General features: G+C 64.5%; 55 protein-coding genes (2 of these 55 running past the window's edge). 35 read left to right on the forward strand and 20 right to left on the reverse strand.

Going from position 1 to position 55,997, the window contains the following annotated elements; all coding sequences use genetic code 11:
- Positions 1-349 carry the final stretch of a pyridoxal phosphate-dependent aminotransferase gene (locus tag HV766_RS17680; RefSeq protein ID WP_119449767.1) on the forward strand. Its footprint begins 818 nt before the window's first position, so 349 of the gene's 1,167 nt are visible here — the last part of the coding sequence; its start codon lies beyond the left edge, outside the window; its stop codon occupies positions 347-349.
- 225 nt (positions 350-574) lie between these two features.
- Here the strand turns inward: HV766_RS17680 and HV766_RS17685 are convergent, their stop codons facing one another.
- The 5 genes from HV766_RS17685 to HV766_RS17705 all read right to left on the reverse strand — a co-directional run bounded on the left by HV766_RS17685 (position 575) and on the right by HV766_RS17705 (position 5,915).
- Positions 575-2,101, reverse strand: a complete 1,527-nt coding sequence (locus HV766_RS17685; RefSeq protein ID WP_175181603.1) for a tripartite tricarboxylate transporter permease — start codon at positions 2,099-2,101, stop codon at positions 575-577.
- Entirely contained in the window at positions 2,098-2,535 is a 438-nt protein-coding gene (locus HV766_RS17690; protein WP_119449769.1) for a tripartite tricarboxylate transporter TctB family protein, read from the reverse strand. The genes HV766_RS17685 and HV766_RS17690 overlap by 4 nt, the downstream gene beginning before the upstream one ends.
- A 109-nt stretch (positions 2,536-2,644) precedes the next feature.
- Positions 2,645-3,643, reverse strand: a complete 999-nt coding sequence (locus HV766_RS17695) for a Bug family tripartite tricarboxylate transporter substrate binding protein (protein ID WP_054455831.1) — start codon at positions 3,641-3,643, stop codon at positions 2,645-2,647.
- Between the two features lie 120 nt (positions 3,644-3,763).
- On the reverse strand, positions 3,764-5,248 hold the full coding sequence (locus tag HV766_RS17700) for a sensor histidine kinase (protein WP_119449770.1): 1,485 nt from the start codon (positions 5,246-5,248) through the stop codon (positions 3,764-3,766).
- Positions 5,238-5,915, reverse strand: a complete 678-nt coding sequence (locus tag HV766_RS17705; protein ID WP_054455828.1) for a response regulator — start codon at positions 5,913-5,915, stop codon at positions 5,238-5,240. Before HV766_RS17705 ends, HV766_RS17700 begins: the two co-directional genes overlap by 11 nt.
- A 489-nt stretch (positions 5,916-6,404) precedes the next feature.
- Here HV766_RS17705 and HV766_RS17710 point away from each other — a divergent pair, with 489 nt between their 5' ends.
- Complete coding sequence (locus HV766_RS17710; RefSeq protein WP_175160093.1) at positions 6,405-7,772, forward strand: ClcB-like voltage-gated chloride channel protein; 1,368 nt, start codon at positions 6,405-6,407, stop codon at positions 7,770-7,772.
- A 56-nt stretch (positions 7,773-7,828) separates the two neighbouring features.
- Here the strand turns inward: HV766_RS17710 and HV766_RS17715 are convergent, their stop codons facing one another.
- Positions 7,829-8,281, reverse strand: a complete 453-nt coding sequence (locus tag HV766_RS17715) for a GNAT family N-acetyltransferase (protein WP_054455825.1) — start codon at positions 8,279-8,281, stop codon at positions 7,829-7,831.
- Positions 8,282-8,500: 219 nt separating this feature from the next.
- Between HV766_RS17715 and HV766_RS17720 the strand changes: the two genes are divergently transcribed.
- Complete coding sequence (locus HV766_RS17720; protein ID WP_175181605.1) at positions 8,501-8,806, forward strand: hypothetical protein; 306 nt, start codon at positions 8,501-8,503, stop codon at positions 8,804-8,806.
- Positions 8,807-8,831: 25 nt separating this feature from the next.
- Here the strand turns inward: HV766_RS17720 and HV766_RS17725 are convergent, their stop codons facing one another.
- Positions 8,832-9,389 (reverse strand): hypothetical protein, encoded by a 558-nt coding sequence (locus tag HV766_RS17725; protein WP_125470747.1) that lies wholly within the window; start codon positions 9,387-9,389, stop codon positions 8,832-8,834.
- A gap of 42 nt (positions 9,390-9,431) precedes the next feature.
- Between HV766_RS17725 and HV766_RS17730 the strand changes: the two genes are divergently transcribed.
- Positions 9,432-9,788 carry a transcriptional regulator gene (locus HV766_RS17730; RefSeq protein ID WP_054455821.1) on the forward strand — a complete coding sequence of 119 codons (357 nt, stop codon included), beginning with the start codon at positions 9,432-9,434 and terminating at the stop codon, positions 9,786-9,788.
- Positions 9,789-9,820: 32 nt separating this feature from the next.
- On the opposite strand, the gene mnmE is transcribed toward HV766_RS17730, so the two are convergent.
- Positions 9,821-11,173, reverse strand: coding sequence for a tRNA uridine-5-carboxymethylaminomethyl(34) synthesis GTPase MnmE (mnmE, locus tag HV766_RS17735; RefSeq protein ID WP_175181606.1), 1,353 nt, complete (start codon positions 11,171-11,173; stop codon positions 9,821-9,823).
- Positions 11,174-11,288: 115 nt separating this feature from the next.
- On the opposite strand from mnmE, the gene HV766_RS17740 reads away from it, so the two are divergent.
- From HV766_RS17740 to HV766_RS17785, 10 genes are all read left to right on the forward strand, one after another.
- Positions 11,289-12,875 (forward strand): ABC transporter substrate-binding protein, encoded by a 1,587-nt coding sequence (locus HV766_RS17740; protein WP_175160097.1) that lies wholly within the window; start codon positions 11,289-11,291, stop codon positions 12,873-12,875.
- Positions 12,876-12,882: 7 nt separating this feature from the next.
- A complete protein-coding gene (locus tag HV766_RS17745) occupies positions 12,883-13,857 on the forward strand; it encodes an ABC transporter permease (RefSeq protein WP_088143535.1) in 975 nt (324 codons plus the stop codon).
- Positions 13,854-14,774, forward strand: coding sequence for an ABC transporter permease (locus HV766_RS17750; protein WP_054455815.1), 921 nt, complete (start codon positions 13,854-13,856; stop codon positions 14,772-14,774). The genes HV766_RS17745 and HV766_RS17750 overlap by 4 nt, the downstream gene beginning before the upstream one ends.
- 11 nt (positions 14,775-14,785) lie before the next feature.
- Positions 14,786-15,787, forward strand: coding sequence for an ABC transporter ATP-binding protein (locus tag HV766_RS17755; protein ID WP_119449775.1), 1,002 nt, complete (start codon positions 14,786-14,788; stop codon positions 15,785-15,787).
- Positions 15,784-16,800, forward strand: a complete 1,017-nt coding sequence (locus HV766_RS17760) for an ABC transporter ATP-binding protein (protein WP_175181607.1) — start codon at positions 15,784-15,786, stop codon at positions 16,798-16,800. The genes HV766_RS17755 and HV766_RS17760 overlap by 4 nt, the downstream gene beginning before the upstream one ends.
- Positions 16,801-16,828: 28 nt before the next feature.
- A complete protein-coding gene (locus HV766_RS17765) occupies positions 16,829-18,028 on the forward strand; it encodes a M20 aminoacylase family protein (protein WP_175181608.1) in 1,200 nt (399 codons plus the stop codon).
- Between the two features lie 325 nt (positions 18,029-18,353).
- The gene (locus HV766_RS17770; protein WP_175181609.1) at positions 18,354-19,259 is read left to right on the forward strand and encodes a TauD/TfdA dioxygenase family protein; all 906 of its coding nucleotides are present in this window, start codon (positions 18,354-18,356) and stop codon (positions 19,257-19,259) included.
- A 51-nt stretch (positions 19,260-19,310) separates the two neighbouring features.
- Entirely contained in the window at positions 19,311-20,354 is a 1,044-nt protein-coding gene (locus tag HV766_RS17775) for an ABC transporter substrate-binding protein (protein WP_054455796.1), read from the forward strand.
- A gap of 1 nt (position 20,355) precedes the next feature.
- Entirely contained in the window at positions 20,356-21,201 is an 846-nt protein-coding gene (locus tag HV766_RS17780) for an ABC transporter ATP-binding protein (RefSeq protein ID WP_054455795.1), read from the forward strand.
- A gap of 11 nt (positions 21,202-21,212) precedes the next feature.
- The gene (locus HV766_RS17785) at positions 21,213-22,091 is read left to right on the forward strand and encodes an ABC transporter permease (RefSeq protein WP_119449779.1); all 879 of its coding nucleotides are present in this window, start codon (positions 21,213-21,215) and stop codon (positions 22,089-22,091) included.
- A 78-nt stretch (positions 22,092-22,169) separates the two neighbouring features.
- Here the strand turns inward: HV766_RS17785 and HV766_RS17790 are convergent, their stop codons facing one another.
- The 5 genes from HV766_RS17790 to rpmH all read right to left on the reverse strand — a co-directional run bounded on the left by HV766_RS17790 (position 22,170) and on the right by rpmH (position 26,427).
- Positions 22,170-23,618 carry a catalase gene (locus tag HV766_RS17790; protein WP_054455792.1) on the reverse strand — a complete coding sequence of 483 codons (1,449 nt, stop codon included), beginning with the start codon at positions 23,616-23,618 and terminating at the stop codon, positions 22,170-22,172.
- 256 nt (positions 23,619-23,874) lie between these two features.
- On the reverse strand, positions 23,875-25,551 hold the full coding sequence (gene yidC, locus HV766_RS17795) for a membrane protein insertase YidC (RefSeq protein ID WP_175181610.1): 1,677 nt from the start codon (positions 25,549-25,551) through the stop codon (positions 23,875-23,877).
- 48 nt (positions 25,552-25,599) lie between these two features.
- Positions 25,600-25,872, reverse strand: a complete 273-nt coding sequence (gene yidD / locus HV766_RS17800) for a membrane protein insertion efficiency factor YidD (protein WP_059376344.1) — start codon at positions 25,870-25,872, stop codon at positions 25,600-25,602.
- The gene (locus HV766_RS17805; RefSeq protein WP_013397083.1) at positions 25,869-26,240 is read right to left on the reverse strand and encodes a ribonuclease P protein component; all 372 of its coding nucleotides are present in this window, start codon (positions 26,238-26,240) and stop codon (positions 25,869-25,871) included. The genes yidD and HV766_RS17805 overlap by 4 nt, the downstream gene beginning before the upstream one ends.
- Before the next feature lie 52 nt (positions 26,241-26,292).
- Entirely contained in the window at positions 26,293-26,427 is a 135-nt protein-coding gene (gene rpmH / locus HV766_RS17810) for a 50S ribosomal protein L34 (RefSeq protein WP_003816025.1), read from the reverse strand.
- A gap of 396 nt (positions 26,428-26,823) precedes the next feature.
- On the opposite strand from rpmH, the gene dnaA reads away from it, so the two are divergent.
- The 3 genes from dnaA (at position 26,824) to gyrB (ending at position 31,945) form a co-directional block, all read left to right on the forward strand.
- Positions 26,824-28,290, forward strand: a complete 1,467-nt coding sequence (dnaA, locus tag HV766_RS17815) for a chromosomal replication initiator protein DnaA (protein ID WP_054455790.1) — start codon at positions 26,824-26,826, stop codon at positions 28,288-28,290.
- A 2-nt stretch (positions 28,291-28,292) separates the two neighbouring features.
- Positions 28,293-29,402 carry a DNA polymerase III subunit beta gene (dnaN, locus tag HV766_RS17820; RefSeq protein ID WP_054455945.1) on the forward strand — a complete coding sequence of 370 codons (1,110 nt, stop codon included), beginning with the start codon at positions 28,293-28,295 and terminating at the stop codon, positions 29,400-29,402.
- Positions 29,403-29,497: 95 nt separating this feature from the next.
- Entirely contained in the window at positions 29,498-31,945 is a 2,448-nt protein-coding gene (gyrB, locus tag HV766_RS17825) for a DNA topoisomerase (ATP-hydrolyzing) subunit B (protein ID WP_054455788.1), read from the forward strand.
- Positions 31,946-32,051: 106 nt separating this feature from the next.
- Here the strand turns inward: gyrB and HV766_RS17830 are convergent, their stop codons facing one another.
- The gene (locus tag HV766_RS17830) at positions 32,052-32,975 is read right to left on the reverse strand and encodes a LysR family transcriptional regulator (RefSeq protein ID WP_119449782.1); all 924 of its coding nucleotides are present in this window, start codon (positions 32,973-32,975) and stop codon (positions 32,052-32,054) included.
- A 316-nt stretch (positions 32,976-33,291) separates the two neighbouring features.
- Between HV766_RS17830 and HV766_RS17835 the strand changes: the two genes are divergently transcribed.
- The 6 genes from HV766_RS17835 (at position 33,292) to HV766_RS17860 (ending at position 39,283) form a co-directional block, all read left to right on the forward strand.
- Positions 33,292-33,978: a hydrolase gene (locus HV766_RS17835; protein ID WP_054455784.1), complete on the forward strand. Its 687-nt coding sequence runs from the start codon at positions 33,292-33,294 to the stop codon at positions 33,976-33,978.
- 130 nt (positions 33,979-34,108) lie between these two features.
- Positions 34,109-35,701, forward strand: coding sequence for an MFS transporter (locus tag HV766_RS17840; RefSeq protein ID WP_054455782.1), 1,593 nt, complete (start codon positions 34,109-34,111; stop codon positions 35,699-35,701).
- A gap of 81 nt (positions 35,702-35,782) precedes the next feature.
- Positions 35,783-36,487, forward strand: a complete 705-nt coding sequence (locus tag HV766_RS17845; RefSeq protein WP_054455780.1) for a pirin family protein — start codon at positions 35,783-35,785, stop codon at positions 36,485-36,487.
- Between the two features lie 39 nt (positions 36,488-36,526).
- Entirely contained in the window at positions 36,527-36,790 is a 264-nt protein-coding gene (locus HV766_RS17850; RefSeq protein WP_054455778.1) for a XapX domain-containing protein, read from the forward strand.
- Positions 36,791-36,917: 127 nt separating this feature from the next.
- Positions 36,918-38,804 (forward strand): amidohydrolase, encoded by a 1,887-nt coding sequence (locus HV766_RS17855; RefSeq protein ID WP_054455776.1) that lies wholly within the window; start codon positions 36,918-36,920, stop codon positions 38,802-38,804.
- A gap of 11 nt (positions 38,805-38,815) precedes the next feature.
- Positions 38,816-39,283 carry a DoxX family protein gene (locus tag HV766_RS17860; RefSeq protein WP_054455774.1) on the forward strand — a complete coding sequence of 156 codons (468 nt, stop codon included), beginning with the start codon at positions 38,816-38,818 and terminating at the stop codon, positions 39,281-39,283.
- Here HV766_RS17860 and HV766_RS17865 read toward each other — a convergent pair.
- Positions 39,280-40,203, reverse strand: coding sequence for a LysR family transcriptional regulator (locus HV766_RS17865; protein ID WP_175181611.1), 924 nt, complete (start codon positions 40,201-40,203; stop codon positions 39,280-39,282). The two genes, HV766_RS17860 and HV766_RS17865, sit on opposite strands and share 4 nt — an antisense overlap.
- A 165-nt stretch (positions 40,204-40,368) precedes the next feature.
- Here HV766_RS17865 and HV766_RS17870 point away from each other — a divergent pair, with 165 nt between their 5' ends.
- Positions 40,369-40,851 carry a VOC family protein gene (locus tag HV766_RS17870; RefSeq protein WP_054455770.1) on the forward strand — a complete coding sequence of 161 codons (483 nt, stop codon included), beginning with the start codon at positions 40,369-40,371 and terminating at the stop codon, positions 40,849-40,851.
- Positions 40,852-40,868: 17 nt separating this feature from the next.
- Positions 40,869-41,543 (forward strand): flavin reductase family protein, encoded by a 675-nt coding sequence (locus HV766_RS17875; protein ID WP_054455767.1) that lies wholly within the window; start codon positions 40,869-40,871, stop codon positions 41,541-41,543.
- An 18-nt stretch (positions 41,544-41,561) separates the two neighbouring features.
- Here the strand turns inward: HV766_RS17875 and HV766_RS17880 are convergent, their stop codons facing one another.
- Positions 41,562-42,494 carry a LysR substrate-binding domain-containing protein gene (locus tag HV766_RS17880; RefSeq protein WP_175181612.1) on the reverse strand — a complete coding sequence of 311 codons (933 nt, stop codon included), beginning with the start codon at positions 42,492-42,494 and terminating at the stop codon, positions 41,562-41,564.
- A gap of 171 nt (positions 42,495-42,665) precedes the next feature.
- On the opposite strand from HV766_RS17880, the gene HV766_RS17885 reads away from it, so the two are divergent.
- The 6 genes from HV766_RS17885 to HV766_RS17910 all read left to right on the forward strand — a co-directional run bounded on the left by HV766_RS17885 (position 42,666) and on the right by HV766_RS17910 (position 47,917).
- Positions 42,666-43,577 carry an amino acid ABC transporter substrate-binding protein gene (locus HV766_RS17885; protein ID WP_054455764.1) on the forward strand — a complete coding sequence of 304 codons (912 nt, stop codon included), beginning with the start codon at positions 42,666-42,668 and terminating at the stop codon, positions 43,575-43,577.
- 93 nt (positions 43,578-43,670) lie between these two features.
- The gene (locus HV766_RS17890) at positions 43,671-44,417 is read left to right on the forward strand and encodes an amino acid ABC transporter permease (protein WP_054455762.1); all 747 of its coding nucleotides are present in this window, start codon (positions 43,671-43,673) and stop codon (positions 44,415-44,417) included.
- A 9-nt stretch (positions 44,418-44,426) separates the two neighbouring features.
- The gene (locus HV766_RS17895) at positions 44,427-45,116 is read left to right on the forward strand and encodes an amino acid ABC transporter permease (protein ID WP_054455759.1); all 690 of its coding nucleotides are present in this window, start codon (positions 44,427-44,429) and stop codon (positions 45,114-45,116) included.
- Positions 45,117-45,173: 57 nt separating this feature from the next.
- Entirely contained in the window at positions 45,174-45,908 is a 735-nt protein-coding gene (locus HV766_RS17900; protein WP_041652034.1) for an amino acid ABC transporter ATP-binding protein, read from the forward strand.
- Positions 45,909-45,913: 5 nt separating this feature from the next.
- A complete protein-coding gene (locus HV766_RS17905) occupies positions 45,914-46,969 on the forward strand; it encodes a threonine aldolase family protein (protein ID WP_175181613.1) in 1,056 nt (351 codons plus the stop codon).
- A gap of 42 nt (positions 46,970-47,011) precedes the next feature.
- Entirely contained in the window at positions 47,012-47,917 is a 906-nt protein-coding gene (locus HV766_RS17910; RefSeq protein ID WP_054455755.1) for an EamA family transporter, read from the forward strand.
- An 83-nt stretch (positions 47,918-48,000) separates the two neighbouring features.
- On the opposite strand, the gene HV766_RS17915 is transcribed toward HV766_RS17910, so the two are convergent.
- Positions 48,001-48,297: an acylphosphatase gene (locus HV766_RS17915; RefSeq protein ID WP_054455753.1), complete on the reverse strand. Its 297-nt coding sequence runs from the start codon at positions 48,295-48,297 to the stop codon at positions 48,001-48,003.
- A gap of 160 nt (positions 48,298-48,457) precedes the next feature.
- On the opposite strand from HV766_RS17915, the gene HV766_RS17920 reads away from it, so the two are divergent.
- The 4 genes from HV766_RS17920 (at position 48,458) to HV766_RS17935 (ending at position 52,816) form a co-directional block, all read left to right on the forward strand.
- Positions 48,458-49,354, forward strand: coding sequence for a phytanoyl-CoA dioxygenase family protein (locus HV766_RS17920; RefSeq protein WP_054455751.1), 897 nt, complete (start codon positions 48,458-48,460; stop codon positions 49,352-49,354).
- A gap of 205 nt (positions 49,355-49,559) precedes the next feature.
- On the forward strand, positions 49,560-50,723 hold the full coding sequence (locus HV766_RS17925) for an alpha-hydroxy acid oxidase (RefSeq protein ID WP_054455749.1): 1,164 nt from the start codon (positions 49,560-49,562) through the stop codon (positions 50,721-50,723).
- 105 nt (positions 50,724-50,828) lie between these two features.
- Entirely contained in the window at positions 50,829-51,902 is a 1,074-nt protein-coding gene (locus HV766_RS17930) for an extracellular solute-binding protein (RefSeq protein WP_175181614.1), read from the forward strand.
- Between the two features lie 80 nt (positions 51,903-51,982).
- Positions 51,983-52,816 (forward strand): AraC family transcriptional regulator, encoded by an 834-nt coding sequence (locus HV766_RS17935; RefSeq protein ID WP_119449788.1) that lies wholly within the window; start codon positions 51,983-51,985, stop codon positions 52,814-52,816.
- A gap of 33 nt (positions 52,817-52,849) precedes the next feature.
- Here the strand turns inward: HV766_RS17935 and HV766_RS17940 are convergent, their stop codons facing one another.
- The 3 genes from HV766_RS17940 to HV766_RS17950 all read right to left on the reverse strand — a co-directional run.
- A complete protein-coding gene (locus HV766_RS17940) occupies positions 52,850-54,130 on the reverse strand; it encodes an amidohydrolase family protein (protein WP_054455742.1) in 1,281 nt (426 codons plus the stop codon).
- Positions 54,131-54,279: 149 nt separating this feature from the next.
- Positions 54,280-55,230 (reverse strand): ABC transporter permease, encoded by a 951-nt coding sequence (locus HV766_RS17945; RefSeq protein WP_175181615.1) that lies wholly within the window; start codon positions 55,228-55,230, stop codon positions 54,280-54,282.
- 10 nt (positions 55,231-55,240) lie between these two features.
- A protein-coding gene (locus HV766_RS17950) for an ABC transporter permease (RefSeq protein ID WP_054455738.1) crosses the window boundary here: on the reverse strand, positions 55,241-55,997 show its 3' portion. It continues 317 nt past the right edge of the window; 757 of the gene's 1,074 nt are visible here — the last part of the coding sequence; its start codon lies off the right edge, out of view; the stop codon is at positions 55,241-55,243.

Here is a 55,997-nt window from a genome sequence, read left to right on the forward strand (position 1 = left end):
GTTCGCGTTGGCCGAATTCATGCGCGATCCCAAGCCTTACCTCGATCTGCCGGCGTTCTATCAGGCCAAGCGCGACCGCCTCGCGCAGGGGCTGGCCAAGACCCGCTTCCGCCCCCTGCCCAGCCCGGGCACATTTTTCCTGCTGGCGGACTACAGCCAGATTTCCAAGCAGAACGAGGCCGACTTCGCACGTGACCTGACGGTGAATCATGGCGTCACGGTGATACCGGTATCGGCGTTCTATCGCCAGCCCGACGCGGCGGAATCCAACCATCGCATCGTGCGCTTCTGCTTCGCAAAAAAAGACGCGACACTCGATGCGGCCTTGGAGCGCCTGGCGCAGGTCTGACGCCCTCTACTGATTGCCGCATAGTGACTTCACTTTTCCTTTGTCTCCCTATACAAGCGCTTTTATTGAAAAACATGAATAAAAGCTCGCAATAAAAATAGAGACCATCCAAAGCGAATTCACAAACAAAAAAAGGGCGCCCATAAAAAAGGCGCCCTTTGCAATTCCCGGCCCTGAGTCTGCAGCGGGGCTGCTGCCCTTTACAACAGCCGCGCTGCCGAGGAATCAGACCGGACCAGCGGCAAGCTTTTTCGCTTTGCGCATGCGGCGCATGATCTGCGGCACGATTACGACCGCAGCCGCCCCCACCCACATCGAGATCGACACCGGGCTGGCGAACAGCACGCCGACGTCACCATCAGTGATCGACAACGCGCGGCGCAGGTTCTGCTCCATCATGTTGCCCAACACCACGCCCAGCACCAGCGGCGCCATCGGCACGCCGAACTTGCGCAGGAAGTAGCCCAGCGCGCCTATGCCCGCCACCAGCAGCAGATCGAAAGTGCCCGCGTTGATGGCGTAGACGCCGATGTAGCTGATGCACAGGATGCCCGGCACCATCAGCCATCCCGGCACCGACAGCACCTTGGCGAAGAAGCGCACCAGCGGCACGTTCATGACGAACAGCAGCACGTTGGCCACGAACAGTGAGGCGATCAAGCCCCACACCAGTTCGGGCTTGGAGTCGAATAGCACCGGACCCGGTGTGATGTTGTAGAGCGTCAGCGCGCCCATCATCACGGCAGTGGTACCCGAACCGGGCACGCCCAGCGTCAGCATGGGCACGAACGAGCCGATGGCCGACGCCGTGGCGGCGGCTTCCGGCGCGACCAGGCCGCGCATGTCGCCCTTGCCAAACTTTGCGTCCGGATCCTTGGCTTCGATGATGCGCTTTTCCTGCGAGTACGCCACGGCCGCGGCCACGCTGGCGCCGGCGCCAGGCAACACGCCCACGCCAAATCCCACCAGCGAGCTGCGCACCACGCTCCACCAGGTAAGCGCCATTTCCTTCAAGTTGAAAAGTTTGCGGCCGCTGGGCTTGACCTCGACGCTATGCCCTGCCACCACTTTCTCCAGCATCTCCAGCATCTCGCTGACCGCGAACAGCGCAATCACCACCACCACGAATTCGATGCCGTCGGCCAGATGCACCGACTCGAAGGTGTAGCGATACACGCCGGAATTCGCGTCCACGCCCACCACCGAAATCGACAGGCCGATCATCGCTGCCAGCACGCCTTTGACGGGCTGCTTGCCCAGCAAGCTGGTCAGGCAGCAGAACGCGAAAATCATCAGCACGAAATACTCGGCGGGACCGAAGGCCAACGCCCACTTCGCCAGCAACGGCGCGAGCAGGATGATGCCCACCACCGACACGATGGCGCCGAAGAACGCGGACCAGGCGGAGAGCGACAGCGCCACGCTGGCCATGCCCTGCCGCGCCAGCGGATAACCGTCCAGCGTCGTCATGATGGCGCTGGCCTCGCCCGGCACGTTCAGCAGAATGGCGGTAATGCGGCCGCCGTATTCGGCGCCCACGTACACGGCAGCCAGCAGGATCAGCGCGGTCTCGGGCGGCAGGTTCATCGCGAACGCGATCGGAATCAGCATCGCCACGCCGTTGACCGGTCCCAGGCCCGGCAACACGCCCACCATGGTCCCGATGAACGAACCGATCATGGCCACCAGCAGGTTGGTCAGCGAAAAGGCGACGCCAAAGCCTATCGCCAAGTGATCAAGAATGCCGCTCATATCAGGGTCTCCAACAAACCGGTGGGCAGGACCACGTCCAGCACCTTGTCGAACAGCAAGAAAAACAGAATGCTCATGATGGCGCCGCCGATGGCGCACTTGACCCAACCGCCCCCGAACAGGCGGCCGACGAATATCGTCATCAGGGTTGTCGCAATCACGAAACCCAGCCACTGGAACAGGAAGGCATAGGCCACCACAAACGCCATCATCAGCGCGATGCGCGCATTGGCGCCGGGCGGATTGGCCTCGACCTGATGACCGCCCTTGTAGACCAGCCACAGGCCGCACAGGCCAATGATCAAGGCCAGCAGCAAGGGAAAGGCGCGCGGGCCCACAGGCTCATAGGCGAACGGGGCTTCGATTCCCCAACCCGCCGCGGTCATGAAGGCGGCCAGCGCTAGCGCCGCCACGCCCAATATTCGATCGTTCATGATCACTTTTCCGTTGTAGTCGCATCGCGCGGCGCAGCGCTCCCCTGCCGCCGCGGCAATGCCGGCGGCGGGGAATCCTGAAAAACGCGATAAGGGGGAGCCTTGCGGCTTACTTCTTGACCAGGCCGAACGAATCGGCCAGTTCGCCGTAGACCTTGACCTGGTTCTTCACGTAGGCGTCCAGCTCGGGACCCGTCTTGTTGAAGGGGAACAGGCCCTGCTGCTGGCGCAACTTGTCGAACTCGGGCGAGGCCGCGGTCTTGTTGAAGGCGTCGACCCAAAACTGGTAGTCGCTGTCCGACACCTTCGGGCCGACATAGAAGCCGCGGATGATCGGCCAGACGATGTCATAGCCCTGCTCCTTGGCGGTAGGCACGGTGCCCAGCTTGCCCGGCAGGCGCTGATCGTTGAATACGGCCAGCACACGGATGGGTGCGCCGCCTTCGAGCATGGTGAAGGCTTCTGCCGCATCGCCCATGTAGGCCTGGATGTGGCCGCCGCGCAGGGCCGTGACGGCTTCGCCCCCACCTTCAAATGCCACGAAACGCATCTTCTTGAAATCCACGCCAGCCGCCTTGGCGGTCAGCGCGGCCTTCATCCAGTCCTGGCTACCCACGGTGCCGCCGGCGCCCAGCACGATCTTGGTCGGATCCTGCTTGAAGGCGTCCATCAGGCTCTTCAGGTCGGTGTACGGGGAATCGTTGCGAACCACGGCCACGCCGTAGTCGGTGCCGATGGCAGCCAGCCAGCGCACGTCGTTGACGTTGTACTTGCCGAACTTGCCCTGGGCCAGGTTCAAGAGCGAACCGCCCGAGAACGCCACGATGGTGCCCGGTTCGTTCGGGTGCTGGGCCACGATGTTGTTGTAGGCCACTGCGCCGATGCCGCCAGGCATGTAGACGATGCGCATGGCGCTCTTGAGCGCGCCGCTTTGCTTCAAGCCTTCGGTGGCCAGGCGGCAGGTCAGGTCGAAACCGCCGCCAGGCTGGGCGGGCGCGATGCATTCCGGGCGGCGCGGCTCGTCGGCCGCGTGGGCGGCGCCAAGGGACAAGGTAATCGTGCCCAGCGCCGCGACGGCGGCCAGGCGCAGTTTCAGACTAGTCTGCATTTTTTGCGTCTCCGAGATTTATAGGTCTAGGTATGGCTGGAAGCTCTGCTCAGACGGTTCTTTCCGCAATAACGGCCCCAGTGGACGCAACCGTACAAAAACGAAGCTTTCCAAAAGCTTTCAAATTCCGCCGTTTTTCTGGTGCGGCGCAGCATCTTCCGGGCGTTCCAGGGTAAACACCAATGCCGCTCTCAGGCCCGGCAAGGGCACCCGGTTCTCCAGGACCAGCCGCGCCCCCAGGATTTCGGCAATCGTCCCGACAATGGCAAGCCCCAACCCGGCCCCGGGCTTGTTCTTGCCGGCGGCGCCCCGGCGAAAGCGGATACAGGCGCGGGCAATGTCCTCCGCCGACATACCCGGGCCGCTGTCCTCGACCACCAGCCTGGCCTGGCCAGTGTCGATCTGGACCCTTACCGTCACTTCTCCCGCAGACGAGGTGTAACGGATGGCGTTATCCACCAGGTTGCTGACCGCCTCCCTCAGCAGCCAGTCCGCCCCCTGGACCACCACCGGGCGGATCTCGGCTTCCAGGCCTATGTCGAGCTGGCGGGCTCGGGCGGTCGGCAGCAGGCTGCGGATGACCCCATCAGCCAGCTCCACCAGATCCACTGGCTCGGGGCTGAAACCGCCCTCGGCCAGCGAGGCGTCTTTAGCGCGCGCCAGCGCGAGCATTTGGTTGGTGGTGCGTACCGCCCTGTCCAACCCCTCTTGCATCGCCAGAAGGGCTGTACGGACCTCCTGGGGGTCTGTTTCACGCAAGGCATAGGCCGTCTGGGTCCGCAAAACCGACAAAGGGGTGCGCAACTGGTGCGAGGCGTCGTCCAGGAACTGGCTCTGGACCCTCGCCTGAGCCGCAAAACGGGCCATGTGGAGGTTTACGGCCGCGACTAGGGGTAGGACCTCCCCTGGCATGTCCGACGCGCTCACGGGGCTTAAATCGTCCGCAGAACGTCCTTCCACCTCCTGACGCAGCCTGGCCAGGGGACGCAGGGCCATGAAAACGCCCAGGACGATCACCAGGACGCTGATCAGGATCACGGCCAGGTCCCGTTCCACCGAGCGTACCAGCACTTGGTGCAGGAAGGCTTGCCGGGTATCCAGGCCTTCGGCCACCTGCACGATAACCCGTCCCCCTTTGTTGGCGTATAGCGGAGGATCCATGGGGCGCGCCAGCGCCGCAACGCGCACGGGCGTGCCCTGGTAGTCGGCATAGAAAAACCGCGGTTCCCCCGAAACCAGCGGCTCGGCAGGCATCGGCAGGCCAGGACTGCCGATTTCGGCCAGTCCGTCCTCCGTGGCAACCCGGTAGAACACGCTGCCATTGGCCGTCAGCTCGAAAAATTCCAGCATCAGGTATGGCTGCTCCATGGCTAATCCACCGCTGGCTGTGGATATGTTGTGGTCGATCGCGCGCAGCGCTCCAGAGAGCGAACGGTCGTAGGCAATGTCGACCTGGTTGCGCAGCTGGTGGTTCGACAGCCACAAGGCGCCCATCATCACGAAGACCAGGGTGGGGATCAGCCACCAGAGGAGCTGGCTTTTCAGCGTGCGATTACGTTTTTTTGCCGCGAAAAACCCCTTTTTTTCCGCACTTCTAGTTGTCAACAAGGTTCTCCAGGCAGTAGCCCATGCCTCGCATGGTCACGATCTGCACGCCGGTATCCGCCAATTTTTTGCGCAAACGGTGCACCAGGACCTCGATGGCCTCCAGGTTGATGTCTGCATCGTCCGTCAGGATGCGATCCAGGATCTGCTGCTTGTTGATGGGTTCGCCGCTTTTTTGGATCAGTACCCGCAGAACCGAGTGTTCACGTGGGGATAACTGCAAGGGCTGTCCGTTGACCGTGAATTTTTGAGCGGAAGTTTCGAAGGCCAGGTTTCCCAGCGTGAGCCGCGGGTGCTCTCTCCCGCGGCTGCGACGGATGAGCGCGATCAGCCGCGCTTCCAACTCTTCCACAACAAACGGTTTCGGCAGGAAATCGTCCGCTCCCTGGTGGAGCGTCCCGATTTTTTCGGCCAGCGAATCGCGCGCGGTCAAGACCAGCACCGGCGTACGGTCGTCCCGCGCGCGAATCTTCGCGAGCAAAGCATGGCCATCCATGCCCGGCAGTCCCAGATCGAGGATGACGGCATCGAATTCTTCCATCGCCAGCCTTCTTTCGGCGACCAGCCCGTCATCAGCCCATTCAACGACGAAACCAGCGTGCCTGGCCAGGCTTCTTGAAAGCCAGCGTGCAAGTTCGGCTTCGTCTTCTATCAGAAGGATGCGCATGGACGGAGTCCGGGGGGGGATGGCTGGGCGGAATGGGAGAGCATGTTTGGCTTTTCCTTTATTTCTCTTTATATAAAGACTAATGATTAATAAGGCCTGTGGATAACTACCTTAACCTTGAAAACCTCTTTTTTTTCATCAGCTTGCGACCGTTTTTGGCTGTGCAAGAACTCTGTGTGGGAAAAAAGCTGAAGTTGGACAAGATTTTGGACCCTGTCCGAAACCCCTGCTTGTTCAACTTGCCTCCACAAAATGTGCACAAGGCGTCTACTTAGGAGTTATCCACAGGGCATTTCTGCCGGACGGGTTCCAAAAACGGCACTTTTACCCCGAAAAACGTCCGGTTGCCACCCTGCTTTTTTGCCCTTCCAGGGGCCTTCAGAGGCCCTCCAGGACGTTCGCGGAAAGGGGCATTCGAGGGGAGGCGCGCAGCCATTCTTGACTGGGAACTGAACAAAAAGTGAGCAGGTTCCGCCGTAGAATTCCGCCATGGCGACAGAAATCAGAATCAAGAAATCAGGTTGGGCAATCTGGCTGAGAAGCCGTTTGTTGGCGGACAATTTGCCGGCCACGCTTTGCGCGGCGGCGCTGATGGGCCTCTTGGGGGCGCTGGCCACCGTGGTCTTTCGCGAAATGCTGGCCTGGACACAAATCCTGCTGGGCGGCGAGGACACTCCCCACGGCATGGTGTCTTTGGCGCGCGGGTTGAGTCCCTGGCAACGCTTCCTGATGCCGGCCATAGGCGGCGCCATCGCGGGCGCGGTCCTGCAAATGGCGGCCAGGTGGTTGCCCAAGCGCGGCGCGGCGGACTACATGGAGGCGATTTCCATCGGCCGCGGGGTTATCGGCTTTCGCCAGACCGTCGCGCGCAGCCTGTCATCGATTTTTTCCATCGGCTCCGGCGCCTCGATTGGCCGGGAAGGTCCCATGGTGCAGTTGGCAGCGATGTTGTCATCCCTGACCGGCCGCTATCTGGTGCTGCCTCCCAGGCATCTGCGTCTGCTGGTCGCCTGTGGCGCCACGGCGGGGATTACTTCCGCCTACAACGCGCCCATCGCCGGAGCCCTGTTCATTTCCGAGATCGTTTATGGCGCGATAGCTTCAGCCACGCTGGTGCCGCTGGTCGTATCGTCGGTCGTTGCGAACATTGTGACGCGCCAGATCCTGCATTACGACGCGGTTTTTCATATGCCGCCCTTCACTTTCGTGTCCGGGTGGGAAGTCATCAACTATCTGGGATTGGGGGTGATCGCCGGCCTGGCGGCGCCGCAATTCCTGCGCTTCCTGGACACTGCACGCGCCGCGTTCGGCCGCGTACCCGCGCCGTTGTGGGTACGCATGGCCTTGGGCGGCCTGATTGTCGGCGCCTTGTCAGTCGTGAATCCCGAGGTCTGGGGCAATGGCTACAGCGTGGTCAACAGCATGTTGCATACGCAGTGGGCCTGGCAGGCGGTGGCCGCCATTCTGCTGTTGAAAACGCTGGCCACCGCCGCCAGCGTGGGATCGGGCGCGGTAGGCGGCGTTTTCACGCCGACGTTATTCGTGGGGGCGGCGCTGGGCGCCTTGTACGGGACCGGCCTGCAGGCTCTGTTCCCCGCTGGGGATCTGTCGGCGGTATCGAGCTATGCGGTGGTGGGCATGGGGGCGTTGCTGGCCGCCACCACCTATGCGCCATTGATGTCCATCCTGATGATTTTCGAGATGACACTCAGCTACGAAGTCATGCTGCCGCTCATGCTGGCCTGCATCACAGGCTACGTGATTGCGCATCGGATAAGGCCGGATTCAGTCTATTCGAAATCGTTGGCCAGCAATCGGCGCGCGCAGCGCGTCGTTGTCAAGGAACGTGAGGAATGATGGTATTTCACTAATACGAGTGAATACTCGCATTAGTGAAATAGGGAAAATAACCCTTAAATAAGGGGCTTTTTCATGAAAACTCGCTTCAGACCGATTTCCTCGGCGCGATGGGTTTCCACATAACCGTATCGCGTGTAGATCGCGATGTTCTCGGTCATTTTCTCCTGCGTGTACAACCGGATGCTGGCATAGCCGGCCTGGCGCGCCGCGGTTTCCGCGAACTGCATCAGGTCGCGGCCATAGCCTTTTCCCTGCGCTTGCGGATCCACCGCGATGTTGTCCAGCAGCAGGCAATCGGCTTCCGGAATCAGGACCAGCACAGCTTGCACGGTATCGCGCACACGCAGCACATGGACCACGCCCTGCGTGACGCGGGCACGGTAATCATCAAGCATCGGTCCGGGCGTCGCGCCGATGCGCGCAACATAGTGGCCATAGGCTTGCGCGACGATTCGTTCGATGTCAGGCAGATCGTCGAGGCTGGCGAGGCGTATGTCAGGGTGCATGCGAGGTCCGGATGAAGCGCTGCCCGGCGTGGGGCGGATTTCCCGGAAATATAGGACGTCCGGACCGTCGCAGGATTATTTTTATAATTAGTTATAAAATTTATAACTAATAGTTCGCTTGTATACCCCGAAGATGATGTGCGATCACCGCAGAAAGTCGCAGAGTGATTCCGCAAAGGAGTGTCGATGGCACCTAATACGTCTTTCCCGGGGAACAGCGTGTCCGACAACCTGTGGAACGACTATGCAAAGTTCTTCGAGGCTTGTTCAGGCGTGCTGGACCGGGTCGAGCAGCACAGGGATAGCGGCATCGCCTTGTCGGAGAGTGAGTTGTCGGAGTTGAGAACCATGGCGCTCAACCTCAATACATTCGGCCGGGTGCTGCATGGAAAAAGAGCGCGGGAAATGCGCCTGCTGGCTGAGCGTGCCGAACGGGCATTGGGCAAGGCCGAAACAGCCTCGGCGCTTGCGCCGATACAGGAAGACAGCGAGTCCGAAGATGACCCGGCCGCAGTGACGGGCTAAGCCCGAGGCAGGTTCCTTCAGGCAGTCAGGCAGCGCGCCGGCGCAGGACCGCGCGTCCCAACGCGCTGACTACCTTGAGCGTGTACAACACGAACAAGGATCCCGTAATGTCCCCGGTCAGCATCGCGATGAAGCCGTCGGCGAGCGCGGCTCTCTCTCCCTGGAGAAAGAACCAGAGATGGTGAATGGTCGTATTCACTACCGCATAGACTACGGCGCAGATCAGCAGACGCCAGGCCGTAAGGTTGGCCAGGTCGGGCTGCAATCGCAGTGCCGAACGGGCCCAGCGATAGGCCAGGTAGGGAGCGGCAGCGGCCATGATGCCCCCCGCCACGGAGCGGAGCATGTCGTCAGGAAAGTAGTAGCAGAAGCAGGCGATCCACGATCCGGCCAGCAGCCCGAGCGCCGCAGGCAGGCCAAACAGCAAGGTGCATATCAGGCGCACGCCCGCCGGCAGATAGATCCAATTGATGCCCCGCACAAACTCAAGATTGGTGAACACCCATTCATTGACGGCCAGACTGCCCAGGAACAGCGCCATCGTCACCAGAGCCCACTTACCCTGATCTAGAATGTTCCCCATACCTCGAATTCCGCCGCTTGTCAGTCGCTGCGTCCATTATCCATGAAAGAAAAAAAGAGACCCGCTGACATCTACATGCGTTTTCTGCGCCTGACCGATGCGCTGCGCGGCCTGCCCGCGCTGCCGTCGCTCGATCCCCTGGAAGAACGCATACTCACGCTGATCGCGCGCGCGTCGCAGGAACAACGCCGCTTGTCCGTGCGCGATGTGATGGCGGTGGATAGCATAGGGTCACCCGCGACCTTGCACGCGCGCTTGAAATCGATGCGCGAGAAAGGCTGGGTGCTGCTAGTCGATACCGAGGACGCGCGCCGCAAGCAGGTCGAACTCAGCCAGGCGGCGTTGTCGCATTTCGACCGCTTGTCGGAATGCCTGGTGGAAGCGGCGCGCAAGCCCTGAGCTGCAGCGCTGCAACATGCCGCCGCGCAGGCTTATTTCCCAATACAGAAGCTCGAGAAGATCTCGCCCAGCAGATCGTCGCTGGTGAACTTGCCCGTGATGCTGGACAGGCTGTCATGTGCCAGCCGCAGTTCTTCCGCAAACAAGTCCAGTACGCGGTCGTCCTGTTCCGCATGCGCGCCGGCCAACTCCAGATGTTCCGCCGCATCTTGCAAGGCGTGCAGGTGTCGCTCGCGCGCGAGCCACGGGGATTCGCCGCCGGGATTCCAGCCTGCGATGCGCAGCAACTCTGCACGCAGTTCGTCCAGGCCCGCACCGCGCTTGGCCGAGATTCCAAGTTCCTGAGGACCGGCGGCAAAAGGCGTGGACAACAGATCCACCTTGTTGAAGACCTTCAGCACAGGCGTGCGCGGCGGCAGGCGCGCGGTGATCTGGGCGTCCAGCTCGTCGCCGGGCTGGGTGGCATCCTGCAGATGCAGGATGACGTCGGCGCGCTCGATTTCCTGCCAGGTGCGCGCAATGCCTATGCTTTCCACCGTGTCCTCGGTTTCCCTGAGGCCGGCGGTGTCGACGATATGCAGCGGCACGCCGTCGATGTGGATCTCCTGCACTACCTTGTCGCGGGTGGTGCCCGCGATCGGGGTGACGATGGCGATGTCGTCGCCGGCCAGCGCATTGAGCAGGCTGGACTTGCCGACGTTGGGCTGGCCGGCCAGCACCACGTGCAGGCCTTCGCGCAGAATCACGCCCTGGCGCGCTTGCGCGATCAGTTTGGCGAGGTCCGCGGTCAGCGCTTCCAGGGTCGGGCGGGCTTGATACTTCTCGAGGAAGTCGATTTCCTCTTCGGGGAAATCCAGCGTCGCTTCGACCAGCATGCGCAAATGGATGATGCGGTCCGACAGGTCGTTCACGCGCGCGGAAAAATCGCCCGAGAGCGACGCCATGGCGCCGCGCGCGGCCGCTACCGACGAGGCCTCGATCAAATCGGCTACGGCTTCGGCCTGAGCCAGGTCCATGCGGTCGTTGAGGAAGGCGCGGCGCGTGAATTCGCCCGGCTCGGCCAGCCGGATGCCAAGATCGCGGCCGGCGGCCAGACAGCTTTCCAGCACGCGGCGCAGCACGGCGGGGCCGCCATGCCCTTGCAGTTCCAGCACGTCTTCGCCGGTATAGGAATGCGGCGCGCGGAAATAGATGGCGATGCCTTCGTCCAGCAATTCGCCCGTGCCGGATTTGAACGGCAGGTAGTGCGCATGTCGCGGCGTGAGTTCGCGCTGGAACAGGCGCCGCACGAGTTCGGACAGGTCCGTGCCGGAGATGCGGACGACGCCGATACCGCCTCTTCCGGGGGCGGTTGCGATGGCGGCGATGGGGGCGTAGGCGGACATATTTCGGGCAAGGCAAGGCGAGAACAATAAGGGAATATAACTGTTGCGCCGTCCCTTGTTTGCTGGTTAATGTGGCCCGGAGGTTCAAAACCCGAAACAATCCAGGGAGATCACAATGGCATCTCGGTTTTCGCGTGTCTTGGCCTGCGGCTCAGCCGCGGTGATATTGGCCTTCGGCACCTTCAGTTCGGCTATGGCCCGCGATCTGGTGATCGCCTTGAAGACCGAACCTTCGTCGATGGATCCGCAGTATCACGCGCTCACGCCCAATACGCAGATCTCCCAGACCATATTCGATACCCTGGTTGCCACCGACGCGCAGCTCAAGCCGCAGCCCGCGCTGGCCGAGTCCTGGACCGTGGACGGCAAGGTGTGGACTTTCAAGCTGCGCCCTAACGTGAAGTTCTCCGACGGCACGCCGTTCACCGCGGAAGACGTGGTCTTTACGTATGCGCGCGTCCCCAAGGTGCCCAACAGTCCCTCGCCGTTCACGCTGTATCTGGGTTCGGTCGAGAAGACCGAAGCGGTCGATCCCAGCACCGTGCGCATCACCACCAAGGACGTGGCGCCGAACCTGCTGGTCAACCTGGCGCAGTTGCCCATCATGTCCAAGAAAGCGGCGTCGGGCCCCGCGGCCGAGGGCAAGACGACGACGGAACTCAATAGCGGCGACGGCCTGATAGGCACCGGTCCCTACAAGTTCGTGTCCTGGAAGCGCGGCGCCGAATTCGTGCTGGCGCGCAACGACAACTATTGGGGCAAGAAGCCCGAATGGGATCGCGTGGTCTACCGTCCCATCAGCAACGCGGCCGCGCGCGTGGCCGCGCTGCTTGCCGGCGACGTCGACATGATCGAGGATCCCCCAACCGATGACCTGCCCAAGCTCAAGGGCGACAAGAAACTCTATGTAGAGGAAACGCCGTCGGTGCGTGTCGTCTACGTGGCGCTGGACCAGTTCGCCGAGCCCTCGCCGGGCGTGCAAGGCACCGAAAAGAACCCCATGAAGGACAAGCGCGTGCGCGAAGCGCTGTCGCTCGCCATCAACCGCGATGCGCTGGTCGAGCGCGTGATGGGCGGGGTGGCGTTGCCCGCGGGAAATCTGTTGCCCTACCCCATGTTCGGTTCCAGCAAGGAGCATTCGAAGGCTCCCAAGGCCGACGTGGAAAAGGCCAAGGCCTTGTTGAAGGAAGCTGGTTATCCCAACGGCTTTTCCATCACGCTGGGCTCGCCGTCGGGCCGCTATGTCAACGATTCGAAGGTGGCGCAGGCGATCGCGTCGATGTGGACCCGCATCGGTGTGAAGACCAGCGTGGATGCGATGGCGCCCCCGGTGTTCTTCAAGAACCGCGACAGCTATGCGTTCTCGGCCTATCTGGCGGGCTGGTCCGTGACCAGCGGCGAAATGTCCAACGCGCTGACCTCGCTGCTGGTGACGCGCAATCCCGAAGCAGGCTTGGGCACCACCAACCGCAGCCGCTACTCCAACCTCAAGATGGATGCGCTGGTGAAGGAAGCTTCGTCGACCATGGACGACGCCAAGCGAGCGGATCTGTTGTCCAAGGCCAGCAACATCGCCATGGATGACTACGCCATGCTGCCTGTGCACTTCGAGTTGTCGGTATGGGCGATGAAGAGCGACATCCGCTATCAGGGCCGCCCGGACCAGGTCACGCTCGCGCAGTTTGCAACACTGAAGAAGTAAGGCGCTAGTGCTTGCAACAATCGTAAGAAGGCTGCTGCAGACCGTCGTCGTCATGCTCGTCATGTCGGCGCTGGTCTTTGCCGGCATCTACATGGTGGGCGACCCGGTCTCGATGCTGGCCAGCCCGGAAGCGACCGAAGCGCAACGCGCGGCGGTGCGCGCATCGCTGGGCCTGGATCTGCCGCTGTGGCGGCAGTACCTGATCTTCATGGGCCAGGCGGTGCGCGGTGATTTCGGCAACAGCTTCCTGACGGGCGAACCGGCCATGAGGCTGATCCTGGAGCGCATGCCGGCCACGGTGGAACTGGCTTGTGTGGCCATGCTGCTGTCGGTGCTGATCGGCGTGCCGTTGGGCATCCTGGCCGGCCTCAAGCCCAAGGCAGTGGGCTCGCGCGCGATCATGACGGGCTCGGTGCTCGGTTTCTCGCTGCCTAACTTCTGGGTTGGCCTGATGCTCATCATGGTGTTCGCCGTGATACTCGGCTGGGTGCCGGCGGGTGGGCGCGGCCAGACCGTCAGCATCGGATCGCTGCAGTTGAGCGTGCTGACTTTCGACGGCTGGCTGAGCCTGGCGCTGCCTGCGGCCACGATCGCCTTCGCCAAATGCGCAATGATCATCCGCGTGACGCGTGCCGCCACGCGCGAAGCCCTGCCCATGGACTACATCAAGTTCGCGCGCGCCAAGGGCCTGTCTGAAAAGCGCGTACTGGGCGTGCATCTGCTCAAGAACATCCTGATTCCCGTGGTGACGGTGGCGGGCCTGGAGTTCGGCCAGGTGATGGCCTTCGCCGTCGTGACGGAAACCGTGTTTTCCTGGCCGGGCATGGGCAAGCTGCTGATCGATTCCATCATCAACCTGGACCGTCCGGTGGTGGTGGCGTATCTGCTCTTGATCGTGTTCTTCCTGGTCATGCTGAATCTGGTGGTGGACATCATCTACACGGTGCTGGACCCCCGCGTACGCTTGGATAGCCGCCGATGAACACACCCGCCACCGCCGCCGCGCCCCCGGTTCAGGCCAAGGAGCAGACGCCCTGGCGCCGATTCCTGTCGGACTTCTTCGCCAGCAAGCTGGCCACGCTGGGTTTGATCATGCTGGTCGTGATCGTGGGCGCCGCGCTGCTTGCGCCCTGGATCGCGCCGCAGAATCCCTATGATCTGGCGACGCTGGACATCATGGATTCCAAGCTCAAGCCGGGCAGCGAAAGCGGCGACGGCAGCATGCGTTATTGGTTGGGCACAGATGGCCTGGCGCGCGACCTGTTCTCGGCCATCCTTTACGGCATGCGCACCAGCCTGTTGGTGGCCAGCGTTTCGGTGCTGGCGGCCTTCGGCATCGGCGCCACGGTGGGCCTGATCGCAGCCTATTTCGGCGGCCGCATCGACGCCTTGCTGATGCGGGTTGTGGATATCCAGTTGTCGTTCCCCGCCATCCTGGTTGCGCTGATGTTGCTGGCGATTCTGGGCAAGGGTGTGGATAAGGTGATCATCGCGCTGATCGTGGTGCAGTGGGCGTATTTCGCGCGCGCCGCGCGCGGCGCGGCGCTGGTCGAGCGCGGCAAGGAATACGTGGAAGCGGCGCGCTGCATGTCGCTGTCGTGGGGGCGCGTGCTGTTCCGTCACGTGCTGCCCAACTGTATGCCGCCGCTGATCGTGATCGCCACCATCGACCTGGCGCATGCGATTGCGCTGGAGGCCACGCTGTCGTTTCTGGGCGTGGGCGTGCCGGTGACGGAGCCGTCGCTGGGCATGCTGATCTACAACGGCTTCGAATATCTGCTGTCCGGTCAGTACTGGATTTCGTTCTTCCCCGGCATTGCGCTGGCGCTGGCCATCATCGCCATCAATCTGGTGGGCGACCACCTGCGCGATGTGCTCAACCCGCGCCACGCGAATTGAGGGCGGGCGCAATGCAGACACCTGTGGAAAAGTCCCCGGCGACGCCCATACTCGAGGTGCATGGCCTGAAGACGCACTTCTACACCCGCAATGGCGTGGTGAAGGCGGTGGATGGTGTGGACCTGACGCTGGCCGAAGGCGAGATCCTGGGACTGGTGGGCGAATCGGGGTCGGGCAAGAGCATCACCGGCTTTTCGCTGATGGGACTGCTGGATGAGCCGGGCCGCATCGTCGACGGCACCTTGCGCTTGAACGGCGAGGACTTGCGCAACGCGACACCCGCGCGCTGGCGCGAGCTCAGGGGCCAGGAGATCGCCATGATCTTCCAGGATCCCATGATGACCCTGAACCCGGTACTGCGCGTCGATACGCAGATGATCGAGGCGGTGCAGGCGCACAGCAAGGTATCGCGCGAGCAAGCCCGCCAGCGCGCCTTGCAGACGCTCGCCATGGTGGGCATCCCTTCGCCCGAGGAGCGCCTGCGCACCTATCCGCACCAATTATCAGGCGGCATGCGGCAGCGCGTGGCGATCGCGATTGCGCTCTTGAATTCGCCGCGCCTGATCATCGCCGACGAGCCCACCACGGCGCTGGATGTGACCATACAAGGACAGATCCTGTTCGAAGTGCAGAAGCTGTGCCGCGAAACCGGCACCGCGCTGATCTGGATCACGCACGACCTTGCCGTGGTCGCGGGCCTGGCGGACCGCGTGTCGGTCATGTATGCGGGGCGCGTAGTCGAAACCGGCACCACGCAGGCGGTCATCAGCCATCCCATGCATCCCTACACGCATGGCCTGATCGCTTCCATACCCACGCCCGAATCCCGCGGCAGGCCGCTGGTTCCGATTCCCGGCATGACGCCGTCGCTGCTCAACCTGCCGCAAGGCTGTGCGTTCCGTGGGCGCTGCCCGCGCGCCACCGACGCCTGTCTGGTCGAACCGCAGCCCGTGGAGGTGCGCCCGGCGCAATGGGTGCGTTGCTGGCATGCCGGAGGGCCAGATACCAAATGAACGCCGCAGAACGAGATCCCGCGGTCCCTATCCTGTCGTTGCGCGAGGTCGAGCTGCGCTTCGTGCAGCCCGTGGACCTGGCCGGCCGAATCGCCAACCTGCTGGGCGCCGGTTTGAAGACGCAGGTCGTGCATGCAGTGGCGGGTGTGGACCTGGATGTGCGGCCGGGCGAAGTGATAGGCATCGTGGGCGAATCCGGCTGTGGAAAATCCACGCTGGGCCGTATCGTGTCAGGCATCCTGCCGCCGACGGCGGGCGAAGTCAGCTACAAGGGCCGCGCCGTGAAGGCCATGGCGGGCCCGGAACGGCGTGCCTATGAGCTGGGCGTGCAGATGATCTTCCAGGATCCCTATGCCTCACTGAACCCGCGTATGCGCGTGCGCGAGATCATCGGCGAGGCGCCCGTGGCGCACGGCCTGGTCCGCGCGCGCGACAAAGCCGAGTACGTCGCCGGGCTGATGCGCCAGGTGGGGCTGGATCCGGCTTTTGCACAGCGTTATCCCCATCAATTCTCTGGCGGCCAGAGGCAGCGCGTAGGAATTGCACGGGCGCTCGCGCTCAAGCCTTCGGTCATAGTTTGCGACGAGGCGGTCGCCGCGCTGGACGTGTCGATCCAGGCCCAGGTGCTTAATCTGTTCGAACGGTTGCGTGCGGACCTGGACCTGACCTATCTTTTCATCAGCCACAACCTCAGCGTGGTCAGCCACATCTCGGACCGCGTGGCCATCATGTATCTGGGCCGCGTGGTGGAGCTGGCGCCTACCGACACGGTCTTCCAGCGGGCCAACCATCCGTACACGCAGGCCTTGCTGAAGGAACTGCCGACGCTGCAGCCGGGGCGGCGCACCTACCAGCCCATCAAGGGCGAACTGCCGTCGCCGCTGGACCCGCCGACGGGCTGCGCCTTCCACCCGCGTTGCCCGCATGCGATGCCGCGCTGCAAGGCAGAACGGCCGTTGCTGCGTGAAGTCGCCCCGGGTCAGTTCAGCGCCTGCCATCTGAACGATACGTGAATTCAACTCTTACGCCTTATCCACAGCCATGAAAACCATAGACGAAATCGAACGCGCCCACGGCGACCTCACCGCGCTGCGACGGGATATCCACGCCCATCCGGAACTTGCTTTCCAGGAAACGCGCACGTCCGCGCTGGTCGCGGAGCGTTTGCGCGGCTGGGGCCTGGAAGTCCACACGGGGCTGGGGAAAACCGGCGTGGTGGGTATTTTGCGCGGCGGCAACGGCAAGAAAACCATAGGTTTGCGCGCCGACATGGACGCGCTGCCCATGCCCGAGCACAACCGCTTTGCGCACAAGTCCACCATCAGCGGACGCATGCACGGCTGCGGCCACGACGGACACACGACCATGCTGCTGGGGGCGGCGCAATACTTGTCCACACACCGCGATTTCGATGGCACGGTGGTGTTCATCTTCCAGCCGGCCGAGGAAGGCGGCAACGCCGGCGCGCGCGCCATGATGCAGGACGGCCTGTTCGACAAATTCCCTTGCGACGCGGTGTTCGGCATTCACAACATGCCCGGCATGCCGGTCAACCAGTTCGGTTTTCGGGCGGGCCCGACCATGGCCTCCAGCAACCGCTGGGACATCGTCATCAAGGGCGTGGGCGGCCACGCGGCGCAGCCGCATGCATCGGTGGACCCCATCATTGTCGCGGCCGACATGGTGCATGCCCTGCAGACGGTGATCTCGCGCAGCAAGAATCCGCTGGAGCAGGCCGTGCTTTCGATCACGCAGATCCACGCGGGCGACGCCTACAACGTGATTCCCGGCGAAGCCATGCTGCGCGGCACCGTGCGCACCTATTCGGTGGAGACCCTGGACAAGATCGAGGCGGACATGCGCCGCATCGCGACCACCTTGCCGCAGGTCTACGGCGGCACGGGCGAACTGGATTTCGTGCGCGCATATCCCCCGCTGGTGAATTGGGAAAAGGAAACCGCCTTTGCCGCCCAAGTCGCCGAAGACGCGTTCGGCGCTGAAAACGTGCAGCGCGAGATGCCGCCCTTCATGGGGGCGGAGGACTTTTCCTTCTTCCTGGAAGCGGTGCCTGGGACCTACCTGTTCCTCGGCAACGGCGACGGCGACCATCGCATGGAGACCTATCACGGCATGGGTCCGTGCCAGTTGCACAACCCGAATTACGACTTCAACGACGCCTTGCTGCCGGTGGGCGCAACATATTGGGTAAAACTGGTTCAGGCTTTTCTGCCGAAGTCCTGATCCACGCAAGTCTTTGATTTAAAAGGCGCGGGCTCCGTACGGACCGCGCCTTTTTTCATGGCCGGGCAAGGTTGTACACAGGCTGTCCACCTGCTATTCACCGCCTATCCACCGGGATATCCCCCGACAATCCACCGCTTTTCCCTGGCTTGCCACCAGGCTTATCCCAAGACTTATCCACAGGGCTGAATGCGACCTTAGCCGTCCCTTATATGACGCGCAGGCTTGAACAAAGGCCGAATAATTCGTTTGCGTAGGGGTTGCGCGTTTTCATAATGGACCGTTCCTGAGCCGGCCTGGCCGGCATTCGCGCAAGGAGCGATCCATGTCCCAGAGCAACGCGCTGCGCCGGTCCGAGGTGTATGCCGAACCCGCTGCGCAAGCCTTTTCGATCCGCCCGCTGGCAGCCGTGACCGGCGCGGAAATCATCGGTATCGACCTGTCGCGCGAGCTGACCCCGGCCGATTTCGCGCAGGTGCATCGCGCCCATCTGGACCATCACCTGCTGGTGTTCCGCGATCAGCGCATCACGCCGCAGCAGCACATCGATTTCAGCCGCCGCTTTGGCCGTCTGATGATCCACGTGCTGCATCAGTTCCATCTGGCCGGGCATCCCGAGATCCTCATCGTTTCCAACATCGTTGAAGACGGCAAGCCGATAGGGCTGGGTGATGCCGGCAAGTATTGGCATTCGGATATCTCGTACAAGGAATTGCCCAGCCTGGGGTCGCTGCTGCACGCGCAGGAGCTGCCCACGCAAGGCGGCGACACGCTATTCGCCGACATGCACGTGGCGTACGACACTCTGCCCGCCGCATTGCGAGACGCCATCGAAGGCAAGCGTGCCGTGCATTCCTACCTGGCCAAGTACGGCCAGCTGCAGAAGGAAGGCTCGTGGCGTCCCAATCTCAGCGCGCAACAGGTGGCGCAGGTGCAGGAAGTGGTGCATCCGGTCGTGCGCACGCATCCGGAGACGGGCCGCCGCGCGCTGTTCGTGAGCGAAGGCTTCACCACCCGCATCGAGGGCCTGCCCGAAGACGAGAGCCGCCAGATCCTGGACGAACTGTTTGCCCACAGCATCCGGCCCGAACACATCTACCGCCACCAATGGCAGCCGCATGATCTGGTGTTCTGGGACAACCGCTCGTTGATCCATCTGGCCGGCGGTACGCCGGATCACCTGCGCCGCAAGCTGTACCGCACGACGATCGAAGGCGACGTGCCGTTCTGACGTCGCGCGCCCCTTAATTTCGCGCAAAACCATTTATCCACAGGGTCCGCCATGGGTTTTTCCTCCGCTGTACGTGATCGTTTGGTCCAGGCCGCCACCGGCGCGGGCCTGGCGTTGATACTTGCCGTGCTGGCGCTGGCTTCGCCGACGCCGGCCATGGCGGAGGGCCGCATCCGCATCGCCGAGCAGTACGGCATCGTGTATCTGCTGTTGAACGTGGCGCGCGATCAGCAACTGATCGAAAAGCACGGCAAGGCCGATGGTGTGGATATCTCGGTCGAGTGGGCCAAGCTGTCGGGCGGTTCGGCCGTGAACGATGCGCTGTTGTCCGGGGCTGTGGATATCGCGGGGGCTGGCGTGGGACCGCTGTTGACGATATGGGACCGCACGCGCGGCAAGCAGAACGTGAAGGGCGTGGCTTCGCTGGGCAATTTTCCCTATTACCTGGTCAGCAACAATCCCAACGTGAAGACGATTGCGGACTTTACCGACAAGGACCGCATCGCGGTGCCGGCGGTGGGCGTGTCGGTGCAGTCCCGCGTGTTGCAGCTGGCGTCGGCCAAACTGTGGGGCGACGCGCAGTTCAACAAGCTGGACAAGATTTCCGTCGCCCTGCCGCATCCGGACGCGGCCGCCGCCATCATCGCGGGCGGCACGGAAATCACGGGGCATTTCGGCAACCCGCCCTTCCAGGAGCAGGAGCTGGCCGAGAATCCCAAGGCGCGCATCGTGCTCAATTCCTATGACGTGCTGGGCGGGCCCAGTTCGTCCACGGTGTTGTTTGCGACCGAGAAATTCCGCAAGGAAAATCCCAAGACCTACAAGGCATTCCAGGCCGCGCTGAAGGAAGCGGCGCAGTTCGCCAGCGCCAATCCGGAAAAGGCCGCGGATACTTATCTGCGCGTTACCGGCGCAAAGCTGGACCGCGATTTCCTGATCAAAGTGATCAAGAACCCCGACGTGCAGTTCAAGCTGGAACCGCAGAATACCTATGCGCTGGCCGAGTTCATGCACAAGGTGGGCGCGATCAAGAATGCGCCGGCCAGTTGGCGCGATTATTTCTTTGACGACCCCGTCACGGCCCAAGGCAGTTGAGATGGGATTGAGCGCTGCCTCCCCTGTGGATAACACCGAAAAGGCCACGCCTTTGCTGGCTGTGGATAAGGTGTCGATCGAATACAAGACGCGCGAAAGGCGCGTGCGCGCCACGCATCAGGTCAGTTTCGACGTGCACGAAGCAGAGCGTTTCATCCTGCTGGGCGCGTCCGGTTGCGGCAAATCCACGCTGCTTAAGGCAATTGCGGGCTTCATCGAACCGACCGAAGGCCGCATTGCCATCGATGGCAATGCCGTGCGCGGCCCGGGGCCGGACCGCATCGTGGTGTTCCAGGAATTCGACCAGCTGCCGCCATGGAAGACGTTGCGGCAGAACGTGGCGTTTCCGCTGGTGGCTTCACGCAAGCTCAACCGGCGCGAGGCCGACGAGCGCGCCATGCACTACCTGGACAAGGTGGGGTTGTCCGCGTTCGCCGATGCCTATCCGCATACGTTGTCCGGCGGCATGAAGCAGCGCGTGGCCATTGCGCGCGCCCTGGCGATGCAGCCGCGTGTGCTTTTGATGGACGAGCCCTTCGCGGCACTGGACGCGTTGACGCGGCGGCGCATGCAGGAAGAATTGCTGGCGCTGTGGGAAGACGTGCGTTTCACGCTGCTGTTCGTCACCCATTCCATCGAAGAGGCATTGGTGCTGGGCAGCCGCGTGCTGCTGCTGTCGCCGCATCCGGGCCGCGTGCGCGCGGAACTGAACGCCCATGCCTACGGGCTGCATAGCCAGGGCTCGGCTGCGTTCCAGTCTGCGGCCAGGCGCGTCCATGATCTGCTGTTCGATGTGGCGCCTGCGGAAAAGTCCGCTGAACTTGCCGCTGAACGGGCCGCGGCCTGAAGGACTTCCGCATGAACAACGCATACGCAGGCGCCGTGCCCATCCGTCCCGAAGTGGAGTACGAGCTGCCGCCCTTGCCCGCGCAAGCGGGCGAAGCGCCCCTGCCCTGGCATGAACGCCTGTGGCAGCACGCCAGCCTGCGCAAGCTGGCGATCCTGGCGCTATTGGCCGGCATCTGGGAGCTGGCGGCGCGCTACACCGACAATGATCTGCTGCTGCCCAGCGCATCGCAGACGGCGGTCGCCTTCGTGCAGGGCATCGCAGGCGGCGAACTGCCGGCACGCGCCGGGCAATCGTTGCGCGTGCTGGCGCAGGGATATGCGGCGGGCGTGCTGCTGGCCTTTGTGCTGACCACGCTGGCGGTGTCGACGCGTTTCGGTCGCGATCTGCTGTCCACCTTGACGGCCATGTTCAATCCCCTGCCGGCGATTGCGCTGCTGCCGCTGGCGCTGCTGTGGTTCGGCCTGGGCGAAGGCAGCCTGGTGTTCGTTCTGATCCATTCGGTGTTGTGGGCGCTGGCGCTGAACATGTACGCGGGTTTTCTGGGGGTATCGGATACCTTGCGCATGGCGGGCCGCAACTATGGATTGAGCGGTCTGCGCTACGTGTTGCAGATTCTGGTGCCTGCCGCCCTGCCCGCCATCCTGGCCGGGCTGAGGATAGGCTGGGCCTTTGCGTGGCGCACATTGATCGCCGCGGAACTGGTGTTCGGCGCGTCCAGCGGCAAGGGCGGCCTGGGCTGGTACATCTTCCAGAACCGCAACGAGTTATACACAGACCGCGTGTTCGCGGGGTTGGCGGCGGTGGTGATCATCGGCCTGCTTGTGGAAAACCTGGTGTTCGACACCGTGGAGCGTTTCACGGTCAGGCGCTGGGGCATGCAGCGCTGATTGTCTCGGCGCAGAGCCGCGCAGCAGCCAAAAAAAGGCGGCCCCTCGGGGCCGCCTTGCGCATGGGCGCGTCGCGGATTACAGCTTCAGTCCCAGCGCCTTGGCCACGCCTGCGGCGTAGGCGGGATCGGCTTTGCGGAAGTGTTCCAGCTGGCGGCGCTGGATTTCTTCCGGGACGCCGGCCATGTGGCGGCCGATGTTGCCGAACAGCAACTCCTGCTGTGCAGGCGTCATCAGGCGGAACAAGGCGCCCGGCTGCGAGTAGTAGTCATCGTCCACGCGGTGATTCCAGCGCGCTGCCGCCTGGCCGTCCAGCGCCAGCGGCGGCTCGCCTGCCGACGGGGTTTCCTTCCACTCGCCCGCGCTGTTGGGCTCGTAGTTCAGCGTCGCCCCGACGTTGCCGTCGACACGGCCGGCGCCGTCGCGGTGGAAGCTGTGAAACGGGCAGCGCGGCGCGTTCACCGGGATCTGGTGGTGGTTGATGCCCAGGCGATAGCGGTGCGTGTCGCCGTAGGAGAACAGCCGGCCTTGCAGCATCTTGTCCGGCGAGAATCCGATACCGGGGACCACGTTGGCCGGGGTGAAGGCGGCCTGCTCGACCTCGGCAAAGTAGTTCTCGGGGTTCTTGTTCAGCTCCAGCACGCCGACTTCGATCAGCGGATAGTCGCCATGCGGCCAGACCTTGGTCAGGTCGAAGGGGTTGATATGGTAAGTCGCGGCTTCGGCCTCGGGCATGATCTGCACCTTCAGCGTCCACTTCGGGAAGTTGCCCTTTTCGATGTTCTCGAACAGGTCGCGCTGCGAGCTTTCGCGGTCATGGGCGACCACTTGCGCCGCTTCCTCGTCGCTCAGACAGGCGATGCCTTGCTGCGACTTGAAGTGGAATTTCACATAGAAGCGCTCGCCGTCCTTGTTGATGAAACTGAACGTGTGCGAACCGAAGCCGTGCTGCTGGCGCAGGTTGGCGGGAATGCCGCGATCGCTCATCAGGGTGGTGACCTGGTGTAGCGATTCGGGATTGAGCGACCAGAAGTCCCAGGCGGCGGTGGCGCTGCGCAGGTTGGTCTTGGGGTCGCGCTTCTGGGTGTGGATGAAGTCCGGGAATTTCAGCGGATCACGGATGAAGAAGACCGGCGTGTTGTTGCCGACCAGGTCCCAGTTGCCTTCCTCGGTGTAGAACTTGATGGCGAAACCGCGCACGTCGCGTTCGGCGTCAGCCGCGCCGCGCTCGCCGGCCACGGTCGAGAAACGCAGGAACAGCGGGGTCTGCTTGCCGACCTGGGAAAAGAGGTTGGCGCGGGTGTAGCGCGAGATGTCGTGGGTGACAGTGAGGGTGCCATAGGCGCCCGAACCCTTGGCGTGCACCACGCGTTCGGGGATGCGTTCGCGGTCGAAGTGGGCGAGCTTTTCAATCAGCCAGAAGTCTTCCAACAGCGCCGGGCCGCGCGGGCCGGCAGTCAGCGTGTTGTTGTTGTCGGCCACCGGCGCGCCAGCGGCGGTGGTCAGATGCGTCTTCTTGTCGGTCATAGCACACTCCCTATGAAATGCCTGGAATGCGGGGGCCGCAGAGGGGCCCGCGCCGTGTCTGGGATAGCCCGGCATTGCCGGCCTGGGGCTATCTCCGACACATCATAGGGGTCTTGCCTTACCGTGTGAAGTTGATTGATCTATAAAACTTGATAAAGAATAACTATCAAGAAAATCAGGAATCGGCATCGGTGGCGGCCGTCAGGCGAAAAAAAACCGGTCCGCATGGGACCGGTTTCTTGCGCGGGAGCAGATATCAGCGGTTGGCTGCGGCTTCCGTCTTGCGCTGCATGGCGCGGGTGATGGACCACTGCTGGGCGATCGACAGGGTGTTGTTGACGCACCAGTAGAGCACCAGGCCGGCCGGGAAGAAGAACATCATCCCGCCGAACACCAGCGGCATGATCATCATGACCTTGGCCTGGACGGGGTCCGGGGGCGTCGGGTTCAGTTTGATCTGCAGGAACATGGTGGCCATCATGATGGCGGGCAGAATGAAGTACGGGTCGCGGATCGACAGGTCGTGCACCCACAGGATCCACGGCGCGCCGCGCATTTCCACGCTGGCCAGCAGCACCCAGTACAGCGAGATGAACACCGGGATCTGCACCAGCATGGGCAAGCAGCCGCCCAGCGGGTTGATCTTTTCGGTGCGGTACATCTCCATCATGGCCGCATTGAGTTTCTGCTTGTCGTCGCCGTACTTTTCCTTCAGGGCCTGCAGGCGCGGAGCCACCTGCTTCATGCGGGCCATGGAGCGGTAGCTGGCGGCGGCCAGGGGGTAGAACACGGCCTTGATCAGCACGGTCAGCGCCACGATCGTCCAGCCCCAGTTGCCCAGGATGGAATGCAGCCAGGTCATCAGCTTGAACAGCGGCTTGGCGATGATGGTCAGCCAGCCATAGTCGACCACCAGTTCCAGGCCGGGGGCCAGGGCGGCCATGGCCTTCTGGTCTTGCGGACCGACCCACAGGTGCGAATCGACGCGCGTGGCGGCGCCAGGGGCGATCTCGCCCACGGCCTCGATGCTGCGGGCGGCGTACAGGTTCTTCTGCACTTCCAGCAGTTCGTTGGTGCGCGGCTTGCCCTGCGGGGGCACCCAGGCGGTGGCGAAGTAGTGCTGGACCACGGCGATCCAGCCGTTGTCCGATTGCTTGATGTAGCTGGCCTTCTTCTTTTCGATGTCGCTGAAGGTGATCTTCTGGAACTTGTCCTGTTCCGAGTAGACGGCGAAACCGGTGAAGGTGTGATAGAAGCTGGACGTGTCGGCGGGGTCGTTGCCGTCGCGTTCGAGCTGCAGGTACAGGGCGGGCGACACGGGGCCGGCGCTGACGTTGGCCAGGTCGTGGCGCACGTCGATGTCATAGCGGCCGCGGTGCAGGGTGAACGTCTTGGTGACCTTCACGCCGCCGGATTCGCCCTCGAAGGCGACCACCAGGTTGTCGCCGGTCAGCTGGCGTTCCGAGGACACGACGCGGAAAGGCGTCTGGTGCGTGGGGAAGCTTTGGCCGTTGGGGGCGCCGACCACGCCGGTCTGCACCACGTAGTTCAGGCCAGCGGCGCGGTCCAGCAGCACCGTGGGCTTGTCGGGCTGGCCGGTGGCTGGGTACTTCAGCAGTTCGGCGCGCACCAGTTGGGCGCCCATGGTGTCGAACGTCAGGCGCAGCACGTCGGTCGTGATGACGACTTCTTCCGAGCGCGCGGCAGCAGGCGCGGCGGCGCCGGGCACGGCGGACGCAGCGGCAGCCGCGGGGGCGGGCGTGCTGGGCACCGAAGGCGTTGCGTTGTTCGTGGCGGCTTGCGGCTCGCTCGTGGTGGCGGCAGGCGTGGGGCCGAACAGCGACGGCTTGCCGTTATGGATCTGCCAGTTGTTCCATAGGAGCAACAGCGAGAAGGAAAAAATCATCCAGAGGACGGTTCGTCGGATATCCATGGTGCCTACTGAGGTGAATACGGGCCAGCAAAGCCCGCCAGTTTAGCGTCAATCATGCTCGGTGCGGTGGCTGTGGGAACAGCACGAGGGGCCATTGGTTCCCTTGGAGGGCGGAACCGGGTCCAATCCGCCCGGCGACCAAGGGTGGCAGCGGCCGATGCGCCGGACTGCCAGCCAGAAGCCGCGCCAGGCGCCGTGGCGCTCGATCGCTTCGATCGCATACGCCGAGCAGGTCGGGGTAAAGCGGCACTGCCTGCCGATCCAGGGGCTCAGGAAAAACCTGTAGAACCGGATCGGGGCAATGAGTAAAGCCTTGATCATCGCGCTATCCGCTCAAAGTGAGCGTCCACTTCGGCTCTTGCCGCGCGTTTCAGCGCGGTAAGCGTGGCGGGCGCAACCTTGCTATGCAGGCGCACGACGTAATCTTTGGCCGGCAGTCCCAGGCGCCGGTGGCGGAACGCCTCGCGGATGACCCGCTTGATGGCGTTGCGCGTACTGGCGTGGGCGGCGAACCGCTTGGCGATCACCAGGCCCAGACGCGCACAGGCGTCCTGGCCGGGAGGCAGATCATTGGGAGCCGCGCTCACAATGAAGAACGCCCCTCGGGCAAGACGCCGGCCTTTGAGGGCGGCGGCGAACTCGGAGGGGCGATGCAGCCGCGCCTCCGGCGGAAGCGTGGAGCGCGGCATGGACTGCAAAATCAGGCGTCAGGTTTTTCCGGACAAGCCGGAAAAACAGGACTTAGACGGCCAGACGCTTGCGGCCCTTGGCGCGGCGGGCATTCAGGATGGCGCGGCCAGCGCGGGTTTTCATGCGCACGCGGAAACCATGGGTGCGCTTGCGACGGGTAACGGAAGGTTGGTAGGTACGTTTCATGGACGATCCACAAAAAGAACAAAAGTCAGAAGGGACCTGCCCGGAAGGGTTCCTGGTCGCGCATTCAGGAAGCGGGTATCTAATGAGCATTTTTGCAACAGGTGCAAAAAAACAGCTCGTAGACGGGGCTCTGACCGGGAAACCCCGGGCGACCTATTAGAAGCAAAACCAGGCAGTTGCGTGGGCGGTAGGCATCGTTAGACACCACTGCCAACAAAGCGCGGCTAAGCTCTCTGTGGAACCTTCTGACAGACAGAATTCGGAAAAGCCCACCATTTCAGCAAGTTTTCCCTGTCTTGTCAAACAGTTAAGACTGCGCCGCACGGACGCTTATGCCCTACCCTGTGGATAACCCCAGCCCAGGCAAGGTAGAATCGAGGTTTGAATAAGAGCGACATGAAAGAATTCTGGCAGACCTGCGTCAGTCGTCTTGAGCAGGAACTCCCCCCCCAACAAATCAGCGCGTGGATACGACCGCTGGTCCCGCTTGCGTACGACGAAACGCAGGCGGTGCTGCGCGTTGCCGCTCCCAACCGGTTCAAACTGGATTGGGTACGGAAGAACTTTTCCCACCAGATCGAAGCGTTGGCCGCGGAGTGGTTCGAGCGTCCGGTGCAGGTGCTGTTCGAGTTGCCGACGCAAGGCGCCACGCCGCGCATGCCGGTCGCGCCCGTACGCGCCGCACCCGCGGCGCCCGCGTATCCGTCCGCTGCTTCCCCTTCAGGCGGCGCGCCGCCACCGATGGCCCCGGTAACGCCTGCACCCGCAGCCCCGGCGACCACGGCGGCCGCGCAGGCCGCGCAAGCGGTGAACGCGGACGCGGCAAGCATCGTGTACGAGCGTTCGCGCCTGAACACCGATCTGACGTTCGAGAACTTCGTGACGGGTAAGGCGAACCAACTCGCGCGCGCCGCTGCGTTGCAGGTCGCCGAGAACCCTGGCACGTCCTACAACCCGCTGTTCCTGTACGGCGGCGTGGGCCTGGGCAAAACCCACCTGATCCACGCCATCGGCAATGCGATGGTGGCGGCGGGGACCGGTGTGCGCGTGCGCTATGTGCATGCCGACCAATACGTGTCGGACGTGGTGAAGGCCTACCAGCGCAAGGCGTTCGACGACTTCAAGCGTTATTACCATTCGCTCGACCTGCTGCTGATCGACGATATCCAGTTCTTCTCCGGCAAGAACCGCACGCAGGAAGAATTCTTCTACGCGTTCGAAGCGATGGTGGCTCAGCGCAAGCAGATCATCATCACCAGCGATACCTATCCTAAGGAACTGTCGGGCATCGACAGCCGCCTGATCTCGCGCTTCGACTCCGGCCTGACGGTGGCCATCGAGCCGCCGGAACTGGAAATGCGCGTGGCGATCCTGTTGCGCAAGGCGGAGTCCGAAGGCGTGCCCATGCCCGAGGAAGTGGCGTTCTTCATCGCCAAGCATCTGCGCAGCAACGTGCGCGAACTGGAAGGCGCGCTGCGCAAGGTGCTGGCCTATGCGCGCTTCCACGGCCGCGACGTGCTGACAGTGGATGTCTGCAAGGAAGCCCTGAAGGACCTGCTGTCCGTGTCCAACGGCCAGATCACCGTGGAGAACATCCAGAAGACGGTGGCGGATTTCTACAAGATCAAAGTGGCCGACATGTACTCGAAACGCCGGCCCGCCAATATCGCTTTGCCGCGCCAGGTCGCGATGTACCTGGCGAAGGAGCTGACCCAGAAAAGCCTGCCGGAAATCGGCGATCTGTTCGGTGGCCGTGATCACACCACCGTGCTGCATGCCGTACGCAAGATTTCCGACGCCCGCGCCAAGCAAGCGGAGCTCAACCATACCCTGCACGTGTTGGAACAAACTCTAAAAGGATGAACATGCAACTCGTACAAACCACACGCGATGCATTGCTGAAACCGCTGTCGACTGTGGCGGGCATCGTCGAAAGACGCCATACCCTGCCCATCCTGGCGAACATCCTGATGCGCAAGGAAGGCAACAAGGTTGCCTTCATTGCGACCGACCTGGAAGTACAGATCACCACCCATGCCGACTTCGGCGTGGGTCAAGACAACGAATCCACCACGGTCGCGGCGCGCAAGCTGCTGGATATCCTGAAGGCCCTGCCGGACACCGGCGACGTGCGCCTGGCGCTGGCCAGCAACAAGCTGTCGGTGCAATCGGCCAAGAGCCGCTTCGCCCTGCAGACGCTGGCCGCCAGCGAATTCCCCACCGTGGCTCAGCCCGAGCAGTGGGACGTGTCGCTGACCATGCCGCAGCGCACGCTGCGCCACCTGTTCAACATGGTGCACTTCGCCATGGCGCAACAGGACATCCGCTACTACCTGAACGGCATGCTGCTGGTGTTTGAACCGGGCCGCGTGCGTGCGGTCGCCACCGATGGCCACCGCCTGGCGCACTGCTCGACGGAAGCCGACGGCATCAGCGAACGCCACGAAGTGATCGTGCCGCGCAAGACCGTGCTGGAAATGCAGCGCCTGCTGGAAGACTCCGACGAGCCGGTTTCGATCGACGTGGCGCCGGGCCAGATCCGCTTCCGCTTCGGCGACGTGGAGCTCGTCTCCAAGCTGGTGGAAGGCAAGTTCCCGGACTTCACGCGCGTGATCCCGACGAACTACACGCGCCATTTCCTGGTCGGCCGCGAAGCGCTCCAGGGCAGCCTGCAGCGCGCCGCCATCCTGACCACCGACAAGTTCAAGGGCGTGCGCCTGCAACTGGCGCAGAACCAGATGAAGATCTCGTCCTCCAACGCCGAGCAGGAAGAGGCGCAGGAAGAAATCGACATCGACTACGGCCATGAAGCCCTCGATGTGGGCTTCAACGTCGGCTACCTGCTCGACGTGCTGTCCAACGTCAAGGTGGACAACATCCAGTGGTCGGTCATGCCCGATGCCAACGCGTCGGCGCTCATCACCCTGCCCGAAGACGACCAGTTCAAGTACGTCGTCATGCCCATGCGGATTTGATCCGCACCCATCGTGGGTTTGTGCCGCTTGCGGGCCCGAGGGCCCGTGGGCGGTCCGGCCGCCAGGCCGTTCTTTAAAGCGTTATCGATACAGACATGTCAGATCAGCAGAACACCACTCCCGAGAACAGCGGCTACGGCGCTGACTCGATCAAGATGCTCAAGGGGCTGGAGGCCGTGCGCAAGCGCCCCGGCATGTACATCGGCGACACATCCGACGGCACCGGCTTGCACCACATGGTGTTCGAAGTCGTCGACAACGCCATCGACGAAGCCCTGGCCGGCTACTGCGACGACATCGTCGTCACGATCCACACCGACAACTCGATCTCGGTCACCGACAACGGCCGCGGCATCCCCACCGACATCCACAAGGATGACGAATTCCACCGCAGCGCGGCCGAAATCGTCATGACCGAACTGCACGCTGGCGGCAAGTTCGACCAGAACTCCTACAAGGTGTCCGGCGGCCTGCACGGCGTGGGCGTGTCTTGCGTGAACGCGCTGTCCGAATGGCTGCGGCTGACCATCCGCCGCAACGGCGAAGTGCACCAGATGGAGTTCCGCCAGGGCGAGCGCGTCGCGCCCCTGGCCGTGACCGGTACGACCGACAAGCGCGGCACCGAAGTGCGCTTTTTGGCCGACCCGATCATCTTCAACAACATCGAGTACCACTACGAGATCCTCTCGAAGCGCCTGCGCGAACTGTCGTTCTTGAACAATGGCGTGAAGATCCGCCTGATCGACCAGCGCCAGGGCAAGGAAGAGAACTTCGCCTTCTCCGGCGGCGTGAAGGGCTTCGTCGAATACATCAATCGCAGCAAGACCGTGCTGCACCCGAACGTGTTCTCGGTCACCACCGAGTCCTCGGCGGGCGGCGTGCCGGTCGGCGTCGAAGTGGCGATGCAGTGGAACGACAGCTACAGCGAAAGCGTGCTGTGCTTCACCAACAACATTCCGCAGCGCGACGGCGGCTCGCACCTGACCGGCCTGCGCGCGGCAATGACCCGCATCATCAACAAGTACATCACCGACAACGAACTGGCCAAGAAGGCCAAGGTCGAGACGTCCGGCGACGACATGCGCGAAGGCCTGGCCTGCGTGCTGTCGGTGAAGGTGCCCGAGCCCAAGTTCAGCAGCCAGACCAAGGACAAGCTGGTCTCCAGCGAAGTGCGTCCGGCGGTTGAGGAAGCCGTGGCGCGCACGCTGGAAACCTGGCTGCTGGAACACCCGAACGACGCCAAGGCGCTGTGCGCCAAGATCGTCGAAGCCGCCCGCGCCCGCGAAGCCGCGCGCAAGGCGCGCGAAATGACGCGCCGCAAGAGCGTGCTGGAAGGCGCAGGCCTGCCCGGCAAGCTGGCCGACTGCCAGGAAAAGGACCCCGCACTGTGCGAGCTGTACATCGTCGAGGGTGACTCCGCAGGCGGCTCGGCCAAGCAAGGCCGCGATCGCAAGTTCCAGGCCATCCTGCCGTTGCGCGGCAAGGTGCTGAACGTCGAGAAGGCGCGTTTCGACCGCCTGATCGCCAGCGAGCAGATCGCCACGCTGATCACCGCGCTGGGCACCAGCATCGGTCCTGACTTCAACGTCGACAAGCTGCGCTACCACCGCCTCATCATCATGACCGACGCGGACGTGGACGGCGCGCACATCCGCACCCTGCTGCTGACGCTGCTGTACCGCCAGATGCCTGAACTGGTGCAGCGCGGCTACGTGTATATCGCCCAGCCGCCGCTGTACAAGGTCAAGGTCGGCCGCGAAGAACGCTATCTGAAAGACGACCAGGAAGAAGCGCAGTTCATGCTGCAACTGGCGCTGAAGGATGCCGAGATCATCTCGGGCGGCAACATCATCCGCGGCGACGAACTCAACGACCTGGCCCGCCAGTACGTCGCGGCCGACGCCGTGATCGCGCGCCTGTCGCGCGTATTCGACGTGGGCGCGCTGTCGGCCATGGCCGAAGGCGTGGAGATCAACCTGGAATCGGCCGAGTCCACCGCCGATTCCGCGCGCCGCCTGGCCGACGCCATGCGCGACCCGGTCAGCGGCAACGGCGTGGAAGTCGTGCCGGAGTTCGACGAATCCACCGAGCGCCATCGTCTGTCGGTGCAGCGCATGCACCACGGCAACGTGCGCGTGAGCATCATCGATGCGGACTTCGTCAACGGTTCGGACTACGCGGTCCTGTCCAAGGCCGCCAAGAGCTTCTCCGGCAAGGTCGGCGCGCGTTCGCTGGCCGCCCGCGGCGAAGGCGACAAGCGCAAGGAACAGACCGTGTCCGATTTCCGCGAGGCCATGCAGTGGCTGCGCAGCGAAGCCGACCGCAGCATCTCCAAGCAGCGCTACAAGGGTCTGGGTGAAATGAACCCGGAACAGCTGTGGGAAACCACCATGGACCCGAAGGTGCGCCGTTTGTTGCGCGTGCAGATCGAGGACGCCATCGCGGCCGACGAGGTCTTCACCACGCTGATGGGCGACGACGTCGAACCGCGCCGCAACTTCATCGAGACGCATGCGTTGTCGGCGGGGAATATCGACGCCTGATCGCGCTGGATCTCGACAGAGATCCTGGACGCCATAGAAAAGGGGCTGCCTTGCGCAGCCCCTTTTTCATGCGCCAGTCCGGCGGGGCCCGGACAACGCAATCCTTCTACACCTGCACATCATTGGCCCAAGGCTCGGCCGTCAAGCGCTCGGCCAGATATTCAATGAACGCCTGCACCCGGGCCGGCCGGCGGCGGCCAGGCGGGGTGACGATGTGCAGGGCGATGGGATCCACCTGCCAGTCGTCCATCACGGTCTCCAGCGCGCCCGATTGCAAATCCTTCCACGCCAGGAACTCGGGCTGCAGGGCCAGACCCATGCCCGCCTGCAGCGCCGGCGTCAGGGCTTCGGCGTTGTTCACGTTCAGGTGCACCGGCAGCGACTGCGAAAACTCGCCGTGCTTTTCATGGCGGAAGCGCCAGCTCGCGCCGTTGCGCGCATACATGTATTGCAACGCGGTGTGCTGTGCCAGGTCCTTTGGATGCTTGGGGCGTCCCGCGCGCTTGAAGTAGCTGGGCGCGCCCACCAGCAGGATGCGCACCGAGCAGAGCCGCCGCGCCAGCAGCGTCGAATCCACCAGATTGGAGATGCGCAGCGCCAGGTCGAAGCGTTCCGAGACCAGGTCGGCCTGCTTGTCGCTGAATTCGATTTCCAGGGCCACGTCGGGATTGGCCTGCATGAATGGCGGCAGCATCGGCGCCAGATGCGTGACCCCAAAGGACATGGGCGCGGACAGCCTGATCTTGCCGCGCAGGCTGCTCGACTTTTCCGTCACCTCGGATTCGACGGCCTCGCCTTCCTCCAATATGCGCGCTGCGCGTTCCAGCGCCGCGTAGCCGGATTCGGTCAAGGTCATGCTGCGGGAGGTGCGATGAAACAGCGTGGTCTTCATGCGCGCTTCCAGACGGCTGATGGTCTTGGAAACCGTGGCCTGCGCCAAGCCGAACTCGGCCGCCGCCTTGGCGAACGACCCTGTATCGGCGACCTTGGCGAAGATCGCCCAACCCTCTAAATCCGGCAGCTTGCTCATCTTGTGTTCTCGGGAAATGCCCGCGCCGATGATAGCCCCTGCCTATGGCATGGACAAGAATGGTGTTGAACGCAGTGCAGCAGAGACTGTCACGCCATGGTCATCATGCAAAAAATGGAAAGGATGGAATTCCATGCTGCGGGTTCTCAGGAAAGCGGCCTCTCCCTACTATGCATACACCGACAGACGAGATGCACGGGACCTTCCAGCGGCACCCCGCCATCGTCGCAACGGGGCAGACCGGGATGGTTTGCCAGCTACACCGAATTCTTTGCTGCCGCCCTATTTGATAGTTTTCCTTAAAGAGAGATCCGCCATGTCCGCCAACAAATACCTCGAAGTCCTGACCCCGCAGAACAGCCAGATCATCTTCATCGACCAGCAGCCGCAGATGGCCTTCGGCGTGCAATCCATCGACCGCCAGACCCTGAAGAACAACGTGGTGGGCCTGGCCAAGGCCGCACGCGCCTTCAATATCCCCACCACCATCACCACCGTCGAAACCGACAGCTTCTCCGGCAATACCTACCCCGAACTGCTGGCTGTGTTCCCCGAGAACAAGATCCTGGAGCGCACCTCCATGAATTCCTGGGACGACCAGAACGTGCGCGACGCGCTGGCCGCCAATGGCCGCAAGAAGGTCATCGTCGCCGGCCTGTGGACCGAGGTCTGCAACACCACCTTCGCGCTATGCGCCATGCTGGAAGGCGAGTACGAAATCTACATGGTGGCTGATGCTTCGGGCGGCACCTCGGTGGACGCGCACAAGTACGCCATGGACCGCATGGTGCAGGCCGGCGCCGTGCCGATGACCTGGTTGCAGGTGATGCTGGAATGGCAGCGCGACTGGGCCCGCAAGGAAACCTATGACGCCGTCACTGGCATCGTCAAGGAACACTCCGGCGCCTACGGCATGGGCATCGACTACGCCGTCACCCACGTGCACAAGCTGGCAGAGCGCGTGCAGCACGGCGAACGCATCGGCCCCAACCCCGCCAAGTAAACCGCAAGCCGGATCGTCCAGACAGCGTCTGGCCGGTCCGGCGCCTTGTCTTTGAACACGGCGTTTTGAACACGGCGGGCGGCGGGACTTGCGGGTCCGAATGCCGCCTGGCGCGATCCAGGAGAGTCCCATGCCAGACCAGAAGAATCCCGCCGCGCGCGGCACTTTCGCGCCCTTGCGCCAGTCCGTATTCGCCGTGCTGTGGGCCGCGACCGTGCTGGGCAACGTGGGCAGCTTCATGCGGGACGTGGCCAGTTCCTGGCTGGTGACCGATCTGTCGGCCAGCCCGGCCGCGGTGGCGCTGATCCAGACTGCTGCGACCCTGCCCATCTTCCTGCTGGCGATTCCCGCCGGCGTGCTGTCCGACATCCTGGACCGGCGCCGCTTCCTGATCTTCGTGCAGCTGCTGCTGGCCTCTGTCAGCGGCACGCTGCTGCTCCTGTCGCATTTCGGCGCGCTGACGGTCGATTACCTGATTGCCCTGACCTTCGTCGGCGGCATCGGCGCGGCCTTGATGGGGCCGACCTGGCAATCCATCGTCCCGGAACTCGTGCCGCGCGAAGAGCTCAAGGGCGCGGTGGCGCTGAACTCGCTGGGCATCAATATCGCGCGCGCCATCGGTCCGGCGGCGGGCGGCCTGATCCTCGCCAGCTTCGGCGCGGCGGTCACCTACGGGCTGGACGTGCTGAGCTACGTGTTCGTCATTGCCGCACTGCTGTGGTGGAAGCGTCCCGCGGCCGTCGATAGCGCGCTGTCGGAGAACTTCTTCGGCGCGTTCCGCGCCGGCCTGCGCTACACGCGGGCCAGCAAGGAGCTGCACCGCGTGCTGCTGCGCGCCGCCGTCTTCTTCCTGTTCGCCAGCGCGGTGTGGGCCTTGCTGCCGCTGGTGGCGCGGCAGATGCTGGGCGGCTCCTCGGGCTTTTACGGCGTGTTGCTGGGCGCGGTGGGCGCAGGAGCCATCATCGGCGCTCTGTTGCTGCCCAGGCTGGGCGCCCGCCTGAATGCCGACGGGCTGGTGCTGCTGGCGTCGGTGGCCAGCGCGGCGGTCATGGCCGTGCTGGTGTTCGCGCCGCCGCAATGGCTGGCCGTGCTGATGCTGGTAGTGCTGGGCATGGGCTGGATCACCGCGCTCACCACGTTCAATGGCGTGGCCCAGGCCGTGCTGCCCAATTGGGTGCGCGGCCGCGGGCTGGCGGTGTACCTGATGGTCTTCAACGGCGCGATGGCCGCTGGCAGCCTGGGCTGGGGCCTGGTGGCGCGCGAGATCGGCGTGCCCTATGCACTGGCAGTCAGCGCTGCCGGGCTGGTCGCGGTTGCGCTGTTGTTTCACCGCGCCAGCCTGCCGGTCGGCGAGGCGGATCTGCAGGCGTCGAATCACTGGCCGGAGCCGCTGCTTGCTGAACCTGTGGCCCACGATCGCGGTCCGGTGCTGGTGCAGGTGGAGTACCGCATCCGCCAGGAAGACCGCCCTGCCTTTCTGGATGCGATGCAACGCCTGTCGCAAGAGCGACTGCGCGACGGCGCCTATGCCTGGGGCGTGGTCGAGCACACCAATGACCCGCAGCGGGTGGTCGAATGGTTCTTCGTCGAATCCTGGGCCGAACATCTGCGCCAGCATCACCGGGTGTCGCATGCCGATGCCGATCTGCAAGCGGAAGCGCTGCGCTTTCACATGGGGCCGGACAAGCCCGAAGTGCATCACTTCCTGGCCTTGAAGCGCTGACGGGCAGCATCGGGAACACGTCCATGAACCACATGAAGCATGCCGCCATGATCGGCGATAACCCGGCGACGGAGGCGCACCATGATTGAGCGCCGTCCGCTTGCGAGCCTGGGCCACGAACGCCGCGGCTGGCTCGATGCCAAGCACCACTTTTCCTTCGCGGCCTACCAGGACCCCGCACGCATGAACTGGGGCGCGCTGCGCGCTTGGAACGACGAAACCATCGCACCGGGCGCGGGCTTTCCGCCTTCGCTGCATGCTGACGTGGAAATCATCACCTGCGTGCGGGAAGGCGCGCTCACCCATGAAGACGATCTGGGCAATCGCGGCCGCACCAGCGCTGGCGAGGTGCAGGTCGTGAGCGCAGGCAGTGGCGTGACGCATGCCGAATTCAATATGGAAGGCGGTCCGGCGCATGTGTTCCAGATCTGGATCGAACCCGACCGCCGCGGCGCGCCGCCCAGCTGGGGCCGGAAGTCCTTTACCCGCGAAGCCTGCAAGGGCCAGTTCATCACGCTTGCCAGCGGTATCGACGGCGATGAAGACGCGCTGCCCATCCGCAGCGACGCGCGCGTGCTTGCGGTGGCGCTCAAAGCAGGCGAAGCCGCCACCTACCGCTTCGCGCGCGGCCGCCGCCGCGGCTATCTGGTCGCCTCCAAGGGCAGATTGCAAGTCAACGGGGTGGAGATCGGCTCAGGCGACGGCGCCGCCATCCGGGACGAAACCGATGTGCGCCTTATGGCCCTGGACGACGCCGAAGTGCTCCTGGCCGATACGCACGCATGAGCGCCGTGCTCATAACCCCTACACAACGCGAGGACGCACATGAAGATCTATCTGCTTTCCCTGGGCGCCGGACTGCTGGTCGGCGTGGTCTACAGCCTTTTGCAGGTCCGCTCGCCCGCCCCGCCGCTGGTGGCGCTGATCGGCCTGCTGGGCATATTGGTCGGTGAACAGGTCATTCCGGTGGGCAGGCAACTGCTGAACGGTACCGCCTTTGTCGCCGCCTGCGACAAGGAAAAAGCCGTCAGCCACGTGCTCGGGCAATTGCCCGGCCGCCATCAGGCCCAAGACAAGGAACACGGCTGAGCCGGTTCCCGCATCCAGGAGATATTGCATGCCTACCCGCCGCGACCTTATCGGTGTAGCTTCCGCCCTGGCGCTCAACGGTATGTTGGGACGCCCCGCCATCGCCAGTTCCAAAGGAGACCCCAACATGTCCAACGCCACGCCGGACGTCATTTTCCACAATGGCCGCATCACCACGCTGGACCGCAGCAAGCCACAGGCCAGCGCCGTCGCGATCAAGAACGGCCGTTTCGTGGCTGTTGGTTCCGATGCCGAAGTCATGGCGCTGGCAGGCGCCGGCACGCGGGTCGTCGACCTGAAGCGCCGCGCGGCCTTGCCTGGCCTGTTCGACAATCACACCCACGTGGTGCGTGGCGGCCTGAACTACAACATGGAGCTGCGCTGGGACGGCGTGCGCTCGCTGGCCGACGCCATGGCCATGTTGAAGCGCCAGGTCGCGATCACGCCCGCGCCGCAATGGGTGCGCGTGGTGGGCGGCTTCACCGAGCATCAGTTCGCCGAGAAGCGCCTGCCCACGATCGAAGAGATCAACGCCATCGCGCCCGACACTCCGGTGTTCATCCTGCACCTGTATGACCGCGCGCTGCTCAACGGCGCTGCGCTGCGCGCGGTGGGCTATACCAAGACCACGCCCAATCCGCCGGGCGGCGAGATCATGCGCGATGGCCAGGGCAATCCCACGGGGCTGCTGCTGGCCAAACCCAACGCGACCATCCTGTACGCCACGCTGGCCAAGGGTCCCAAGCTGCCCTTCGACTACCAGGTCAACTCCACGCGCCACTTCATGCGCGAGCTGAACCGGCTGGGCGTGACCGGCGTGATCGATGCGGGCGGCGGCTTCCAGAACTATCCGGACGACTACGCCGTGATCCAGAAGCTGGCCGACGAGAATCAGATGACGGTGCGTTTGGCCTATAACCTCTTCACGCAAAAGCCCAAGCAGGAAAAGGAGGACTTTCTTAACTGGACGTCGAGCGTGAAGTACAAGCAGGGCAGCGACTACTTCCGCCACAACGGCGCGGGCGAAATGCTGGTGTTCTCGGCAGCCGACTTCGAGGACTTTCGCGTCGAGCGTCCGGACATGCCGCCCGAGATGGAAGGCGAACTGGAAGAGGTCGTGCGCGTGCTGGTGCAGAACAAGTGGCCATGGCGCTTGCACGCCACCTACGACGAGACCATCTCGCGCGCGCTGGACGTGTTCGAGAAAGTGCATCGCGATACGCCGCTGACCGGGCTGAACTGGTTCTTCGACCACGCCGAAACCATCTCCGACAAATCGATCGACCGCATCGCGGCGCTGGGTGGCGGCATTGCCGTGCAGCACCGCATGGCCTACCAGGGCGAGTATTTCATCGAACGCTACGGCGCAAAGGCCGCCGAAGCCACGCCGCCTGTCGCCAAGATCCTGCAGCGCGGCGTGAAGGTCTCGGCCGGCACCGATGCGACCCGCGTCGCGTCCTATAACCCCTGGGTGTCCTTGTCCTGGATGGTCACCGGCAAGACCGTGGGCGGCACCCGCCTCTACCCTGCGCGCAACTGCCTGGACCGCGAGACCGCGCTGCGCATGTGGACCGAGAACGTGGCCTGGTTCTCCAACGAGGAAGGCAAGCGCGGCCGCATCGAACCCGGCCAGCTGGCCGACTTCATCGTGCCGGACAAGGACTACTTCAGCTGCACCGAGGACGAGATCTCCTTCCTGACCTCGGACCTGACCGTGGTGGGCGGGCGCGTGGTCTACGGCGCGGGAGAGTTCGCGCCGCTGGACGACAACCCGCTGCCGCCCGCCATGCCCGACTGGTCGCCTACCCGGCTGTTCGGCGGCTATGGCGCCTGGGGCGATCCTGACGGCGCCGGCCGTAATTCGCTGGGCTACCGCAACATGGCGGCCTGCGCGTGCGCCAGCTCTTGCGGCCTGCATGGACACGACCATGCCCGCGCATGGGCATCCAATGCGCCCAGCTCCGATCTGCAGGGCTTCTTCGGCGCGCTGGGCTGCTCCTGCTGGGCTGTCTGAGGAGGTTGGCCATGAACGCTGCTTTCCAATGGGAACGTCGGCTGGCCGGCTTGGCCCGCCCGCTGTTCGGCGCCTCGGCGCTGCGGTTCCTGGCCTATCTGGGGCTATGCGCCGCCTACCTGCAGGGCGGGCTGGTGAAGCTCTTCGATTTTCCGGGGGCGCTGCGCGAAATGGCGCATTTCGGGCTGTCGCCTGAGCCCTTGTTCGCGGTGCTGGTGATTGCGTTGGAACTGGTCGCTTCGCTCATGATCCTGACGGGCCGGTTGCGATGGCTGGGTGCGCTGGCACTGGCCGCCTTCACGCTGGTGGCGACCGGGATCGCGCTGAGATTCTGGGAGATGCCGGTGGGGCAGGAACGCTTCATGGCGGCCAACTCGTTCTTTGAACACCTGGGGTTGGCCGGCGGGTTGTTGCTGGTGGCGTGGCTGGATTTGCGGGAATCGAAGCCCGCCAGCGCCCGGAGCCTGAGCGGCTGCTAAGCGGCGGCCGCCGCATCCGGCGGCGTGCCGCAAACCTGCTTGATCGTCTGCCTTAGCCAGCGGTGGGCGGGGTCGCTGTCCAGTCGCGGCGGCCAGGCCTGCACCACGGTGACCGGGCGCATGGGCACCGGCACCTCGAAGGCGCTCAGCTTCAGGCCCAGGCGTTCGACGCCGGGCATCAGGTTCTGGGGCATGGACGGCAGCACCAGGTCGGAATCGGCCAGCGCGAAGATCGCGGCGTGGAAGGTGGGCGTGATCAGCGTGACGTGGCGCGCCAGTCCCAGTTCTTCCAGGGTGTCGTCTATTGGTCCGTGCGCACGTCCCCGGCGCGAGACGCTGACGTGGTCGTAGGCGCAGAAGCGCCGCGGGGTGATGGGCGCCTTGAAGATCGGGTGTTCCTTGCGTGCCAGTCCGCAGAAGGCGGTGGTGAACAGGGTCTGCACCTTGATGTCGGCGCCGAACTTCTGGGAAGAACCGATATAGAGGTCGGCATCGCCGCTGAGCGCGTCGGCGTCGTGATTGCCTTCGGAGACGAAGCGCAGCACGGCGCGGGGCGCGTAGCGGCGCAGGTGTTCGCGCAGCCGGCCGCCGTAGCCGCCCACGAACACATCGTTGGCGCGCAAGGTAAAGACGCGCGTCAGGGTCGCCAGATTGACGTCCTCGCCGAAGGCCGTGAAGACGGCCTGCGCCTGTTCGATCACATGGCGCACCTGCGCGTGCAGGGCCAGCGCCCGAGGCGTGGGCGCGAGGCCGCGGCCGGAGCGTACCAGCACGGGGTCGCCGACGGCTTCGCGGATGCGCGCCAGGCTGCGGCTCATGGCGGGAGTGCTCAGGTTCAGCCGGCGCGCCGCGCCGACGACGCTGCCTTCCTGGATCAGAACGTCCAGGGTCAATAGCAGATTCAGGTCTAGCGGTTTCATGTGACCAAGCATAGCGCGGCGGGCAAACCGGGCGGGCGTTTCAGGGTTGCGTCTGCTGCACTTCTGGATTGCGCCAGACGGCATTCCCCGGCATCCCGTCCGGGACCAACATTCGAGCCGTGGCCGCGCGTGGGCGCAGGCCGTATGAGAAACGAGGAGAGACAAATGGCGCTGGAAGTTCTGGAACTGCATCATCACGCCGTGCGCATGTCGCTGGACAAGGTCGCGGCCATGGGCGCGTTCTACGGAGACGTGCTGGGACTGGACACAGACCGTGGCCGCTGGGAGATTCCGGGCATCGCCGGGTACTTCCTGGACATGGGCAACGACTGCCAGATCCACCTGCTGGGCAGCGACGGCCCCTCGCCCTATTCCCAAGGTCCGGGCTGTGATCCTGTGGAAAACCACGTGGCGCTGGCCGTGCGCGATATCGCGGCGGCCGAGACGGAACTGCAGCGCCTTGCGGTGGATTATTGGAAGCTGGACAACGTGGCCGCGCCCGAGCTCATGCAGCTGTTCCTGCGCGACCCGGTGGGCAACTTGATCGAGCTGCATCAGATCGGCCGCTGCCGTTGCAAGCGCAGCGACCGCGCCTTTGCCGACGCGAAGGCCGCGCAAGGCGCTGCGCCGTCGCAGGGCCGGGACTGAGGGGCTGGGGATAAGCCATGTTCATCGATCTGAATGACCTGGCGGGCCCGGCGCGCTACAAGCTGCTGACCGCGGCGATCGTGCCGCGGCCCATCGCCTGGATCGTGTCGCGCGACGCCGCAGGGACGACGAACGTGGCGCCGTTCTCGTTTTTTAACCTGATGTCGGGCGATCCGCCGCTGATCTGCGTCGGCATCGGCGTGCGCGGCGACGCGCCCAAGGACACCGCGCGCAACATCGCCGAACGCGGCGAGTTCACCGTGAGTCTGGTATCCGCCCCGCAGGCTGGCCGGATGAACGTGACGGCGGTGGATTTTCCGGCGGACGTGGACGAGTCCCGGGAGGCTGGCCTGGAGCTGTCGCCGTCGCGGCGCATCGAAGTGCCCTGGGTGGCGCAGTCGCCTGTGGCGTTCGAGTGCCGCGTGCATGAACTGATGCGCATCGACCGCCGCAGCCTGATCGTGGCGCAGGTCGCGGCCATGCACGTGCGCGATGACGTGGTGGCGGACCGCGAGCATCTCTATCTGGATGGCCCCGCGATGGACCTGCTGGCGCGGCTGCATAACCCCGGCTGGTATTGCCGGCCGCAGGCGGCTTTCCAGATGCCGCAGTTGACGCTGGCGCAGTGGGAGGCGCTGAAGCAGTCGGGCGAGGCCCAACGCTATCTGGAGCAAGGGGCCGCAGAGCGCTGATGGCACCAGCGCGCGGCGTCACCGCCCCGGCCGCGCCTTCAGATCCCCCATCTCTTCCTGCATGAGCTGGTGCGCATAACGTGAAAACACGCTGACCAGCCGTGTGCGCGTATGGTACGGCGGGTACAGCAGCGCCACCGTCACCGGCACGGCGGGGCTGAAGGGGCGGATTTCGACGTTGTGGGCGGCGTATTCCTCGCGCGCGGCCAGCGGGTTGATGAGCGCCACGCCCAATCCTGCGCCGACCAGGGCGCAGATCGACGAACCCAGGCCGGCCTCGGCGACGGTCTGGCGTTCGACCTTGGCTGTCCTGAACACGGCGTCGATTTTCTCGCGCAGCGGCGTGCCGCTGGTGAAGGCCACGAAAGGCTCGCCGGCGAAGTCCGCCGGCTTGAGCTTTTTCAGCTTGGTCAGGCGATGGTCCTTGGGTACCACCGCGACGCAGCTCATGGTCAATACCGGTTCGACCTGGATGCCGGGGGAATCTCCCGACAGCATGGCCAGGCCCGTGTCGCAGAACCCCGAACTGATCCAGTTGTGCACCGTGCTGGCGTTGCCGGAATGGATGGACACCATCACGTCCGGGTATTCCGTCTTGAAGGCCGCGACGATGCGCGCCAGCAGCCCGCCTGCCAGCCGCGGCATGGCGGCTACGCTCAGGCGGCTGGCGCTGAACGAGCGGATGCTGGCCGCCGCCGATTCCAGGCCGGCCAGGCCGATGAAGGTCTTTTCCACTTCCTGGAAGAAGCGCGACCCGTCCTGCGTCGGGGTCAGGCGGCTGCCATTGCGGTCGAACAAGGCGAACTGGGTAATGGCTTCCAATTGCGCAATTAAGCGGCTAACGTGCGGCTGCGAGGTGTGCACGCGCCGTGCGGCGGCGGTCATGGAGCCGGTCATCATCACGGCGCGGAACGCCTCAATGTGTCTCAAGCCCATCCGTGGAATGGCCATGTCAAATCCGTATAGAGGAATACTCGATTGGAACTGGATAAAACCATACCGCTAGTTGATACTTTTCGCCAGCCGCGGGGCTCATCGCGGGACGAGGCGGCTGTCAGCCTGGCTGGCGCCGTCGATCGTGAACATAAACATGCGCCGCTCGAACGGCGCCAAGGGAATCAGATGAAAGCACTTGCTGCGATCTCCGTCGCCGCGGCCTTCCTGGGCAGCGCCGCAACCGCCCACGCCGAAGGCCCCAGCCGCCTGGACAAGATCAAGGAAACCGGCGTGATCACGCTGGGCCATCCGGAGACCTCGGTCCCATTCGCCTATCTGGACGGCAACCAGAAGCCGATCGGTTACACAGTGGAGATCTGCCAGGAAGTCGCCCAGTACGTGAAGGCCGCCCTGAAGCTGCCCAAGCTGGAAGTGCGCTACAACCCGACGACTTCCGCCACGCGCATTCCGTTGCTGGCCAATGGCACCATCGACCTGGAATGCGGCAACACCACCAATAACCTCGAACGCCATAAGCTGGTGTCGTTCGCGCCTACGACCTTCGTGGCGCAGGTGGTGCTGGTGGCGCGCAAGGACGGCGGCGTGGATCCCAACAACCTGGAGTCCTTCCGCGGCAAATCCATCGCCGCGCAGGCCGGCGGCCAGACCTTCCGGCTGATCTCGCAGCTGAACGCCAAGGGCAACCTGGGTATCACCATGGCGCCGACCAAGGACACCGCCGAAACCATTTTGATGGTGGAATCCGGCCGCGCCGCGGGCTCGGCCAACGACGACGGCATCGCTTATGGCGCGGTGGCGTCGTCCAAGAACCCCGACGCCTTCGTGATCGGCACCAAGGGCCTGGAAATGGCGCCCTACGGCATCATGGAACCCAAGGACGACCCGGCCTTCAAGAAGGTGGTGGACGATGCCGTGCGCGACCTGATCAAGACGGGCAAGGTGGCCGCGATCTACGACAAGTATTTCAATGCGCCGATCCCGCCCAAGCAGATCAACCTGAAGTACCCGATGAGCGATGCGCTCAAGCGCGCGCTGGCCAATCCGACCGATTCCGGCGATCCCAAGGCGTACGAGTAAGCAGGCTGTGCGCGGGACGCCTGGCGTCCCGCGGCTTGCTAGCAAGGACGCCGGCCGCCAGGCGCGGCGGGCATCGCCATCAAGGGACGGGGCATGAATTACAACTGGAGCTGGAGCGTCTTCCTGGATATGTCGCCGGACGGCGTGCATACCTTTCTGGAGACGATCTTCATCGGCGTGGGCTGGACCCTGGCGCTGGCCCTGACGGCGTGGGTGTTCTCGCTATTGCTGGGATCAGTACTGGGCGTGATGCGCACCGCCAGCTCCCGCCTGATGAATGCGCTGGGCGCGACCTATGTGGAGGTGTTCCGCAACATCCCGCTGCTGGTGCAGATGTTCCTGTGGTACTTCGTGTTGCCCGAATTGCTGCCGCATGCCTGGGGCCTGGCCATGAAGCAGATGCCGCAACCCTGGGGCCAGTTCGTTCCCGCGGTGCTGTGCCTGGGGTTCTATGGATCGGCGCGCGTGGCCGAGCAGCTGCGCGCGGGCATACAGTCGCTGCCGCGCGGCCAGTTCCAGGCGGGCACGGCGCTGGGCCTGACCGAGGCGCAGGTGTACCGCTACATCATCCTGCCGGAAGCGTTCCGCATCGTGCTGCCGCCCCTGACCTCCGAGTTCATGGGCACCATCAAGTATTCGTCGGTGGCGCTGACGATAGGGCTCCTGGAGCTGACCGGCCAGGCGCGCTCGATGGCGGAATTCAGCTTCCACATCTTCGAGGCGTTTTCCGCCGCCACGGTGATCTACCTGATCATCAACGGCGTGGTGGTGCTGGGCATGCGCCTGCTCGAACGCCATGTTGCGGTGCCCGGACTGATCGGTTCGGCGAAAAGGCCCTAGGACGACACCATGGGCAAATTCGATTTCGACGTGATCTGGGCGGCGCTGCCCTATCTGTTCAAGACGGGCATGACCTTCACGCTGACGCTGACCGCGCTGGCGGGCGTGATGGGCCTGGCGCTGGGCACGCTGCTGGCCATGATGCGGCTGTCGCGCTTCAAGATCCTGTCGGTGCCGGCGGGCATCTACGTGAACGTGATGCGCTCGATCCCGCTTCTGCTGGTGATCTTCTGGTTCTACTTCCTGATGCCCTACATCGCCGCCTGGGTGGTGGGGTCGCCCACGCCGCTGCGCGTGGGGGCGTTCAATTCGGCGGTAATCACCTTCACCTTGTTCGAGGCCGCGTACTTCTGCGAAATCATGCGCGCGGGCATCCAGTCCATCGCGCGCGGCCAGGTGTCGGCCAGCATGGCGCTGGGGCTGAACCACTGGCAGGGCATGCGCTACGTGGTGTTGCCGCAGGCGTTCCGCAACATGCTGCCCGCGCTTTTGACCCGCATCATCATCCTGTTCCAGGACACCTCGCTGGTGTATGTGCTGTCTCTCACCGACTTCCTCGGCGCGGCGGCCAAGATCGGTCAGCGCGACGGTCGTCTGGTGGAGCTCTATCTATTCGTGGCGGTGGTGTATTTCGTGATCTGCTTCACGGCGTCCCGCCTGGTCAAGTTGCTGGAAAAGCGCACGCGGGTGCTGCGCTAGCGCAGCGCTTCCAGTTATCCACAGGTTTCAACAATGCAACTCTCTTCCAAGCCCCCGATGATAGCGATCAAGCAGGTCAGCAAGTGGTATGGCGACTTCCAGGTGCTGGACGATTGCTCGACCACCGTGGGCCGCGGCGAAGTCGTGGTGGTGTGCGGGCCGTCGGGTTCGGGCAAGTCCACGCTGATCAAGACCGTGAACGCGCTGGAGCCCTTCCAGAAGGGCGAGATCCAGGTCAACGGCATTTCGGTGGGCGATCCGCGTACCAACCTGCCCAAGTTGCGCGCGGTGGCCGGCATGGTGTTCCAGCATTTCGAGCTGTTCCCGCACCTGTCGGTGACGGAGAACCTGTGCCTGGGCCAGCTCAAGGTGCTCAAGCGCGGCAAGGACGAAGCCCGCCAGCGCGCGCTGGCCCTGCTGGAGCGCGTGGGCCTGTCGGCGCACAAGGACAAGCACCCCGGCGAGCTGTCGGGCGGCCAGCAGCAGCGCGTGGCGATCGCGCGCGCGCTGTCGATGGACCCGGTGGTGATGCTGTTCGACGAGCCGACTTCGGCGCTGGATCCGGAGATGGTCAACGAAGTGCTGGACGTGATGACCGACCTGGCCGCCGAAGGCATGACGATGATGGTGGTGACCCACGAAATGGGATTCGCCCGCCGCGTCGCCGACCGTGTGATCTTCATGGACGGCGGCAAGATCGTGGAAGACTGCGACAAGGAGCAGTTCTTCGGCGATGTAGAGGAGCGTGCGCCGCGCACGCGCCAGTTTCTTTCCAAAATCCTGCAGCACTGACAGCCATGACCCAGACCTCCTCCGCCGCCGCCCGCGCACCCGTCGACCTGCGCAGCGACACGGTCACCCATCCCACCGCGGCCATGTATGAACGCATGCGCACCGCACCCATCGGCGATGACGGCCTGGATGGCGACCCTACCGTACGCGAGCTCGAGGCGTATGTGGCCGCGCAGTTGGGCAAAGAAGGCGGGCTGTTCGTGCCCAGCTGCACCATGGCCAACCTGCTGGCGGTGCTGGCGCAGACGCAGCGCAATGAGCAGGTGGTGCTGGAGTCGGCCGCCCACATGTACACGTCCGAACGCGGCGCGGCCACGTTCACCGGCTCGTTCTACCTGGGTCTGCCCGGTTCTGATGGCGCCATGGACCTGAACCGCCTGGAGGACGCTTTGCTGGCTGGCGGCCACCGGTTGAAGACGGCGCTGGTGACGATGGAGACCTCGCACAACAATGCGGCCGGCGCGGTGCTGCCGCTTGATCACATGCAGGCGGTCCATGGCCTGGCGCATGCCGCGGGCGTGCCGGTGCACCTGGATGGCGCGCGGCTTTACAACGCGGCCGTGGCCCTGGGCGTGGCGGCGGGCGAGATCGCCTGCCATGCCGATACCGTGTCGCTGTGCCTGTCCAAGGGCCTGAGCGCGCCGGTGGGCGCTGTGTTGGCCGGCAGCCAGTCGGTCATGGCCCGCGCGCGCGTGCTGCGCCGCATGCTGGGCGGCACGCAGCGCCAGTCGGGCATCATGGCCGCGGCCGGCCTGGAAGGCGTTCAGACCATGACCGGGCGGCTGGCGGAGGACCACGTCCGCGCCCGCAGCCTGAGCGCGGGCGTGAACCGCCTGGGACCGGCTCTTTCGGCCACCGAACCGCAGACCAACATCGTGCAGGTGGAAACCGCCGACACGGGCAGGAGCAACACGGAGTGGGTGGCTGCCCTGCAGGCGGCGGGCTTGCTGGTGCGTCCCTGGGGCCGCACGCGGCTGCGCTGCGTGACTCACCGCCACATCGGCGACGCCGACATCGACGCGGCTGTGCAGGCCTTCGAAACGGTGCTGAACGCAGGCTGATCTGCTCCGTTCAGCAGCGGTGTCGCGATGCGATAATGCCGCATGACCACGACCCATCTTTCCCGAAAAGACTATTTCTGCGCACTGGCGGTCGTGGTCATCTGGGGCACCAACTTCGTCGCCATGAAAGTCGGCATGCGGGGCCTCTCCCCCATGCTGCTGGGCGCCCTGAGATTCGCGCTGGCGGCCTTTCCCCTGATTCTCTTCGTGCGTGCGCCCAGGCTGCCGTGGCGCTGGGTCGCGGCGTATGGATTGGTCCAGGGCCTGGGCCAGTTCGGACTGCTGTTCACCGCCTTGAAGTTCGGCATGCCGGCCGGCATGGCTTCGCTGGTGATCCAGACGCAGGCCTTCTTCACGCTGCTGCTGGCCGCGCCCATCCTGCATGAGCGCGCGCAGCGCCACCACTGGATCGGGCTGGGCGTGGCGGCGCTGGGGCTGGCGGTCATCGCCGGCGGCCGCGGCGAAGGGCCGGGCCAGATGACCATGGCGGGCTTCGTGCTGACGCTGGGCGGCGCGTTCATGTGGGCCGTGTCGAACATAATCGTGCGCCTGGCCAGCCGCAAGTCGCCCGGCTACGACCCGTTTGCCTTCATCGCCTGGAGCAGCGCCGCGCCGGTGCTGCCTTTCCTGCTGCTGGCGGTGCTGATCGACGGCTGGCAGCCGGTGGTCGGCATGATCGTGAACATAGGCTGGGGAGAGATCCTGTCGGTGTTGTACCTGGCGGTGCTGGCCACTTTGGTGGCCTACACGTTGTGGACGCAGTTGCTCACGCGCCACGCCGCCGCCAAGATCGCACCGTTCTCGTTGCTGGTGCCCGTGGTGGGGCTATGGGCCGCTTCCGTGGCCTTCGGCGAACGCCTGGAGACGCTGCAATGGGTAGGCGTGGCCTGCGTGCTGGCCGGCCTGCTCTTCAACCAGCTGGGCGGGCGCTGGCTGCGCACGCGCTGAGCCTTCCGGCAGGCGCTTTTTTCCCTTTCGCGTGCGTATCGGCCGACCAGACTAGCCCATAACGGCGAGCAGAGGCGACGGCCTCACAGCTGCTCGAAACGGATGTAACGCTTATCGGTGTACTCCCGGCGGGTGGTGATTTCCTGCACGCTGGCGCCCGGGGGGCCGCGCCGCAGCCATTCCAGCATGTGGTCGACCTGGTCGGCGGTGCCTTGCACCATGGCTTCGACCGTGCCGTTCGGCAGGTTCTGCACCCAGCCCTTGGCGCCCAGCATGTGGGCGCGCCGGACCGTGGCGTGGCGGTAGCCCACGCCCTGCACGGTGCCGGTGATCGTGACGTGCACGGTCTCGATATGGGTATCGGCTTTAGGGTCTTGCATCGATTCTCTCTTGGATGATGCGCCGCGCTCGGCGATGTACGTAGACGTTAGTGACTACGGCGGATGATCTATAGGCCGGGGGCACGCCTGGCGATACGTTAGAGCTCATGTCAAAACGTGCCAGCGGGAACACCCGTTACCAGAGCTTGGAGAAGCCATTATGGAAGAGACCAGTTTGTTGTCGGAAGCTGAGACAGCGCGCTACAGGGAACAGGGTTACCTGGCCCTGAAGGACATGTGCCCGCAGGACGAGGTGGGTTACATCCGCAGGACGCTGCTCGACCTGTTCGCGAACAAGACCGGCTACAACGAGGGTGCGCAGTATGACTTTGTGAGCCGTGACGACCCGTCCAAACCCGCCAAGTTTCCCAGCCTGCACGATCCACGCCATTATGCCCCGGGCCTCTTGAAGACCGAGTACCACGAGCGCACCCTGGAGCTGGCGCGCCAGCTGCTGGGCCCCGAGGCCGCCCTGTATGGCGAGCACGCCCTGCTCAAGCCTGGGCCGCACGGACCGGAAACGCCGTGGCACCAGGACGAGGCTTTCCGCTCGCCGGACTTCATCTACAACGAACTCAGCATCTGGCTGGCGCTGCAGCCGGCCACCACGGAAAACGGCTGCATGCAGTTCATTCCGGGTTCCAACAAATGGGATGTGCTGGAGCACCGTTCGCCGGGCGGCGACAAGACCCTGCATCCGCTGGAATGCTGCGGCGATTTTCCGCGCGACCAGGCGGTGCCGGAGCCCCTGGACCCGGGCGGCATCACGGTGCACGACGCCCGCACGCTGCACTTCACCGGGCCGAATACCTCGCAGGCGCCGCGGCTGGCTTACATCCTGATCTACAACACGCCGCCGGTCTACAAGCCGGGCCGCCGCGAATTCCCGTGGCTGGAGGGCCGCTGGACCGACAGCCAGACCCGCAAGAAGCAGTGGCACAAGCGCGGCGGGCTGGCCGTGGACGTGATGCGCCGTCTGCCCGGCGCGCGGCTGACCAGCCCACGCTGGGTGGCCTGGGCCACGATCCGGGCCGTGTCCAAAGTCTGGCCGCGATAACGGGGGCGCAGGGGCCGCAAGAGTCCCTGCGATAAGGGGGGCGAACGAGGCCGGCAAGCAACGCTTGCCGGCCTCGGCGCGTATACTGGGCGGCGTTGCGAGGCCTGGGAGGCCCGCGCAATCGCTGGAGCTGCCCGCAGCTGGCGGCCCGGCGTCCAAGAATAACTAGCCGCAGCTGGCGCCCCAACACTCCATAGACCACTCCATGACCGCTAACCTTTCTACGATCACCTGCATCGAAGATCTGCGCGCCATTGCGCAGAAGCGCGTGCCGCGCATGTTCTACGACTACGCGGATTCCGGCGCCTGGACCGAAGGCACCTACCGTGCCAACGAAAGCGATTTCCAGAAGATCAAGCTGCGCCAGCGCGTGGCGGTGAACATGGAAGGCCGGTCGCTGCGCACCACCATGGTGGGCCACGACGTGACCATGCCGCTGGCGATCTCGCCCACGGGCCTGACCGGCATGCAGCATGCGGACGGCGAAATCCTGGCGGCCAAGGCGGCGGCGGACTTCGGCGTGCCGTTCACGCTGTCCACCATGAGCATCTGTTCGCTGGAAGACGTGGCCGCGGCCACCAAGAAACCCTTCTGGTTCCAGCTCTATGTGATGCGCGACCGCGAGTTCGTCGCCAACCTGATCGACCGCGCCAAGGCCGCCGGCTGCTCGGCGCTGGTGCTGACGCTGGACCTGCAGATCCTGGGCCAGCGCCACAAGGACATCAAGAACGGCCTGTCCACTCCGCCCAAGCCCACCCTGCGCAATCTCATCAACCTGGCCACCAAGCCGCGCTGGTGCATGGGCATGCTGGGCACCAAGCGCCGCACCTTCGGCAACATCGTCGGCCACGCCAAGGGCGTGAGCGACCTGTCCTCCCTGTCGGCATGGACCGCCGAACAATTCGACCCGCGCCTGAGCTGGGACGACGTCGAATGGATCAAGCAGCGTTGGGGCGGCAAGCTCATCATCAAGGGCATCCTGGATGTCGAGGACGCGCAGCTGGCCGCCAATAGCGGCGCCGACGCGCTCATCGTCAGCAACCACGGCGGGCGCCAGCTTGACGGCGCCATGTCGTCCATCGCCGCCCTGCCTTCGATCGCCGACGCCGTGGGTTCGAAGATCGAAGTGTGGATGGACGGCGGCGTGCGTTCCGGCCAGGACATCCTGAAGGCCGTGGCGCTGGGCGCGCGCGGCGCCATGATCGGCCGCGCCTTCCTTTACGGCCTGGGGGCCTATGGCCAGGCTGGCGTGACCCGCGTGCTGGAGATCCTGTACAAGGAAATGGATACGACGATGGCGCTGTGCGGCCGTCGCTCGATCGAGCCCGGCGACCGCAGCATCCTGCTGCCCGGAACCTACCCGAACTGAACGGTTCGGCGGCCCATGAGAAAAAGCCTGGATACGGTAGCGTGCCAGGCTTTTTTCGTTGGCGCGCCGGTTGGCGAGGTCGCATGAGCCCATGCAGGAGACTCTATGACGCGTAACAAACAAGATGGGCAGCGCCGCCTGGGCGCAGGCAGGCGGCTGCTGGGCGCGGCTCTGGCGGTGCTGTTGTCGGCCGGGGCGGCGGCGCAGCAGACCACGCTGTACGTGGGCATGAACGGCGGCGACATGGCGCGCGCGTTCTCGCAGTACGTATTTCCGGATTTCGAGCGCGCCCACAACGTCAGGATCGTGGTGGTGCCGGGCATGTCGACCGAGGTGCTGGCGCGCGCCCAGGCCGACAAGGGCAAGCCGCGGCTGCATCTCATGTTCCTGGACGACGGCGTCATGGCGCGCGCGATTTCCATGGGATTGTGCACGCAGCTCAACGAAGATCCGGTGCTGAAGGAGCTGTACCCCACCGCCCTGAAGAAGGACCGCATGGCCGCGGGCATCGACATCGGCATGACTGGCCTGGGCTACAACACCAAGGTGTTCGCCGAGCGGGGCTGGGCGCCGCCGACGTCGTGGATGGACCTCGCCGATCCGAAGTACCGGGGCCAGGTCGTGGTCCAGTCGGCTTCGAGCAGCACCTTCGGTCTGCACGCGTTCCTGATGATCAACCGCATCCTGGGCGGCGACGATCAGAACTATGGACCGGGCTTCGCGCACTGGCCGGCTGTGGTCGGCCCGAACGTGCGTGCATACCTGCCGGATTCGGCGCGCCTAGCCGACATGGTGCAGGACGACGAGGCGGTGCTGTTTCCCTGGACACCCACGGCCATCACCCGCCTGAAGAAGCGCGGCGTGCACGTGGAATATGCGCAGCCCAGGGAGGGCTCGATGATCCTGATGGTGGGCGAGTGCGTGGTCGCCGGCAATAGCGAACCGGAGCTGTCGCAGAAGCTGGCGCTGTACCTGCTGTCCGAGCAGGCGCAAGCGAAGGCGCTGGAGATGGGGGGGCATTTCCCGTCCAACCGCAATGTGCTGGCGCCAGCGGGCCACGCGGACGCGCTGCAGCGATTCCAGGGTTACATGTCGAACGCCAAGATACCGAACTGGGATCAGATCAACGAGACCCGGCCCGCGTTCAACGCGCGCTGGAACCGGGAGATCGGACGCTGACGGCCTCCTGCCCCGGGGGCGGGCAAAAAGCGCAAAATCTGCAAAGGCCGGCCCGCTACATTGCTCTCCAAGGAGACCGCATGAAGCCTGCAACCCTGAACCACTATGGCCAGCGCCTGGAACCCGTCCTGCGCTGGCTGGCGAGCCACCCCGACGCCGATCCAGACCTGTACCGGCTGGCCGAGCTGGCCTGCCTGTCGCCGTACCACTTCCATCGCGTCTACCGCGCCATGATGGGAGAGACGGTGAACGCCACCGTGCAGCGCATCCGCATGCACCGCGCGGCGGTGGCGTTGGGGAATTCCGAGGCTTCCTTGCGCGAGGTGGCGCAGCGCGCCGGCTATGAGTCGGACGCAGCGTTCAACCGGGCATTCGGCGCGACCTTCGGCATATCGCCGGGGCGCTACCGGGCTGTCCGCTCCCGTCCCTTCGACCCACAGGAGCTAGGCATGTATCCCATCAAGATCGAAACCTTTCCGGGCGCGACGCTGGCGGTCCTGTCGCATCGCGGCAGCTATCAGGAAATCGGCCCGCTGTTCACGCGCGCCTTCATGCTGGCCGTCAGCCGCGGCATCGCGCAGCCGGAGTCCATCGGCTACGGCGTGTATTTCGACGACCCCGAGCAGGTACCTGCGAGTCAGCTGCGGTCCATGGCCGGCATGTCGGTGGCGCCGGACGCCGACCTGGGCGGCGAGCTGGAGCGCTTCGAGATTCCGGAAGGCCGTTGCGCCATCCTGACGTACACCGGGCCCTATAACGAGATGGACAAGGCCTACAACTGGATGTTCTCGCAATGGCTGCCGGCCAGCGGCGAGGTGCCGGCGGACTTTCCCATGTTCGAGCAGTACCTGAACGATCCGCGCACTACGCCGCCGGCGCAATTGCAGACGCGTATCTGCATGCCGCTGAAGTAAGGCGCGGCGGTGTGAGCGCCGCGCCCGACGCGCTCAGCGGGCCGGCGTCTGGAAGCTGACCTGGCTCGGACGGCCTGGCAGGTTCAGGGTGGCGGTGGCGGGCGGCGTGGTCGCCACTACCTGCCCCGCGCGCAGCACCATCAGGCGGGTGGCGCGCAGGCGCAGCGCCTCGACGGCGTCGCGCGCCTGCAGCAGCACCAGATCGGCGCGCTTGCCGACGGCCAGGCCGGTCTCGTCCAGGCCCAGGATCCTGGCCGGCGTGGTGGTGACGGCTTCGAAACAGGCGCGCATGGCGTCCTGGCCCGTCATCTGGGCCACGTGCAGGCCCATGTGCGCCACTTCCAGCATGTCGCCCGAACCCAGGCTGTACCAGGGGTCCATCACGCAGTCATGGCCGAAAGCCACGGGCACGCCAGCGGCCAGCAGCTCGGGCACGCGCGTCATGCCGCGGCGCTTCGGATAGGTGTCGTGGCGGCCTTGCAGCGTGATGTTGATCAGCGGGTTGGCGATGGCGGACACGCCGGCTTCGCGCATCAGCGGAATCAGCTTGGAGACGTAGTAGTTGTCCATGGAGTGCATGGACGTCAGGTGCGAGCCTGTCACGCGGCCTTGCAGGCCCAGGCGCTGCGTGTGGTACGCCAGCGTCTCGATGTGGCGCGACAGCGGGTCGTCGCTTTCATCGCAGTGCATGTCCACGCGCAGGCCGCGTTCGGCCGCCAGTTCGCACAGGATGCGCACCGATTCCGCGCCGTCCTGCATGGTGCGTTCGAAGTGCGGAATGCCGCCCACCACGTCCACGCCCATGTCCAGCGCGCGCTTGAGGTTGTCCAGGGCGCCGGGGGCGCGCAACACGCCGTCCTGCGGGAAGGCGACCAGTTGCAGGTCCAGGTAGGGTTTGACCTTCTCGCGCACGTGCAGCAACGCTTCCGTGGCCAGGAGGCGCGGATCGCACACGTCCACATGCGAGCGGATGGCCAGCAGGCCGCGCGCCACGGCCCAGTCGCAATAGGCCAGCGCGCGCTCGACCAGCGCTTCCTGCGTCAACAGCGGCTTGAGCTCGCCCCACAGCGCGATGCCTTCCAGCAGCGTGCCGGACTGATTCACGCGCGGCAGTCCGAAGGACAGCGTGGAGTCCATATGGAAGTGCGCGTCGACGAAAGGCGGCGCCACCAGCTGGCCCGCCGCGTCCACGGTCTGCGCGGCCTCGGCCTTCAGCGCCGGTTCCAGCGCCACGATACGGCCATTGGCGATGCCAATGTCGATGTTCTGGCGGCCATCGGGCAGCGTGCAGTGTCTAAGAATCAGATCGAGCATGGAAGTCCTTGCGGAAGGTTTCTGTTGTTCATGGTACTGCGCCCCTCGCCGCATTAGGCTGGCGTGTCTCTATCCGGGTCGCATGGAGCCGGCTTTGCCGGTCCGTAGCGACGCCCCTGGGGGAAGCGCGCAGCGCTCGGGGGGGCTCTCTACCTTTCTCCCTTGCGGTAGGGCTTCATCAGGGCTTGCGGGTAGGCGGCGCGGCGCGCCATCACCACCAGGGCGAGAATGGACAGGACGTAGGGCAGCATCAGATAGACCTGGTACGGCAACTCCGGCAGGCCGGGCAGCGCTGCGCCGCCTTGCTGCATGCGCAATTGCAGCGCGTCGAAGAAGGCGAAGATCAGCGCGCCCAGCAGTGCCTTGCCGGGCCGCCACGACGCGAACACCACCAGCGCCACGCAAACCCAGCCGCGGCCGTTGACCATGTTGAAGAAGAAGGCGTTGAACGCCGCCAGCGTCAGGAAGCTGCCGGCCACGCCCATCAGTGCGGAGCCTGCCACGATGGCGCCCATGCGCAGGCGCGTCACCGACAGGCCCTGCCCTTCGGCCGCGGCCGGGTTTTCGCCCACCATGCGGATCGCCAGGCCGATGGGCGTGCGGTTCAGCACCCAGGCCAGTATCGGCACCGCGGCCAGGGCCAGCAAGGTCATGGGCGTTTGCCCCGCCAGCACCGGCCCGATGAGCGGAATGCCGTCCAGGAACTTCATTTCCGCAAACGGCGTGATCGTGGGCGGCGTGTTCACGCTGGGAAACGTGACGCGGTACGCGAAGTAGCTCAGGCTGGTGGCCAGCAGCGTCACGCCCAGGCCGGACACGTGCTGCGATAGGCCCAGCGGCACGGTCAGCACGGCGTGCAGCAGGCCGAACACGGCGCCCGCAAACGCGGCTGCAAGCACGCCCACGTAGAGCGGCGCGCCCAGGTACACCACCAGCCAGCCGGTGAAGGCGCCGGCGGCCATGATGCCTTCGATGCCCAGGTTCAGCACGCCCGCGCGCTCGCACAGCAGCACGCCCAGCGTGCCCAGTATCAGCGGCGTCGCCAGGCGCAGCACCGCCACCCAGAACGCCGACGAGCTCATCAGATCCATCCATTCCATGGCGCGCTCCTCAGGCCCGGTTGCGGCGCAGGCGGTACTGCGCAAATAGCGTCGCGACCAGCATGGCGAGCAACGAAGTGGCGACGATGACGTCGGCGATGTAGTTCGGCACCGCAATGGCGCGGCTCATGCTGTCCGCGCCCACCAGCATGCCGGCCACGAACAGGCTGGCCAGGATCACGCCCAGCGGATGCAGGCCGGCCAGCATGGCGACCACCACGCCGGTGTAGCCATAGCCCGGCGACATATCGAGCGTGACGTAGCCGGTGCGGCCCGCCACTTCGATCGCGCCGGCCAGGCCGGCCAGCGCGCCCGACAGCATGGCGGTGCCCAGCATCACACGGTTCACCGGCAAGCCCAGGAAGCGCGAGGCGTGCGCGTTGGCGCCGACCGCGCGCATCTGGAAGCCGAACACGGTATAGCGATTCAGCAGCCACAGCCCCAGCGCCAGGCCGGCCGCCCACAAGAGGCCGGTATGGGCGCGGGTGCGCTCGATCAGCTTGCCGAGCTCCAGGTCGCCGTTGAGCGCCACGGACTGCGGCCAGCCCATGGCCATGGGATCCTTCATGGGGCCGTCCAGCATCATCGACACGAACAGCAGCACGATGAAGTTGCCCAGCAGCGTGGTCACCACTTCATCCACGCCCAGCCGGGTCTTGAGAATGGCGGGGATCAGCAGCAGCAAGGCGCCGGCCAGGGCTGCCGCCAGCATCATGCCGGCAAACAGCGCGGGCACGGGCAGGTCGAAGCCGGTGCCGTCATGCAGG

Source organism: Achromobacter aegrifaciens, assembly GCF_902859735.1.
Taxonomy (GTDB): Bacteria; Pseudomonadota; Gammaproteobacteria; order Burkholderiales; family Burkholderiaceae_B; genus Achromobacter; species Achromobacter aegrifaciens.

Coding starts and splice junctions, on each gene's coding strand:
- rpmH (WP_003816025.1), bottom strand. CDS start 26,427: ATGAAACGTACCTACCAACCTTCCGTTACCCGTCGCAAGCGCACCCAT.
- HV766_RS17695 (WP_054455831.1), bottom strand. CDS start 3,643: ATGCAGACTAGTCTGAAACTGCGCCTGGCCGCCGTCGCGGCGCTGGGC.
- HV766_RS17690 (WP_119449769.1), bottom strand. CDS start 2,535: ATGAACGATCGAATATTGGGCGTGGCGGCGCTAGCGCTGGCCGCCTTC.
- HV766_RS17715 (WP_054455825.1), bottom strand. CDS start 8,281: ATGCACCCTGACATACGCCTCGCCAGCCTCGACGATCTGCCTGACATC.
- HV766_RS17870 (WP_054455770.1), top strand. CDS start 40,369: ATGGCGCTGGAAGTTCTGGAACTGCATCATCACGCCGTGCGCATGTCG.
- HV766_RS17920 (WP_054455751.1), top strand. CDS start 48,458: ATGGAAGAGACCAGTTTGTTGTCGGAAGCTGAGACAGCGCGCTACAGG.
- HV766_RS17930 (WP_175181614.1), top strand. CDS start 50,829: ATGACGCGTAACAAACAAGATGGGCAGCGCCGCCTGGGCGCAGGCAGG.
- HV766_RS17710 (WP_175160093.1), top strand. CDS start 6,405: ATGGCGACAGAAATCAGAATCAAGAAATCAGGTTGGGCAATCTGGCTG.
- HV766_RS17705 (WP_054455828.1), bottom strand. CDS start 5,915: ATGCGCATCCTTCTGATAGAAGACGAAGCCGAACTTGCACGCTGGCTT.
- HV766_RS17905 (WP_175181613.1), top strand. CDS start 45,914: ATGACCCAGACCTCCTCCGCCGCCGCCCGCGCACCCGTCGACCTGCGC.
- HV766_RS17925 (WP_054455749.1), top strand. CDS start 49,560: ATGACCGCTAACCTTTCTACGATCACCTGCATCGAAGATCTGCGCGCC.
- HV766_RS17860 (WP_054455774.1), top strand. CDS start 38,816: ATGAACGCTGCTTTCCAATGGGAACGTCGGCTGGCCGGCTTGGCCCGC.
- HV766_RS17910 (WP_054455755.1), top strand. CDS start 47,012: ATGACCACGACCCATCTTTCCCGAAAAGACTATTTCTGCGCACTGGCG.
- dnaN (WP_054455945.1), top strand. CDS start 28,293: ATGCAACTCGTACAAACCACACGCGATGCATTGCTGAAACCGCTGTCG.
- HV766_RS17855 (WP_054455776.1), top strand. CDS start 36,918: ATGTCCAACGCCACGCCGGACGTCATTTTCCACAATGGCCGCATCACC.
- HV766_RS17830 (WP_119449782.1), bottom strand. CDS start 32,975: ATGAGCAAGCTGCCGGATTTAGAGGGTTGGGCGATCTTCGCCAAGGTC.
- HV766_RS17875 (WP_054455767.1), top strand. CDS start 40,869: ATGTTCATCGATCTGAATGACCTGGCGGGCCCGGCGCGCTACAAGCTG.
- HV766_RS17880 (WP_175181612.1), bottom strand. CDS start 42,494: ATGGCCATTCCACGGATGGGCTTGAGACACATTGAGGCGTTCCGCGCC.
- HV766_RS17790 (WP_054455792.1), bottom strand. CDS start 23,618: ATGACCGACAAGAAGACGCATCTGACCACCGCCGCTGGCGCGCCGGTG.
- gyrB (WP_054455788.1), top strand. CDS start 29,498: ATGTCAGATCAGCAGAACACCACTCCCGAGAACAGCGGCTACGGCGCT.
- HV766_RS17840 (WP_054455782.1), top strand. CDS start 34,109: ATGCCAGACCAGAAGAATCCCGCCGCGCGCGGCACTTTCGCGCCCTTG.
- HV766_RS17935 (WP_119449788.1), top strand. CDS start 51,983: ATGAAGCCTGCAACCCTGAACCACTATGGCCAGCGCCTGGAACCCGTC.
- HV766_RS17740 (WP_175160097.1), top strand. CDS start 11,289: ATGGCATCTCGGTTTTCGCGTGTCTTGGCCTGCGGCTCAGCCGCGGTG.
- HV766_RS17725 (WP_125470747.1), bottom strand. CDS start 9,389: ATGGGGAACATTCTAGATCAGGGTAAGTGGGCTCTGGTGACGATGGCG.
- HV766_RS17835 (WP_054455784.1), top strand. CDS start 33,292: ATGTCCGCCAACAAATACCTCGAAGTCCTGACCCCGCAGAACAGCCAG.
- HV766_RS17770 (WP_175181609.1), top strand. CDS start 18,354: ATGTCCCAGAGCAACGCGCTGCGCCGGTCCGAGGTGTATGCCGAACCC.
- HV766_RS17760 (WP_175181607.1), top strand. CDS start 15,784: ATGAACGCCGCAGAACGAGATCCCGCGGTCCCTATCCTGTCGTTGCGC.
- HV766_RS17865 (WP_175181611.1), bottom strand. CDS start 40,203: ATGAAACCGCTAGACCTGAATCTGCTATTGACCCTGGACGTTCTGATC.
- HV766_RS17915 (WP_054455753.1), bottom strand. CDS start 48,297: ATGCAAGACCCTAAAGCCGATACCCATATCGAGACCGTGCACGTCACG.
- HV766_RS17805 (WP_013397083.1), bottom strand. CDS start 26,240: ATGCCGCGCTCCACGCTTCCGCCGGAGGCGCGGCTGCATCGCCCCTCC.
- HV766_RS17765 (WP_175181608.1), top strand. CDS start 16,829: ATGAAAACCATAGACGAAATCGAACGCGCCCACGGCGACCTCACCGCG.
- HV766_RS17750 (WP_054455815.1), top strand. CDS start 13,854: ATGAACACACCCGCCACCGCCGCCGCGCCCCCGGTTCAGGCCAAGGAG.
- HV766_RS17940 (WP_054455742.1), bottom strand. CDS start 54,130: ATGCTCGATCTGATTCTTAGACACTGCACGCTGCCCGATGGCCGCCAG.
- HV766_RS17945 (WP_175181615.1), bottom strand. CDS start 55,230: ATGGAATGGATGGATCTGATGAGCTCGTCGGCGTTCTGGGTGGCGGTG.
- HV766_RS17730 (WP_054455821.1), top strand. CDS start 9,432: ATGAAAGAAAAAAAGAGACCCGCTGACATCTACATGCGTTTTCTGCGC.
- HV766_RS17850 (WP_054455778.1), top strand. CDS start 36,527: ATGAAGATCTATCTGCTTTCCCTGGGCGCCGGACTGCTGGTCGGCGTG.
- HV766_RS17780 (WP_054455795.1), top strand. CDS start 20,356: ATGGGATTGAGCGCTGCCTCCCCTGTGGATAACACCGAAAAGGCCACG.
- HV766_RS17845 (WP_054455780.1), top strand. CDS start 35,783: ATGATTGAGCGCCGTCCGCTTGCGAGCCTGGGCCACGAACGCCGCGGC.
- yidD (WP_059376344.1), bottom strand. CDS start 25,872: ATGATCAAGGCTTTACTCATTGCCCCGATCCGGTTCTACAGGTTTTTC.
- HV766_RS17895 (WP_054455759.1), top strand. CDS start 44,427: ATGGGCAAATTCGATTTCGACGTGATCTGGGCGGCGCTGCCCTATCTG.
- HV766_RS17890 (WP_054455762.1), top strand. CDS start 43,671: ATGAATTACAACTGGAGCTGGAGCGTCTTCCTGGATATGTCGCCGGAC.
- HV766_RS17755 (WP_119449775.1), top strand. CDS start 14,786: ATGCAGACACCTGTGGAAAAGTCCCCGGCGACGCCCATACTCGAGGTG.
- HV766_RS17775 (WP_054455796.1), top strand. CDS start 19,311: ATGGGTTTTTCCTCCGCTGTACGTGATCGTTTGGTCCAGGCCGCCACC.
- dnaA (WP_054455790.1), top strand. CDS start 26,824: ATGAAAGAATTCTGGCAGACCTGCGTCAGTCGTCTTGAGCAGGAACTC.
- mnmE (WP_175181606.1), bottom strand. CDS start 11,173: ATGTCCGCCTACGCCCCCATCGCCGCCATCGCAACCGCCCCCGGAAGA.
- HV766_RS17900 (WP_041652034.1), top strand. CDS start 45,174: ATGATAGCGATCAAGCAGGTCAGCAAGTGGTATGGCGACTTCCAGGTG.
- yidC (WP_175181610.1), bottom strand. CDS start 25,551: ATGGATATCCGACGAACCGTCCTCTGGATGATTTTTTCCTTCTCGCTG.
- HV766_RS17685 (WP_175181603.1), bottom strand. CDS start 2,101: ATGAGCGGCATTCTTGATCACTTGGCGATAGGCTTTGGCGTCGCCTTT.
- HV766_RS17785 (WP_119449779.1), top strand. CDS start 21,213: ATGAACAACGCATACGCAGGCGCCGTGCCCATCCGTCCCGAAGTGGAG.
- HV766_RS17885 (WP_054455764.1), top strand. CDS start 42,666: ATGAAAGCACTTGCTGCGATCTCCGTCGCCGCGGCCTTCCTGGGCAGC.